General features: G+C 67.5%; 46 protein-coding genes, 1 other RNA gene and 2 pseudogenes (1 of these 49 running past the window's edge). 27 read left to right on the forward strand and 22 right to left on the reverse strand.

All coding sequences use genetic code 11. The annotated features are described in order from the left end of the window. Window positions 1-579 precede the first annotated feature (579 nt). Window positions 580-1,228: pseudogene (locus tag DYQ94_RS13540) on the reverse strand (LysR substrate-binding domain-containing protein); the annotation flags it as partial. 169 nt (window positions 1,229-1,397) lie between these two features. Between DYQ94_RS13540 and DYQ94_RS13545 the strand changes: the two are divergent. Then, window positions 1,398-1,871 carry a (R)-mandelonitrile lyase gene (locus DYQ94_RS13545; RefSeq protein ID WP_024939905.1) on the forward strand — a complete coding sequence of 158 codons (474 nt, stop codon included), beginning with the start codon at window positions 1,398-1,400 and terminating at the stop codon, window positions 1,869-1,871. A gap of 113 nt (window positions 1,872-1,984) precedes the next feature. Here the strand turns inward: DYQ94_RS13545 and DYQ94_RS13550 are convergent, their stop codons facing one another. Continuing rightward, window positions 1,985-2,893 carry an AraC family transcriptional regulator gene (locus DYQ94_RS13550; protein WP_043088272.1) on the reverse strand — a complete coding sequence of 303 codons (909 nt, stop codon included), beginning with the start codon at window positions 2,891-2,893 and terminating at the stop codon, window positions 1,985-1,987. Between the two features lie 222 nt (window positions 2,894-3,115). Between DYQ94_RS13550 and DYQ94_RS13555 the strand changes: the two genes are divergently transcribed. Then, window positions 3,116-3,319 carry a hypothetical protein gene (locus tag DYQ94_RS13555; protein WP_024939907.1) on the forward strand — a complete coding sequence of 68 codons (204 nt, stop codon included), beginning with the start codon at window positions 3,116-3,118 and terminating at the stop codon, window positions 3,317-3,319. A gap of 912 nt (window positions 3,320-4,231) precedes the next feature. Here the strand turns inward: DYQ94_RS13555 and DYQ94_RS13560 are convergent. Continuing rightward, a complete protein-coding gene (locus DYQ94_RS13560) occupies window positions 4,232-5,146 on the reverse strand; it encodes a LysR family transcriptional regulator (protein WP_016902329.1) in 915 nt (304 codons plus the stop codon). A gap of 100 nt (window positions 5,147-5,246) precedes the next feature. Between DYQ94_RS13560 and DYQ94_RS13565 the strand changes: the two genes are divergently transcribed. Next, window positions 5,247-6,458 carry an MFS transporter gene (locus tag DYQ94_RS13565; protein WP_126965910.1) on the forward strand — a complete coding sequence of 404 codons (1,212 nt, stop codon included), beginning with the start codon at window positions 5,247-5,249 and terminating at the stop codon, window positions 6,456-6,458. Between the two features lie 153 nt (window positions 6,459-6,611). Further along, entirely contained in the window at window positions 6,612-7,643 is a 1,032-nt protein-coding gene (locus DYQ94_RS13570) for an aldo/keto reductase (protein ID WP_126965911.1), read from the forward strand. Window positions 7,644-7,973: 330 nt separating this feature from the next. Here DYQ94_RS13570 and DYQ94_RS13575 read toward each other — a convergent pair whose 3' ends face one another. The 4 genes from DYQ94_RS13575 to DYQ94_RS13590 form a co-directional block, all read right to left on the reverse strand. After that, window positions 7,974-10,349, reverse strand: coding sequence for a TonB-dependent receptor (locus tag DYQ94_RS13575; RefSeq protein ID WP_160954505.1), 2,376 nt, complete (start codon window positions 10,347-10,349; stop codon window positions 7,974-7,976). A gap of 399 nt (window positions 10,350-10,748) precedes the next feature. After that, the gene (locus DYQ94_RS13580; RefSeq protein ID WP_160954504.1) at window positions 10,749-11,972 is read right to left on the reverse strand and encodes an MFS transporter; all 1,224 of its coding nucleotides are present in this window, start codon (window positions 11,970-11,972) and stop codon (window positions 10,749-10,751) included. Further along, window positions 11,969-12,397: a MarR family winged helix-turn-helix transcriptional regulator gene (locus DYQ94_RS13585; protein ID WP_126965914.1), complete on the reverse strand. Its 429-nt coding sequence runs from the start codon at window positions 12,395-12,397 to the stop codon at window positions 11,969-11,971. Before DYQ94_RS13585 ends, DYQ94_RS13580 begins: the two co-directional genes overlap by 4 nt. A gap of 411 nt (window positions 12,398-12,808) precedes the next feature. After that, window positions 12,809-14,875 (reverse strand): TonB-dependent receptor, encoded by a 2,067-nt coding sequence (locus tag DYQ94_RS13590; RefSeq protein WP_054591549.1) that lies wholly within the window; start codon window positions 14,873-14,875, stop codon window positions 12,809-12,811. 163 nt (window positions 14,876-15,038) lie between these two features. On the opposite strand from DYQ94_RS13590, the gene DYQ94_RS13595 reads away from it, so the two are divergent. Next, window positions 15,039-15,455 (forward strand): MerC domain-containing protein, encoded by a 417-nt coding sequence (locus tag DYQ94_RS13595; RefSeq protein ID WP_024939915.1) that lies wholly within the window; start codon window positions 15,039-15,041, stop codon window positions 15,453-15,455. A gap of 135 nt (window positions 15,456-15,590) precedes the next feature. Further along, window positions 15,591-15,773: a 30S ribosomal protein THX gene (locus tag DYQ94_RS13600; RefSeq protein ID WP_016904806.1), complete on the forward strand. Its 183-nt coding sequence runs from the start codon at window positions 15,591-15,593 to the stop codon at window positions 15,771-15,773. Between the two features lie 256 nt (window positions 15,774-16,029). Here DYQ94_RS13600 and DYQ94_RS13605 read toward each other — a convergent pair whose 3' ends face one another. The 4 genes from DYQ94_RS13605 to DYQ94_RS13620 are packed head-to-tail and all read right to left on the reverse strand — an operon-like array spanning window position 16,030 to window position 20,751. Then, a complete protein-coding gene (locus tag DYQ94_RS13605) occupies window positions 16,030-17,373 on the reverse strand; it encodes a chloride channel protein (RefSeq protein ID WP_054591548.1) in 1,344 nt (447 codons plus the stop codon). 43 nt (window positions 17,374-17,416) lie between these two features. Next, entirely contained in the window at window positions 17,417-18,712 is a 1,296-nt protein-coding gene (locus tag DYQ94_RS13610; protein ID WP_126965915.1) for an alkaline phosphatase family protein, read from the reverse strand. Window positions 18,713-18,748: 36 nt separating this feature from the next. Continuing rightward, entirely contained in the window at window positions 18,749-19,291 is a 543-nt protein-coding gene (locus DYQ94_RS13615; RefSeq protein ID WP_126965916.1) for a methylated-DNA--[protein]-cysteine S-methyltransferase, read from the reverse strand. Then, a complete protein-coding gene (locus DYQ94_RS13620; protein ID WP_126965917.1) occupies window positions 19,288-20,751 on the reverse strand; it encodes an AlkA N-terminal domain-containing protein in 1,464 nt (487 codons plus the stop codon). The genes DYQ94_RS13615 and DYQ94_RS13620 overlap by 4 nt, the downstream gene beginning before the upstream one ends. Window positions 20,752-20,899: 148 nt before the next feature. Here DYQ94_RS13620 and DYQ94_RS13625 point away from each other — a divergent pair, with 148 nt between their 5' ends. The 6 genes from DYQ94_RS13625 (at window position 20,900) to ubiM (ending at window position 24,955) form a co-directional block, all read left to right on the forward strand. Next, entirely contained in the window at window positions 20,900-22,069 is a 1,170-nt protein-coding gene (locus DYQ94_RS13625) for a COG3904 family protein (RefSeq protein ID WP_126965918.1), read from the forward strand. Between the two features lie 64 nt (window positions 22,070-22,133). Next, entirely contained in the window at window positions 22,134-22,382 is a 249-nt protein-coding gene (locus DYQ94_RS13630) for a hypothetical protein (RefSeq protein WP_054591543.1), read from the forward strand. A gap of 150 nt (window positions 22,383-22,532) precedes the next feature. Continuing rightward, window positions 22,533-23,042 (forward strand): DUF4019 domain-containing protein, encoded by a 510-nt coding sequence (locus DYQ94_RS13635; RefSeq protein WP_047126840.1) that lies wholly within the window; start codon window positions 22,533-22,535, stop codon window positions 23,040-23,042. Window positions 23,043-23,067: 25 nt separating this feature from the next. Further along, window positions 23,068-23,469: an MAPEG family protein gene (locus tag DYQ94_RS13640; protein ID WP_065049842.1), complete on the forward strand. Its 402-nt coding sequence runs from the start codon at window positions 23,068-23,070 to the stop codon at window positions 23,467-23,469. A 200-nt stretch (window positions 23,470-23,669) separates the two neighbouring features. Then, a non-coding RNA gene (locus DYQ94_RS13645) (sX9 sRNA) lies at window positions 23,670-23,745 on the forward strand. 31 nt (window positions 23,746-23,776) lie between these two features. Continuing rightward, window positions 23,777-24,955, forward strand: coding sequence for a 5-demethoxyubiquinol-8 5-hydroxylase UbiM (gene ubiM / locus DYQ94_RS13650; protein ID WP_160954502.1), 1,179 nt, complete (start codon window positions 23,777-23,779; stop codon window positions 24,953-24,955). Window positions 24,956-25,163: 208 nt separating this feature from the next. On the opposite strand, the gene DYQ94_RS13655 is transcribed toward ubiM, so the two are convergent. From DYQ94_RS13655 to DYQ94_RS13670, 4 genes are all read right to left on the reverse strand, one after another. Further along, window positions 25,164-25,484 (reverse strand): hypothetical protein, encoded by a 321-nt coding sequence (locus DYQ94_RS13655; RefSeq protein WP_160954501.1) that lies wholly within the window; start codon window positions 25,482-25,484, stop codon window positions 25,164-25,166. Beyond that, on the reverse strand, window positions 25,481-25,723 hold the full coding sequence (locus DYQ94_RS13660) for an RNA-binding S4 domain-containing protein (protein ID WP_024939760.1): 243 nt from the start codon (window positions 25,721-25,723) through the stop codon (window positions 25,481-25,483). The genes DYQ94_RS13655 and DYQ94_RS13660 overlap by 4 nt, the downstream gene beginning before the upstream one ends. A gap of 152 nt (window positions 25,724-25,875) precedes the next feature. Then, window positions 25,876-26,523 (reverse strand): hypothetical protein, encoded by a 648-nt coding sequence (locus DYQ94_RS13665; protein WP_160954500.1) that lies wholly within the window; start codon window positions 26,521-26,523, stop codon window positions 25,876-25,878. A 27-nt stretch (window positions 26,524-26,550) separates the two neighbouring features. Then, window positions 26,551-27,051, reverse strand: a complete 501-nt coding sequence (locus tag DYQ94_RS13670) for an RNA polymerase sigma factor (RefSeq protein ID WP_160954499.1) — start codon at window positions 27,049-27,051, stop codon at window positions 26,551-26,553. Between the two features lie 172 nt (window positions 27,052-27,223). On the opposite strand from DYQ94_RS13670, the gene DYQ94_RS13675 reads away from it, so the two are divergent. The 4 genes from DYQ94_RS13675 (at window position 27,224) to DYQ94_RS13690 (ending at window position 33,807) form a co-directional block, all read left to right on the forward strand. Then, complete coding sequence (locus DYQ94_RS13675) at window positions 27,224-29,158, forward strand: DEAD/DEAH box helicase (RefSeq protein ID WP_126965920.1); 1,935 nt, start codon at window positions 27,224-27,226, stop codon at window positions 29,156-29,158. 273 nt (window positions 29,159-29,431) lie between these two features. Further along, on the forward strand, window positions 29,432-31,837 hold the full coding sequence (locus tag DYQ94_RS13680) for a putative bifunctional diguanylate cyclase/phosphodiesterase (protein WP_160954498.1): 2,406 nt from the start codon (window positions 29,432-29,434) through the stop codon (window positions 31,835-31,837). Between the two features lie 48 nt (window positions 31,838-31,885). Continuing rightward, window positions 31,886-32,608, forward strand: a complete 723-nt coding sequence (locus DYQ94_RS13685) for a pseudouridine synthase (RefSeq protein ID WP_016903964.1) — start codon at window positions 31,886-31,888, stop codon at window positions 32,606-32,608. Between the two features lie 74 nt (window positions 32,609-32,682). Beyond that, the gene (locus DYQ94_RS13690) at window positions 32,683-33,807 is read left to right on the forward strand and encodes a GGDEF domain-containing protein (RefSeq protein ID WP_202397395.1); all 1,125 of its coding nucleotides are present in this window, start codon (window positions 32,683-32,685) and stop codon (window positions 33,805-33,807) included. Window positions 33,808-33,895: 88 nt separating this feature from the next. On the opposite strand, the gene DYQ94_RS13695 is transcribed toward DYQ94_RS13690, so the two are convergent. Together DYQ94_RS13695 and DYQ94_RS13700 are read right to left on the reverse strand one after the other, a co-directional pair. Continuing rightward, window positions 33,896-34,843, reverse strand: a complete 948-nt coding sequence (locus tag DYQ94_RS13695) for a DMT family transporter (protein ID WP_016903967.1) — start codon at window positions 34,841-34,843, stop codon at window positions 33,896-33,898. Window positions 34,844-34,880: 37 nt separating this feature from the next. Then, a complete protein-coding gene (locus DYQ94_RS13700) occupies window positions 34,881-35,714 on the reverse strand; it encodes a DUF72 domain-containing protein (RefSeq protein ID WP_126965922.1) in 834 nt (277 codons plus the stop codon). Window positions 35,715-35,991: 277 nt separating this feature from the next. On the opposite strand from DYQ94_RS13700, the pseudogene rraA reads away from it, so the two are divergent. The 3 genes and pseudogenes from rraA (at window position 35,992) to DYQ94_RS13715 (ending at window position 39,691) form a co-directional block, all read left to right on the forward strand. Next, window positions 35,992-36,488 (forward strand): annotated as a pseudogene (gene rraA, locus DYQ94_RS13705) (ribonuclease E activity regulator RraA). Window positions 36,489-36,510: 22 nt separating this feature from the next. Next, on the forward strand, window positions 36,511-38,103 hold the full coding sequence (locus DYQ94_RS13710) for a serine hydrolase (protein ID WP_485130021.1): 1,593 nt from the start codon (window positions 36,511-36,513) through the stop codon (window positions 38,101-38,103). Window positions 38,104-38,425: 322 nt separating this feature from the next. Next, window positions 38,426-39,691 (forward strand): cation:proton antiporter, encoded by a 1,266-nt coding sequence (locus DYQ94_RS13715; RefSeq protein ID WP_160954496.1) that lies wholly within the window; start codon window positions 38,426-38,428, stop codon window positions 39,689-39,691. Window positions 39,692-39,753: 62 nt separating this feature from the next. Here DYQ94_RS13715 and DYQ94_RS13720 read toward each other — a convergent pair whose 3' ends face one another. Then, window positions 39,754-40,947 (reverse strand): sensor histidine kinase, encoded by a 1,194-nt coding sequence (locus tag DYQ94_RS13720; protein WP_126965925.1) that lies wholly within the window; start codon window positions 40,945-40,947, stop codon window positions 39,754-39,756. After that, window positions 40,944-41,633, reverse strand: a complete 690-nt coding sequence (locus tag DYQ94_RS13725; protein WP_047126829.1) for a response regulator — start codon at window positions 41,631-41,633, stop codon at window positions 40,944-40,946. The genes DYQ94_RS13720 and DYQ94_RS13725 overlap by 4 nt, the downstream gene beginning before the upstream one ends. A 106-nt stretch (window positions 41,634-41,739) precedes the next feature. Between DYQ94_RS13725 and DYQ94_RS13730 the strand changes: the two genes are divergently transcribed. The 6 genes from DYQ94_RS13730 to DYQ94_RS13755 all read left to right on the forward strand — a co-directional run bounded on the left by DYQ94_RS13730 (window position 41,740) and on the right by DYQ94_RS13755 (window position 51,062). Next, complete coding sequence (locus tag DYQ94_RS13730; RefSeq protein ID WP_126965926.1) at window positions 41,740-43,194, forward strand: efflux transporter outer membrane subunit; 1,455 nt, start codon at window positions 41,740-41,742, stop codon at window positions 43,192-43,194. Window positions 43,195-43,230: 36 nt separating this feature from the next. Then, window positions 43,231-44,049 carry a MipA/OmpV family protein gene (locus tag DYQ94_RS13735; protein WP_311542206.1) on the forward strand — a complete coding sequence of 273 codons (819 nt, stop codon included), beginning with the start codon at window positions 43,231-43,233 and terminating at the stop codon, window positions 44,047-44,049. Between the two features lie 28 nt (window positions 44,050-44,077). Further along, the gene (locus DYQ94_RS13740) at window positions 44,078-45,178 is read left to right on the forward strand and encodes an efflux RND transporter periplasmic adaptor subunit (protein ID WP_237474870.1); all 1,101 of its coding nucleotides are present in this window, start codon (window positions 44,078-44,080) and stop codon (window positions 45,176-45,178) included. Further along, complete coding sequence (locus DYQ94_RS13745) at window positions 45,175-48,246, forward strand: efflux RND transporter permease subunit (RefSeq protein WP_126965929.1); 3,072 nt, start codon at window positions 45,175-45,177, stop codon at window positions 48,244-48,246. Before DYQ94_RS13740 ends, DYQ94_RS13745 begins: the two co-directional genes overlap by 4 nt. 189 nt (window positions 48,247-48,435) lie before the next feature. Then, window positions 48,436-49,032 (forward strand): plasmid pRiA4b ORF-3 family protein, encoded by a 597-nt coding sequence (locus DYQ94_RS13750; RefSeq protein ID WP_126965930.1) that lies wholly within the window; start codon window positions 48,436-48,438, stop codon window positions 49,030-49,032. A gap of 197 nt (window positions 49,033-49,229) precedes the next feature. Further along, window positions 49,230-51,062, forward strand: coding sequence for an ABC transporter ATP-binding protein (locus tag DYQ94_RS13755; protein WP_126966139.1), 1,833 nt, complete (start codon window positions 49,230-49,232; stop codon window positions 51,060-51,062). Window positions 51,063-51,279: 217 nt separating this feature from the next. On the opposite strand, the gene DYQ94_RS13760 is transcribed toward DYQ94_RS13755, so the two are convergent. Continuing rightward, on the reverse strand, window positions 51,280-53,085 hold the full coding sequence (locus DYQ94_RS13760) for a DUF885 domain-containing protein (RefSeq protein WP_126965931.1): 1,806 nt from the start codon (window positions 53,083-53,085) through the stop codon (window positions 51,280-51,282). Between the two features lie 97 nt (window positions 53,086-53,182). Here DYQ94_RS13760 and DYQ94_RS13765 point away from each other — a divergent pair, with 97 nt between their 5' ends. Together DYQ94_RS13765 and DYQ94_RS13770 are read left to right on the forward strand one after the other, a co-directional pair. After that, window positions 53,183-53,539: an aldehyde-activating protein gene (locus tag DYQ94_RS13765; protein WP_126965932.1), complete on the forward strand. Its 357-nt coding sequence runs from the start codon at window positions 53,183-53,185 to the stop codon at window positions 53,537-53,539. Continuing rightward, window positions 53,536-54,345, forward strand: coding sequence for a DUF4349 domain-containing protein (locus tag DYQ94_RS13770; protein ID WP_126965933.1), 810 nt, complete (start codon window positions 53,536-53,538; stop codon window positions 54,343-54,345). The genes DYQ94_RS13765 and DYQ94_RS13770 overlap by 4 nt, the downstream gene beginning before the upstream one ends. Before the next feature lie 212 nt (window positions 54,346-54,557). On the opposite strand, the gene DYQ94_RS13775 is transcribed toward DYQ94_RS13770, so the two are convergent. Both DYQ94_RS13775 and DYQ94_RS13780 read right to left on the reverse strand, forming a co-directional pair. Then, the gene (locus tag DYQ94_RS13775; protein ID WP_046964921.1) at window positions 54,558-54,851 is read right to left on the reverse strand and encodes a hypothetical protein; all 294 of its coding nucleotides are present in this window, start codon (window positions 54,849-54,851) and stop codon (window positions 54,558-54,560) included. Between the two features lie 81 nt (window positions 54,852-54,932). Then, window positions 54,933-56,219 carry the 3' portion of a DUF2867 domain-containing protein gene (locus DYQ94_RS13780; RefSeq protein WP_126965934.1) on the reverse strand. It continues 147 nt past the right edge of the window, so only the last 1,287 of its 1,434 coding nucleotides appear in the window; its start codon lies off the right edge, out of view; its stop codon occupies window positions 54,933-54,935.

Consider the following 56,219-nt stretch of genomic DNA (forward strand, 5'->3'; position numbering starts at 1 on the left):
TCACCGCGCCGGAGCGCGCCGCAACGCGTCGATCACCCCCTTCAACCCGTCCGCAAGCCGACGCTGTCGTAGGAGCGTGCCCGCGCGCGACGGGGCGTTACCGAGAAGGCCTGGTCGCGCGCAGGCACGCTCCTACACAAGCGTGTCACCGCGCCGGAGCGCGCCGCAACGCGTCGATCACCCCCTTCAACCCGTCCGCAAGCCGACGCTGTCGTAGGAGCGCGCCCGCGCGCGATGGGGCGTTACCGACAAAGGCCTGGTCGCGCGCAGGCACGCTCCTACACGGGTGTGTCAGCGCGTCAGATCGTGCCGCAATGCGTCGATCACCCCTTCAGCCCGGCCGCAAGCCGACGCTGTCGTAGGAGCGTGCCCGCGCGCGATGGGGCGTTACCGAGAAGGCCTGGTCGCGCGCAGGCACGCTACTACTCGGGCGTGTCAGCGCGCCAGGTCGTACCGCAACGCATCGATCACCCCTTCAACCCGTCCGCAAGCCGACGCTGTCGTAGGAGCGTGCCCGCGCGCGATGGGGCGCTACCGAGAAGGCCTGGTCGCGCGCAGGCACGCTCCTATACGGGCGTGTCAGCGCGCCAGGTCGTGCCGCAACGCATCGATCACTACCTTGATTGCGCGCGAGGATTGGCGGCGGCTGGGGTAATAGGCGTGAGCCATCGAACGGCTCGCACCAGTCCTCCAGCACGCGGCGTAGCCGGCCGGCGGCGATGTGCCCTAGCGCCATGGTTTCCGGCAAGAACGCGGGTCCGCCGCCGGCCAACGCGGCAGGCAGGATGGCGCTGCTGCCGTTGAAGGTCCATTGGCCGTCCACGCGCACCTTGACCTCGCGGCCGTCCTTTTCGAAATCCCAAGGCAGCAGGCCGCCATGGGTGGGCAGGCGCAAGCCGATGCAGTTGTGCCGGGCCAGCTCGGCCGGCGCGGCGGGGATGGTGTGGTGCACGAAGTAGTCCGGCACCGCCACCACCGCCATGCGCTGCACCGGGCTGATCGGCACCGCGATCATGTCCTTGGCGACCTGGTCGCCCAGCCGGATGCCGATGTCGTAGCGCTCGGCAACGATGTCGGCCAGCCCGTAATCGACGGTGACCTCGATCTTGAGGTCGGGATAGTCGGGCAGTACGTTCGACAACCCCGGCCAGAGATAGGCATCGGCGGCGTGGCCGGCGGTGGTGATACGGATGGTGCCGGCCGGCTTGTCGCGGAAGTCGGTGAGCGCGCATGCCATTCATGCCGCTGCATCATGCGCGATGGTGCGTGATGGCTTCAAATCTGAGATGTCATTGCCGCATTGATGCGCTGTGTTTCTAGGTGCATGCGCGGTTGCCCGGGTAATGCCGGCGCACACGCGCGCTACAGTGCAGGCACTTGGATCGAGGAGCACTGCCATGAATCTGTTCGCAACTGCGATGTCGCTGTCGATGATGGCCGCCGTCACGCCCGGTGGTGAAGAGCAACAGGCGATCAGGGTGAGCAAGGCCGGTGGCGCCGCATCTGCGGCCGGCCCGGCCGACTATTTCACCGGCAAGGTGCGCATCGATGCGCCCTTCCAGGCCGACGCGCCGGCGCGGGTGGGCGGCGCCACGGTGACTTTCGAACCTGGCGCGCGCACCGCCTGGCACACCCACCCACTGGGGCAGACGCTGATCGTCACCGCCGGTGCCGGGCGCGTGCAGGAATGGGGCAAGCCGGCGCAGCAGATCCGCCCGGGCGACATCGTGTGGATTCCGCCGGGCGTCAAGCACTGGCACGGTGCCAACGCCACGGTGGCGATGTCGCATATCGCCATCGCCGAAGCGCAGGACGGCTCGCCGGTGACCTGGCTGGAGCAGGTCAGCGAGGCGCAGTACGCGGCCGAGTGACACGGCGCTCAACGATGACGTGGTGCGGTCTGCCGCGTCATCGTAGGTGATGCATGTCGCTTAGTGCAGGAGCGCGTGACTAGGCTCCGCTGCGTCACTGCGCACGAATGAGCTTACGCCGCTTGTGTCGCAGCCTGTGCCCCGGCACGCAACCGTTGCGCGTCACGTGCGGGCGGCGCGCCGAGAATGCGTGCGTAGTCGCGACTGAATTGCGAGGCGCTCTCGTAGCCGACGCGAAAGCCGGCATCGGCGGCATTCAGCGCTTCGGCCAGCATCAGCCGGCGCGCTTCGTGCACGCGCAGATGCGAGCGATATTCCAGCGGCGTCATCGAGGTGACCGCCTTGAAATGCGCATGAAAGGTGGAGCGGCTCATTGCCGACAGATCGGCGATCTGCTCGATGCGGAAGCGCTGTGCGTAGTGCTCGCGCAGCCAGACAATGGCTTTGGAAATCTGGTTGAGCCGACTGTCGGCGATGGCCATCTGGCGGACCACCGCATTGGCCGGATCGGCCATCAGGCGATAGAGCACTTCGCGCAGGACCAGCGGTGCCAGCGCGGCGATCTCCTGCGGTTGATCGAGCAGACGCGCCAGCCGCACTGCAGCGTCCTGCAATGGCGGGGTGCTGTGGTTGAGCAACAAGCCGGCCTGCGCCGCATCGCGTTGCGGCTCCACCAGCTCCGGGTGGCTGACGGCCAGGTCGCTCAGCACGGCGGTGTCCAGATCCAGGCAGAAACACAGATACGGCTGCGCGGCGCTGGCCTCGATCACCGAACCGACGATCGGCAGATCCACCGAGGCCACCAGATACATCTGCGGGTGATAGAGATACGCCGCCGCGCCCAGCATCGCCTGCTTGCGGCCTTGCGCCACCAGGCACAACATCGGCGTGTAGACCGTGGGCACCGACACGGTGGGCGAGGCGCTGCGCATGATCTGCAGCCCGGCAATCCGGGTGGCGTGCATGCCGTCGCCAGGAGCATGGCGCAGCAGGATGTCGGTCATCTCGGTCAAGGCGGACATGCAGGACTCGGCGGTGGCACCAGGCGGCTCGGCCGCGATGCCGTCGATCGTACAAGACCCACCGTCATGGAGCCCGCATGCCGGCCGCAGCAGCGGCAAGTTGGCGCCGGCACAGGCTGTCAGGCCCGCGCGACCGACGCCCGACAATCGCAGGCCAGACACGATCCTGCGCTCACACACGCGCCGTATCATGGGTGTCTGTTCCCGTGACCACCCCGTCCCATGCCCGCAAAACGTTCGACCATCCCCGCACCGGCAAGCCCGGCCGACTGGAAGGCGCTCGAGGCCGCCGCCACGGCCGAACTTGCGCGCCGCACGGCGCAAGCGCATCAGCAGATTCTGGGATTGTTGAACACGCATGGGCATCTGCTCAGCGAAGCGCAGCGGCGTGGATTGCACCGGCGCTTGCTGCGTGCGGGACGCTAAACGGAGCCGCTAGGACGCCAACCACATCCTTGACGCTAGAGCGACGGTGTCAACGTGGCTGCCGCACGCATTTTGCTGATTGGTGAGTCGAGTGTGCGGTGCCCTCACCACTTGCGGGACACGCCGTGAATCCGTCCGTGGAGATTCCTTGGCGGCATCCACGCCGCCAAGGGTCCCGCAACCGGCGAGGACACCGCACCAGAAAGGTGGTCGGCGCTCGCATAAGAGCTGCTTGTCGCGCGAAGTGCATTGGTCGTTGACTGTTGGGCCGCGCAGGTACATCGCTATCCAAATGCACATGACGCACTGCGCTTGCCCATGCGCACCGACCATCCCGACTGGTTGTCGTTAGAGATGCATCGGGCGTTGAGCTGGCACATCGGCATCAAACAACGCGCACCTGGCACTGCTTTTAATCGTGCACACCGACCATCTAGACAGGTCCTTGCCCGCCTACCGTCGCGGGACCTTACGCGGCATGGATGCCGTGTAAGAGCCTACAGGGACGTACTTGCGGCGTGTCCCGCGAGGGTAGGCGGGCAAGGGCCCTGCAGCCAAGCTACAGATCGCCCGCTTTACAGCTGAGCTATCCGCAACGCCGTAGATCGTCCACCCCACCTTGCGGCGTGTGCTGCGAGGGTGGGGGGCAAGGGCCCTGCAGCAAGGCGGCAGATCGCCTTCCTTACAACTGATCTATCCGCAACCCCCCATATCGGGCTCTCCGGCTTGCAACGTGCTCCGCGGTGGTGAGCGGGCAGGGGCCCTGCAGCAAACTCGCAGATCGCCGGCTACCACTGATCCGACAGCGCGACTCGACCGAATCCAGCCACTAATCAACCAAGATGTTGATTAGCAGCCACGCATCGATCCACGTCCAGCAAGGACCGGCAAACGCAAGCAACGCGCTCGCGTTCAACCGCCAAGCTCCCACGGCGGCACTTCGCCCAGGCGTTCCTGCAGAAAATCCACGAATGCACGCACACGCGGCGGCTGCAGCTGGCGCGCCGGCATCACCGCGTTGATCTGCGAGGTTGGCGGCGGGTAATCGGGGAGTACCTCCACCAACCGGCCGTTGCGCAGCTCCTCGGCGATATGCCAGTACGAATGCAGCGCGATGCCCTGGCCGGCGACGGCCGCATCGCGGATCAACTCACCGAAATTGCTTTCGAAGCGGCTCTGCATGCGCACGCGTACCAGGCCGCCCTCGGGCGTTTGCAACTGCCAGACATCCTGGCGGCCGTCGCGGCCCATCAGCAGCACGCCGGCATGCCCGGCCAGGTCGTCCGGCGTGCGCGGGGTGCCATGGCGCTGCAGATAGTCGGGCGAGGCGGCGAGGGTGCGGCGGTTGTCGGCGATGCGCCGCGCTACCAGCCCGGAGTCGTCCAGCGGGCCGATGCGGATCGCCAGGTCGAAGCCTTGCTTGACCAGGTCCACCAGGTCGTCGCTCAGGTGCGCACTGATGTGCACGCGCGGGTGACGGGCCTGGAATTCCGGCAGCAAGGGCGATACGTATTGCCGCCCGAACGAGGCCGACATGGTCATGCGCAGGATGCCGCCGACCGCGTGTGCGCTCTCGCGCAGATCGTCGGCCAGCGCGTCCAGATCCTGCACCAGCACGCGGCCGCGCTCGGCCAGGCGTTGGCCTTCGGGGGTGGGGTGCAGCCGGCGCGTGGTCCGGTGCAGCAGGCGCACGCCCAGGTCGCGCTCCAGCCGCTTCAGGCGCTGGCTGGCGACCGCTACCGACAGGTCCAGGCTGCGCGCACCGGCGGTGATCGAGCCGGAATCGAGCACGCGTAGGAACAGCGCGATATCGCCGAGGCGGTCCATGCGATTCTCAATGATTGCTTGATAGTGAATCAGGATAACAGGGGTTTTTGCTTAGGACGCTGGAGCGCAGGCTGTGGGTTGTCTTCCCTGGTCCATGCCCATGTCCGCTTCCGCGCGTTCTTCCCGTTTTCCGCCAGCGCTGCTGGCGCTGACCATCGGTGCCTTCGGCATCGGTACCACCGAGTTCGTGATCATGGGCCTGCTGCAGCAGGTGGCCACCGACCTGGGCGTGTCGCTCAGCGCCGCCGGCCTGCTGATCAGCGGCTATGCGCTGGGCGTGTTCGTCGGGGCGCCGGTGCTGACGCTGGCCAGTGCGCGGCTGCCGCGCAAGGCGGTGCTGGTCGGCTTGATGGCGATCTTCACCCTGGGCAACGTGGCCTGCGCGCTGGCGCCGGACTACACCAGCCTGATGATCGCACGCGTGCTGACCTCGCTGGCGCACGGCACCTTCTTCGGCGTGGGCGCGGTGGTGGCCACCTCGCTGGTCCCGGCCGAGCGCCGTGCCTCGGCGATCTCGCTGATGTTTGCCGGCCTGACCGTGGCCACCCTGTTGGGCGTGCCGGCCGGCGCCTGGCTGGGTCTGCAGCTGGGCTGGCGGGCGACGTTCTGGGCGGTTGCGGTCGTCGGCGTGCTGGCCACGGCCGCGGTGGCACTGTGGGTACCGGCGAACGCAGGCGCGGCCGCGCCGGTGTCGTGGCGTCAGGAAGTGGCGGTGCTGGGACGCGGGCAGGTGCTGCTGGCCCTGGCGATTACGGTGGTGGGCTATGCCGGCGTCTTCGCGGTATTCACCTATATCCAGCCGTTGCTGGTGGACGTGAGCGGTTTCGCGCAGACGGCGGTCTCGCCGGTGTTGCTGGTCTTCGGCGTCGGCATGATCGTGGGCAATCTGCTGGGCGGGCGTCTGGCCGACCGGCGCCCCACCGCCGCGTTGCTGGGCAGCCTGGCGGCACTGGTGGTGGTGCTCGCCGCGATGGGCCTGGTCCTGCACAACAAGACCGCGATGGTGGTGTTCGTCGGGCTGCTGGGCGTGGCCGCCTTCGCCACCGTGGCGCCGCTGCAGTTGCGCGTGCTCGAGCATGCACGCGGTGCCGGCCAGAACCTGGCTTCCAGTCTCAATATTGCCGCGTTCAATCTGGGCAATGCGCTGGGCGCCTGGCTGGGCGGTGTGGTGATCGCCACCCATGCCGGCCTGGTCGCCACCCCGTGGGTCGCCGCGCTGTTGAGCGCGCTCGGCCTGGGCATCGCGTTGTGGAGCGTGCAACTGCAACGCCGGCGTGCCGCCGCGCCGGGCGTGTGCGCGCAGGCGGGTTGATTCGTTTTTTAGGCACGAGCGCAGTGACCGCGCAACCGGCAGCCCTGCGCGCTCGCGCGGGTGATCGGCGAGCGGAGCCTGGCGCCTGGCATCGCGCGTGGCCGGATCGACCGCCAGCGCGCGGATTTTCCTTCGGTTTCAAGGAGCATTGCGATGGAGACACGTTTTCTCGGCCGTTCCGGTTTCAAGGTGCCGGTGCTCGGTCTGGGGGCCGGTACCTTTGGCGGCAAGGGGCCGCTGTTTTCTGCATGGGGCGATACCGATGTGGCGCAGGCGCAGCGCATGATCGACCTGTGCCTGGAGGCGGGCCTGAACCTGTTCGACACCGCCGATGTGTATTCGGACGGCGCCTCTGAAGAGATCCTCGGCCAGGCGCTGCAGGGCCGCCGCGATCAGGTGATCCTCTCGACCAAGACCGGCCTGCGCCTGGGCGATGGGGCCAACGACGCCGGCGCCTCGCGCTTCCGCCTGTTGCGTGCGGTGGATGCCTCGTTGCGACGCCTGCGCACCGACTATATCGATCTGCTGCAGCTGCATGCCTTCGACGCGATGACGCCGGTGGAAGAAACCCTGTCCACGCTGGATGGGCTGGTCCGCGCCGGCAAGGTGCGCTACCTGGGCGCGTCCAATTACGCCGGCTGGCAGCTGATGAAGTCGTTGGCGGTGGCCGATGCGCAGGGCTGGAGCCGCTTTGTCGCCAACCAGACCTATTACTCGCTGGCCGGGCGCGACTACGAATGGGAGCTGATGCCGCTGGGCATCGACCAGGGCGTGGGCGCGGTGGTGTGGAGTCCGCTGGGCTGGGGGCGCCTGACCGGCAAGCTGCGCCGCGGCCAGGCATTGCCCGAACACAGTCGCCTGCATGCCACCGCGGCCGCCGGCCCGGCGATCAGCGACGAGCGCCTGTTCGACATCGTCGATGTGCTCGACGCGATTGCCGACGAGAGCGGCCGCAGCGTGCCGCAGATCGCCATCAACTGGCTGCTGCAACGGCCCACCGTGAGCACGGTGCTGATCGGCGCACGTGACGAAGCGCAGCTGCGCCAGAACCTGGGCGCGGTGGGCTGGTCGCTGACGGACGCGCAACGCGCGCGCCTGGATGCGGTGAGCGCGGTGGAGCCACCGTATCCGTACTACCCGTACTGGCGCGGGCACTTTGCCGAACGCAGCCCGCTGCCGGTGTGATGCCGCATCACAATGGCCGTGCCGTGCGCGGAACTACCTCGGGACAGGGCACCTTGATGTCTCGAAAGAGCCGGAAGAGCGCATCCGGGTTGAATGGCGGATGCGACAGGGCGTCGATCGGCTCCCGGTGCGCGGTTGCGCAGCCGATGCCGGCGGTGAGAAAGCGCAGTGGTCGCATGGCCGCGAAGGCGTAGCAGCTGGACCACTGGCACAGGCAGGCATGCGCCGCGCCTGCGTTTCCGCGTTGCGCGTCCAAGGACGTGGCCGCGCGCTCGGACGTGGACCGCGCGACAGCCGTGGGCTGCCGCGCGGGATGACGTCTTGGCTTGCCTACCAGCGATACGCCACCGACATCTGGTACTGCCGTCCGGCGATCGGCCGGCCCATGAACACGCCGCCGGTCGCTGCACCCGGGACACGCACATTGCCTTCGGTCAGGCCCAGCGTGTCGGTGACGTTGCTGCCGCTGGCGGTCACTTCCCAGTGCTCGCCCACATGCAGGTTGGCGCCGATGTCGAGCATGTCGTAGGACGGCAGCCGCTGGCTGTTGGCCAGGTCCGCAAAGCGGTCGCCGATGTAGGAATAGGTGGCAAACACCTTGAGGTCGCCGAACGGCAGCATCCAGTAATAGCTGGGCGTGATGCGGAACTGGCGCTTGGGCTGGCGCATCACCTGGTTGCCGGTGAACTCGCGGTAGTTGCGGTACTTGGCATCCAGCCACACCCCGGTGCCGGCCAGCTCGAAGCCGCCGAACGGGCGGATGGCACCTTCCACCTCCAGCCCGCGCGCACGCGAGTCGCCAACGGTGGTGAAGTTTTCACCATTGGCCAGGAACGCCTGGAACGGCGAGTTCTTGAAGGTGTTGTAGAACGCGGTCAGGTACAGGTCGTAGCTGCTGGCACCGGACTTGAGCCCGAGTTCGTACTGATCCACTTCCTGCACGCGATTCTGGCCATCGCGCAGATTGTCGAAGCCGGGGAACTTCACCCCTGAATTGACGCGTGCGAACAGGCTGTTGTGGGTATCGAGCGTGAAGTTCAGCCCCGCCGTCCAGGAGAACGCCTCATCGTCCTGGTCGATGCGGCGCGTGCTGGCCAGGGCGAGCGAGGTGGCGTTGTCGTACAGCGTGTCCGGGTTGCCGTCCAGATCGACGGTGGCGGTGTCGTGCACATCGCCGGTGACGCTCTGGCGTTCGTAGCGGGCGCCCAGGTCCAGGCGCAGCCGCGCGTTGAGCTCCCATTCGTCGGCGACGAAGGCGGCGATGTTCTCGCCATCGTAGTTGGCGCGCAGGTTGAAGAACGCGGTGCTGGTGAAACCCTGGCGCGTGGCCTGCTGGCCGTTGTCCAGCGCCAGATCGATCCGGCGCGCGTTGTTCTGCGCGGTAAGCAGCATGGTGTTGCCCAGGTACCAGGTGTCGGCCGAGGAGTACTTGGCATAGTACGCACCCACGGTGAGCGTGTTGCCCGTAAACAATTCGCGGCTCAGGCGCAAATCGTTGGTGACCGAATTCAGGCGCTTGTCCACCGACCACCAGCCGGCTTCCAGCACTTGCTGATTCGGATCGACGACGCCGCCGCCATTGGTGAAGCTACCGCTGCCGGTAGTGCCGTAACTGGCGATGAAATCGCTCAATCGCACCGGCGCATCGCCGGTGAACAACGCATAGGTCGGTGCGCTGCCGCTCATCACGTTGAAGCGGTCGGCAATGGTCCAGTCGCCAGTCTCCCAGTTAAGTTCGCCACCGAACACATCGATGTTGACGCCGCGGCCGTCAGCCAGATCGCGACGGATGGTCTGTCCATCCGGCCCGACTAGCAGGTCGACATTGCGGAAGTCGCGGCCGAGCAGGGTGCCGGTCTGCGCATTCAAACCGGGGAAACTGGACAGGTCGTTGCCGTTGTTGCGCGACAGCAGCGGAATGGCGGTATAGAAGGCATTGTTGTCGTCGGTATGCCGCGCGTAGAACGACAGCTCGCCGCTGTCCCAGCGCTTGCTCAAGGTGGCGCTGAACTGGCCACCCTTGTCGGCGGAAAACTGCGGGTCGCGCACGCCGTCGGTTTCGCGAAAGAAACCGCCCACGCTGTAGTACCAGCCATTGCCCATCGGCCCGCTGTTGAAGACATCGATGCGGCGCAGCGCGTTGTTGCCGCCGGTCAGGCGTACGCTGCCTTCGGGCTCGTCCTGGCCTTTTTTCTGGATGAAGTTGACCGTCAGGCCCGGTTGACCGTTGGAGAAGATCGGGCTGGAGCCGCCACGCAACACCTCCATGCGCTCGACCGTGTCGTCGACGCGAAACAGCGTGGAATTTTCCAGGAACGACAGGGTCGGCGGCGGAAACAGCGGCGAGCCATCCAGTTGCATGGTCACGAACGGCGCATCGCCTTCGGATGGTATGCCGCGCACGAAGATATTGGCGCCGGTGCCGCCACCGCTGGGCTCGGCCCATACGCCGGGCACGATCTTCAGCAGGTCCGCAGTGCTCTGCGGCACGGCCTGCTGGATCTGCTCCGGGCTGGCGGTGGTGATCGAGAAGCTGGCATCGCGCTTGGCCAGGCCCTTGAAGCGCGCGGTGCCGCTGACGATCACTGCATCCAGCGTGGTGGCCTCGCTGCGCGGCTCGGCGGTGGACGTCTGCGCATGCGCGGCAGGCGCAAGCAGGGCGCCGATGGCAAGGGACAGGGCATAGCGGGGCATCGATGCGGTCATGAAAGCTCTCCTGGGATGACGTCGCAGCTGGCGGCAATGCGCGCGTCGTACACGCGCCGCCAAAGGGTGACCGGCAGCACGTCACAGTGGCCGGTCGCGCAACGCAGCGACACACGTCGCGCTGTTGTTCTAACGGAGTTGCCGGCAAAAGCTGTTGTGCGCTGCGGCACTCGGTGCAGGCGATATGCTCGCCATCGATCAATGCGGCAAGGCGCCAGACAGCGCGTGCGCAGTGCACGTGTGTCGCTATCGGATTGCGTGTGGGTCGTTCCAACGCGCACCACAGCGGCAGCTGATGCGAACCATCGTCGCGGCACGATGGCTTTTGCGTATGCGCTGCCAGGCACCGTGCAATGGCGCAGCGATGTCGCTGCGGGCATGCGCGCGCTTGCGCCTGCTTTACGCTGCTGCGCGTACCGGCGCGGCTTCGCGGATTGGCAGGTTGATCAGTGCGGCGATGACTGCCAGCAGCATGTCGGCGTACCACATCCAGCTGTAATCGCCGAAGCGCTCCAGCGCCAGCCCGCCCAGCCACGCCCCGAAGAAGCCGCCGATCTGGTGCGACAACAAGGTCAGGCCGAACAAGGTGCCCAGGTAGCGCGGGCCGAACAGTTTGCCGATCAAGCCCGCCGTCGGCGGCACCGTGCCCAGCCAGGTAAAGCCCAGTGCCGCGGCGAACAGGTAGAAGGTCAGCGGCGTCGGCGGCGCGATCAGGTATAAGCCGATCAGCACCGCACGGCTGGCATACAAGGCGCACAGCAGCCACTTCATGCGGATGCGTTCGCCGAGCTTGCCGGCGACCAGGCTGCCGGCCACGTTGAACAGGCCGATCAACGCGATCGACACCGCCGACACGCTGGCGGGCAGGCCGCAGAGCGCGATCTCGCCGGGCAGGTGCGTGACCAGAAACGCGATATGCACCCCGCAAGTGAAAAAGCCCAGATGCAGGCACCAGTAACTGCGATCGCGCAGGGCAACCTGCAGTTGCGCACGCAGGCCGATGTCGTCGTTTGCGATCGGCATGTGCGTGCCCGGCGGCGGCGATCTGCGTCGCAGCGGCCAGGCCAGCGGCAAGGTCAGCAAGGAGATCATTGCCAGGCCGGTCATCGCCCTGGCCCAGCCGGCGGCGCCGATCATCAGCTGCACCAGTGGCGCAAAGACGAACTGGCCGAGCGAGCCGCCGGCATTGATCAGCCCGGCTGCGAACGAACGCCGCTCCGGTGCGAGCCGGCTGGCAGTGGCACCGATCAGCACCGAAAAACTGCCGGCGCCCGCACCGGCGGCAGCCAGGATGCCCAGCGAGACGATCAGGCCCCACTCGCTGGCCAGCCACGGGCTCAGTCCCAGGCCCAGCGACAACAGCACGCCGCCGAACAGCAGCACCGGCAGTGGCCCGCGCGCATCGGCGATCGCGCCGAATACCGGCTGCACCGCGCCCCAGACCAGTTGCCCCACCGCCAGCGCGAAGCTGATCGACGCGATGCCGATCCCGGTCTGGCGATGGATCGGCTCCACGAACAGGCCGGTGGTCTGGCGTGCGCCCATCGTCAGCATCAGCATGGCCGAGGCGGTGAGCAGCAATCCCCACTGCGCGCCGGTGCGGGCGCTCACAGACGTGCTCATGCCGCTGCCTCCGCGTCCAGGGCCGCATCCAGTTGCATCAAGGTGGCGTGCAGCTGCGCGGTGGAAGCGCTGCCGAACAGCGTTTCCAGCTGCTTCTGTGCGCGTTGCCAATGCGGCAGGGCGCGCACCAGCAGCCCGCGCCCACTGCGGCTCAATACCACCAGTTTCTGGCGCGCATCCTCGCCGCGACGTGCCTGCACCCAGCCCGCCGCCAGCAGCGGCTTGAGATTGCGGGTCAGCGTGGTGCGATCCATGCCCAGCGAGTGCGCCAACGCGCCCAACGGCTGTGCGCTGACCAGCCGGCGCAGGATCGAGTACTCGTTGAGGCTCAGGCCTACCTGCGCCAGGGCATGGTCGTACAGCTGCGAGGTACGCCGTGCGGTGCGGCGCAGCTGGAAGCAGGTGCAGGGGCCGGTCCCGGACATGGCGATGCTCCACGAGGATGCTCGCACTTTGCGTGCATATGCACCTATTGGCAAGCGCGTGGCGAATGTGGGGCGCTTGTCCGTCGAAGCAGGACCGATCGAGTCTGCGTGGGAAGACCGCCCGACCCGCGGCAATGACGGCGCTGGCACATGCGTTGGTGTGCACCGGCAGCCTTGCTATCGGCCGACGCCGGCAAGCGGCATCGAGCTTGATTGGTGAGCGGGGCGTCTAGCCAGCCCGTGCAATGCAGCGCATCGGCTATTCGCTGCGAGCAGCATTGCAGGGCAGGGCTGCCATCGCCCCGCCGCTGCGCGCAGCACTGCAGAACGCCGAGGCCGGCAGCCCCGCCGCCGGACATGACGAGGCCGCCCGAAGGCGGCCTCGCTTATGACGGCGGGAGAGAGGTACCGTCAGAAGAACAGGCGCACGCCGAACGAGGCGCTGCGGCCGGGAAGCATCACGTCGTCCTTGAGGAAGGAGGTGTGCACGCGGGCGTCCTGGTTGGTCAGGTTGTTGCCGTCCAGGAACACTTCCCACGCGTTGCTGCCACGGTCCACGTGGTAGGCCAGATGCGCATCGACGAAGGTATAGCCGTCGGTCGGGGTTTCGTTCACCGCCACCTTGTCCTGCTTCATGGTGCGGGTGGCGCCGAGCGAGGCGCGCCATGCATCGGCGTTCCAGCGCATCTGCGCGCCGACGCGGCCCGGTGCGATGCGCGGCAGGTTGCCGCCATCCTTCAGGCGCGCACGCACGGTGTCGCCGAACACGCGCAGATCCCACGCGCCGGTGTCGTTGTCGGCCAGATGGAAGGTGGCCTCGCCCTCGAAACCGTGGAAGACCGCATCGTTCTGCGTCCACTGGCGGATCGGAAGGAAGTCGTTGTCTTCTTCGTTGAACCATTGGCCGCCGGTATCGACGATGTAGACAAAGTCGTTGTAGCGGTTGTAGTACGCGGCGATCTTGGCATCCACCCATGCGTTCTGGAAGTTCAGGCCCAGCTCGGCCTGGTTGGCCTTTTCGGTCTTCAGATCCGCATCGCCGATCTCGTAGGCGAGGGTGGCGATGTGCGGGCCGTTGGCGAACAGCTCTTCCTCGGCCGGTGCGCGTTCGGCGTGGTCGAGGTTGGCGGTCAGGCGCCATTGTTCGTTGAAACGGAAGCCGCCGCTGGCCGAGAAGCTGGTCGGGGTGAAGTCGCGGTCCACGCCGATGTCGGTGCGGTACTTGACCTTGTCCACGCGCGCGCCGACTTCGGCGGTGACGCGCTCCCAGCTGTTGCGCGCGACGCCGAACACGCCGAGCGAGCGGGTGTCGGTCTTGGGCACGAAGGATTCCTCGCCGATCGCCTGGAAGGTGGTGTCGCTGCCCTGCAGGCCGAATGCGGTCTGCCAGCCGCCGCCGAAGGTGAAGGACGCTTCCACGCGGCCTTCGTTGGCGCGCTTGGTGAACACGGTGCCGACTTCGGCGCCTTCGAATTCGGTGTGCGCGTAATCGGTGTGGCCGAAGCTGTAGCGCAGCGCGCTGCCTTCGCCCCAGGGATCGGTCAGCCCGCCCTTGAGGTCGTAGCGGTCCTGCTGCAGCTTCAACGACACCCCGCGCTCGCCGATCGTCGGGTCGCCCGGCTCGCCGGGGTTGCCGTAGTTGTCACGGAAGCGCGAGGCCGACAGGCCGACGAAACCCCAGTCGCCGGACAGCGAGGCGCCGACCGAGCCGACCTTGGAGTCGATCCAGCTGTTGAGCTGGCGCCCCTGCGGGGTGTCGTAATCGTTCTGGTTGCGGTACACGCCGTCGGCATGGATCGACAGGCCGCTGCCATTGCCGGCATCGACGCGGAACATGTCGGTGTTGCCGTCCTTGTCGCCGCCGTCGAAGCGCACTTCGGCGCGGCCGCTGAAGCCGTCCACCGGGGTTTCGGCAATGCGCCCGTCGACCACGTTGACCACGCCGCCGATCGCGCCGGAGCCGTACAGCAGCGTGGACGGGCCCTTGAGCACCTCGATCTGGTTGGCCAGGAACGGCTCGATCGCCGGGGAATGGTCCTGGCTGACCGTGGACACGTCCTGGGTCGACAGGCCATCGCGCAGCACCGCCACGCGCGGGCCGTCCAGGCCACGGATGATCGGCCGGCCGACGCCGGGGCCGAAGTTGGAACTCTGCACGCCGGGCAGGCTGGCCACGGTCTCGCCCAGGCTGGAGCTGCGTACCTCGTCCAGACGCTCGCCGGCCAGTACCTCGACCGGGCGGCTCAACTCGCCGGCCGCATCGCGCAACGGGCTGGCGGTGACCACGACCTTGTCCAGGTCCTTGACATGGCGGCCACTGGAAGCGGTGGCGTCGTGGCGCGTGTCCGAGCTGGGCGGGGTCTGCGGGTCGGCGGCTGCCGGTGCGTCCTCGGCCATGGCCAGGGCGGGCGTCAGCAGGCTGGTCAGCGCCAGCGAGAGCGTGGAGCGGCGGAACGAGAAAGCGAGGCGAGGGTGCATGGCGGGCCGGACTCTGTGATTGTTACTGTATATCAATGATAAGGCGCAGCTTGGCTGCTGTGCCGACGGCAGGACCCGCTCACCTGCGCGATGCAGCGGTGCGGGTCTGGAACAAGGAAGATGTTATATTATTCCACGTCGCCGCGAGCCCCTGCTGGAAGTCATGCCTCTACCGTCCCTTCGCCATGTGCTCGACCGCTTCGGTGCGACCGGTTCGCTGCTATGCGCCGTGCATTGCGCGGTGCTGCCGCTGGTGCTGGCCCTGGCCCCGTCGTTGGGCCTGTCGTTCTGGCTGGGCGATGGGGTCGAACTGGCCATCGTGGTGTTCGTGACGCTGCTGGGGCTGTTCAGCCTGGTGCTGGGCTATCGCCGCCACAAGGCGCTGCACGCGCTGGCACTGTTGCTGCCGGGCTTGTTGCTGCTGTGGGCCGGCCTGCTCTACGACCCCTTGCACCACGCGGTGGTGCCGCATGCAGTGGTGATGACGCTCGGCGGCGCGCTGGTCGGCATCGCCCACCTGGTCAACCTGCGTCTGAACCACGGGCACGCCCACGTCCACGACGCCAGCTGCGCGCACTAGCCCGGGCTGCGCGGGCAGGGCCTACGTGGTAGGCTTGCCGGCCTTGCGCGAGGGCGCCGCCGGCGTAAACCTCGCCAGACCCGTGTTCAGCGCGGGGATTTTGTATTCAGTATTCACATTCAGGAGTCGACGAACATGGGTAAGGGTGACCGCAAGACCGCCAAGGGCAAGCGCTACAATTCCAGCTACGGCAATTCGCGTTCGCACGCGGTGAGCAAGGTTGTCGTGGGTGCAGCTGCCCCGGTTGCCAAGAAGGGCGTGGTCAAGGCGCCGGCCAAGAAGGCTGTTGCCAAGAAGACCGTTGCCAAGGCCGGCTGATCCCTAGCCCGCTTCGCGACACCAGAACGCGGCGCTTGCGCCGCGTTTTTTTATGTCCGGCATCGGCGCAGACGCGCGCTGCAGCGCTCGCCCGAGCAGCCATTCCGCTACCGGCCTGCGTCGAAGCGGCGACCTGCGCGCCGCTGGCGTCGGTTCGCGCATGGCACGGCAGCGCCGGCCGCAATGCGCGGCGGTCACGGCCGGCAGCTGCACACTGCGGTCGGTCGGCCCTGCGCCGCTCTCCCGCCTGGGATGTTCAGTGCGTCGTCGCCGTAGCCGGCGAGGTGCGGGACGGCGTCGGCGCCAGCAACTGTTCGGCCAGGCCGCGATAGATCGGCGTCTTGCACACCAGCCCGGACATTGCGCGCGCGATCAGCACGGTGGCCAGGATCGGCAACAGCATCTGGCTGGTGTCGGTCAGTTCCAGCGAGATCACCGCCGAGGTCAACGGCGCCTGGGTCACGCCGGTCAGGTATGCGCACATGCCCAGCAGCACGAAGGTGCGCGGGTCCACGCCCGGCATCAGCACAGACAGGTTGTGACCGATGCCGGCACCCACCGCCAGCGCCGGCGAGAACAGCCCGCCCGGAATGCCGGCCAGGTAGGAGACCAGGTTGGCCACCAGCTTCATCAGCCCGAATTCGTGGCCGACCACTGCATGGCCCTGCACCAGGCTGCGCGCCTGCTCGTAGCCGGTGCCGAACGCGCCTTGCCCGAACACCAGTGCCAGCCCGACCAAGGCCACCCCGCACAGCGCGGCCAGCAATACCGGATGGCGCTGGCGCAGCGTTGCCAGCCAGCGCGGTTTGCCGCTGACGCTGGCCAGCACCAGGCGCGCGAAGATGCCGCCGAGCAGGCCGGCCACGCTGCCGCATAGCGCGATCGCCAGCCAGGCCTGGCCCAGCGGCAGGGCCACCGCCACCTTGCCGAAGTAGGTGTAGTTGCCCAGCAGGCCCAGCGATACCACGCCACCGACGATCACCGCAGTCAGCAAGGTGCCGGAGAAGCGGTGCTCGAAGCGCCCGCTCAATTCCTCGATCGCAAACACCACCCCGGCCAGCGGCGTGTTGAACGCCGCGGCGATACCGGCCGCGCCGCCGGCGAGCAGAAAATGCGAGAGCTCGCGCGGATCGCGAAACCCGAACCAGCGCCCGAACACATGCATCAGGCTGGCGCCGACATGCACGGTGGGGCCTTCGCGTCCGACCGAGGCGCCACCGAGCAGCGACAGGGTGGTCAGGGCGAGCTTGCCGATCGACACGCGCAGCGACAGATTGGTCTGGCGAAATGCGGCGTCGTCATGTTCCAGCGCCGCGATGACCTGCGGGATGCCGCTGCCGCGCGTCGGCCGCATCGCGCCGGAGGTGAGCCAGGCCAGCAGGGCGAAGATGCCCGGCGTCAGCAGCAGTGCCCACCAGATCGAATGCGCGGTGATGCGCTGGAACAACTGGAAGGCGGCGTCGCTGGCCTTGGCGAACACGATCGCCACCAGTGCTACTGCGATTGCGCCGCCCCAGAGTGCGGCGCGACGACGCCAGCCTTGGCTGGACAACAACGGCCGCAGCCGAAGCCGGCGCGGCGAGGGATCAGGAGCAGACATGGCACCATTGTCGCATCCGCGCAGCGCGGCCGCGACGCGTCACTCAGCGACCGGCGGCCGGCGGCACGCGCAGGGCCGGCAGCAGCGTGGCGGGATTTCCATCATTGGGCGCGGCGGGAATGCCCAGCAGCCGGGTCATCAGCGCATACACATCGACGTTGTCGAAACCCGGCAAGCTCTTGCCCTGCGCCAGATCCGGGCCCTGCGCCAGGAACACCGCGCGCATCGACGGCAGCGCCGGATCGAAACCGTGCGAGCCGCGCATCTGATCGCGCGGGCGCTTGGCCAGCTTGTCCGGGAACAGTGCATCCCAGCCTTCGTGCATCTGGCACACGATCGGCGGAATGCGCGGATGCGTGCCGTAGTGCCAGCGTGCCGGCAGCTCCGTCTTGCGCCAGCAGTCGTACTGCGCATGCGCACCGAGCAGGCCGGCTTCGGCGCGGGCCTGCTGTCCCGGCAATGGCGCAAAGCCGATCACCTGCCCGTCGGTCACGGCAGTGGCGATGTCCGGGCGCGCCATGTCTTCCACGCTGATCGCATGCCCGGGCGCCACCTCGGCCATGCCGTGGTCGGAGACCACGACGATATTGGTGCGCTCGCGCGTGCCGTCGCGCTGCATGCCGGCCAGCAGCCGGCCGATCGCGCCATCCACCGCACGCACGTTGTCGGCGTATTCGCGCGACTCCGGGCCGTGGTCGTGGCCGGCTTCGTCCACGTGTTCGAAATACAGCGTGACCAGGCGGTTGCGGTCGGCACCGGAGGCGGCCAGCCAGCCCCGCACTTCGTCCACGCGCGTGTCCAGGCTGGTGCCTTCTTCGTAATGGCGCCAACGCGTGGGGCGCACGCCGCCGATCGCCGCCTCGCTGCCCGGCCACGACCAGGTTGCGGCATGCAGGCCATGGGTTTCCGCACCTACCCACAGCGGCTCGCCACCCCACCAGCGCGCATCGCCGACGGCATCCTGCTTGCTCAGCCAGAAGCCGCCCAGCGTCGCATCGCGCATGCTGTTGTGCACGATGCCGTGGTGGTCCGGGCGCAGGCCGGTGACCAGCGTGTAGTGATTGGGAAAGGTCAGCGACGGGTACGACGGCGTCATCCAGCGCGCACGTACGCCGTCGTGTTCCAGTTGAGACAGATTCGGTGTGATGCCGCGATCGAGCATGTCCGCGCGCAGCCCGTCGATGGAGATCAGCAGCACGCTGTGCGGTACATCGCTGTGCGGTGCGCCGGCCGACGCGGGCGCCGCCGGGGCGGGCGCTGGCGTACTGCGCGAAGGGGCGTGAGAACTACAGGCCGCGAGCAGTGCGAGCGCGGCAAACACAAAACGTCGATCGATCATCGCGCCAGTTTACGGCCTGGCAATGACGTCGCGAAGTCAGCGCGTGCCGGCGGCGGATGCGGCGAACAGATCGTCGGCCGCTGCGCCCTGGCGCGGTGACCAGCCTTCCATCTGCAACAAGGCCTGCTTGGTCGGCAGACCGCCGCCGAAGCCGGTCAGCGCACCATTGGCGCCGATCACGCGGTGGCAGGGCAGCACGATCGGCAATGGATTGCGCCCATTGGCAGCGCCGACCGCGCGGCTGGCGGCCGGGCGTCCCACCGCGTGCGCGAGTTGCGCATAGCTCCAGGTCTGCCCGAACGGAATCTGCGCCAGCGTATGCCAGACCTGCAGCTGAAACGGCGTGCCGGTCGGGGCCAGTGGCAGGTCGAAGCTGCGCCGCCCGCCATACAGATAGTCGAGCAATTGCTCGCGCGCCTCGCGCACCAACGGCGCATCGGGGTCGTGCTGCCAACGCGCGCGGCCGACCGCGTCGTAGCGGTTCTGCGCGAACAGGATGTGGTGCACGCCGGCAGCATCGGCGGCCACGCTGAGCGCGCCGATCGGCGAGGGAAAGGTGTCGTAATACAACGTGCTCATGAGCGGGTGTCCTTGCGATCGACAGCGAGATGCCACAGGTGCAATACGGCGTAGGCGCGCCACGGCCGCCAGGCCTGCGAGCGCGCTTCGGTGGCACGCTCGCTCAGGCGCTCGGGCGTGCCGAGCACCTGCTGCAGGATCAGGTCGCCGGCCGGAAACGCGTCCGGATGCGACAGCGCACGCATGGCGACGTAATGCGCGGTCCACGGCCCGATACCGGGCAACGCGGTGCAGGCGGCGACGAACTCGGACAGGCGCTGGCCGGCGCCGAAATGCAGCTGCCCTTGCGCGCAGGCCGAGGCCAGCGCCCGCAGCGTGGCCGCGCGCGCCCGCGGCAGACCGAGTTGTTCCAGCGGCGCCTCGGCCAGCTGTGCCGGGGTCGGAAAGATGCGGTCCAGGCCGGGCGGCATCTCCAGATGATGGCCGCCATGCCGGTCGACCAGCCGCGCCGCCAGCGTTGCCGCGCCGGCCACGCTGATCTGCTGGCCCAGCACGGCGCGCACGGCCACTTCAAAACCGTCCCAGCCACCCGGCACGCGCAGCCCGGGGCGGCGCGCGATCGCCTCGGCCAGCAGCGGCTCGGTCGCCAGCGTGGCGTGCACCGCCTGCAGGTCTGCATCCAGATCGAACAGGCGGCGTACCCGCCGCACGATCTGCGGAATCTGGCGCGGGTCGGTGGCGCCGATGCGCAGTAGCAACTCCGCACGCTGCGGCGCCGCGCTGACCTCGATCAGCGTTGCGTTGCCCGGCGTGCCGATCACGCGCCGGTAGCCGCTGGCGTCGACCTGCTCGATGCCGGGAATCGCGCGGCGTTGCAGGAATGCCAGCATCGCCGGCAGATCCAGCGGCGGGCGGTAGCCCAGGCGCAGGGTCAACTCGCCACCCGGGACCTCGGCACGCTGCTTGCGCAGCGCCGATGGCGGCATCCCGCAGCCTTCCAGGAATGCGGCATTGAAGCGACGCAGGCTGTTGAAGCCGGCCGCCAGCGCGACCTCGGTGACTGGCAATGCGGTCTCGGTCAGCAGTTGCTTGGCCAGCAGCAGCCGGCGCGTGCCGTGCACCTGGATCGGGGTGGCACCGAGCTGCTGCACGAACTGCCGCTGCAGCTGGCGTGCGCTCAGGCCCACTGCGTCGGCCAGGGTCTGCACCGGCTGCTCCTGCAGGGCACCGTCGGCAATCATCGCCAGTGCGCGTTGCACGCTCTCTTCGCCCAGATGCTGCTGCGCCTGCGGCGACAGCTCGGGGCGGCAGCGCAGGCAGGGCCGGTAGCCGGCGGCACTGGCTGCCGCCGCGCTGGGGTAATAGCTGATGTTGCCCGGCTTGGGCGGCGGCGCCGGACAGACCGGGCGGCAGTAGATGCCGGTGCTGCGCACCGCGGTGAAGAACAGCCCGTCGAAGCGTGCATCGCGCGCCAGGCGGGCGCGGTCGCATTGGAGTCGGTCGGGCGTGACGGTCTGCATGGCGCCAGTCTATGCGCTCGCCCCGACCCCGGCTGGCCGTTTTCGGACAGGGTTGCACCGGGCCGCCGCGTTCATGGCAGGGTCAAACGCTTCGCCCATTCAGCCATAGACTGAGGGTGATCTCCGTCGCGGTCCGTTGCCTGACATTATGCTGAAACTGCTCTGCCTGTCCCTTTCATGCGTGCTGGCGCTGGCGGCCTGCGACCGCACCAGCACCTCGGCCGATGCCGCCGCGACGCAACAGAGTGGCGCGGGGCAGGGCGATGGCGACCATATGGTGTCGGTGGATACGCCCGAGCCGGTGGCGCCGCCGCGGCCGCGTGCACAGGCCGGCGAAGCCAGCTGGCCGCAGGCGGAGCTGGACGCGGGCAAGGCCTGGATCAGTTGCGCCACCGATTACAGCAGCGAAGCCGGCGACGGCACGCTGCTGCCGGCGCTGGACCGCGCCAGCATGGAGGCGGCGCTGGCGCCGTGTCGCGACACCGGCCTGCTGCGGGTGCGCTACGCCGGCAAGATCAACGCCGGCTTTGCTGCGTTGGTGTGGCGGCTGGCCGCGGTGGCCGAGCAACTGCGGCTGCCGCATCGCATCCTGGACCTGGATTCCAGCGGCGGGCAGGTGGAAGCAGCGATTCGCGCCGGCGATGTCATCGGCGAATCCAACTGGACCATCTGGGTGCGCGAAGGCTCGATCTGCCACAGCGCCTGCGTGTTCGTGCTGGCCGCCGGCGACAACCGGCTGGTGGCCGGCAAGGTCGGCATCCATCGCATGATGCGGATCAGTTCCAAGGCCACCTCGCGCGCGGAACTCAATCGCGAATTGCGCGAGGTCTACGGCAACGTCAAGGATTATCTGGAGCGCAACGGCGTGGCGGTGGCGGTGGCCGACCTGATGATGACCGTGCCCAACCGCAGCCTGCGCCTGCTGACGATGGACGAGCTGCGCGAGTACGGGCTGGATGGCACCAACGCGGTGCAGGACGACCTGGAGCGCATCCGCCAGATGCGCAAGTGCGGCGACGCCTTCGTGCGCCGCAAGGACGCGTTTCTGGTTGCCTTCGACCAGAAGTGCAAGGGCGAGGGCGCCGATCTGGAGGCGGTCAATGCCTGCGGCCTGGCCTTGAAGCAGCGCTTCGGCTTCCCGGATGCGGCCTGCCCGGAAGAAAGCCCGCTGGCCGAAACCGATGCCGCCGCGCTGCCGGCCACCGCCGCAGCGCAGGCCGCGCCGGCGGCCGACGCGGAGGCAGGAGCGCCAACTGCGGCACCGGCCGCAGAGTCGGCTGCCGAGCCCGCAACGGACCCCGCCCAGGGCGAGGGCTGAGCTTCACACCCACCGCACTGCCGGCTGCCTATGGTCGCGGCATACCACGGAGCCGGGGGGCGACATGCTTGGAAAGACGAAGGGCGTTGCGCTGGCATACCTGCCATCGGCGCTGCTGGTGCTGGCCGGGTTTGGCGTGGCCGAACTGCTGCAGGTGATCGCTGCGGCCAGCCATGTGCAGTGGCCGGCGACGCTGGCGGTGTGGCTGAGCCTGGCGGCCCTGATCGCGGCCATCGCGCGCGCACTGTGGGTCAGTTGGCGACTGTGGCGGCCACGCGGCGTCGCGGCGGTTCCGCCCGGCGGCGACATCTGATTTTTGAGTCAAGGCGTGCGTTCCCGGCACCCGGCTCGCGCGTCGCTTGCACACTCACCTCACCATGCAGCGCAGGTCTTAAACTGCCGCACTCGCCGCAAACCCTGCGGCGGTTCCCATCCGTTTGCTAAGCACAAGGTCATCTGCCCCATGTTCCGTCCTCGTCTGCTTGCCGCACTGCTGTTGGCTCCCTCGCTGGTCCTGGCACAACAGCCGCAGACGGCTGCACGTCCGGCCGCCGCTCCCCAGGCGGCGCCCACGGCCAGCCCGGCGCAGCAGGCGCAGCTGACCAAACAGAACACCGAGATGACCCAGGCGGCACTGCGGGTGGCGCAGATGGTCGATGCCAACCAGGTGGCCTCACTGTGGGATGGCGCCTCCAGCGTCGCCAAGACCGCGGTCAAGCGCGATGTCTTCGTGAGCCAGATCGGCGCCGAACGTGCGCGGCTGGGGGCGGTGGTCGGACGCGGGCAGGGCTCGGTGACACGGGTCAAATACGCTGCCGGCGCGCAGGTGCCCGAAGGCCTGTACGTCAACGTCAGCTTCCCGACCCGGTTTGCCAAGGCCCAGCAGCCGGTGCGCGAGCTGGTGTCTTTCCGCCTGGACGAGGACAAGACCTGGCGGCTTGCCGGCTACAGCCTGCGCGCGTCGATCAAGTGATCTTGCAGCTCATCGGGAGACCCGCGTGGAACTGACCATCGAACTACAGATGCTGGGCTGGGCCATGGTGCTCGGTCTGGTGCAACTGCTGGCCGCCTCGGCCAGCATGACCGCCCAGCGCGGGACCAAATGGAATGCCAGCGCCCGCGATGGCGACCCCAAGCCCCTGACCGGCGTCGCGGCGCGGCTGGATCGCGCCTTCCGCAATTATCAGGAGACGTTCCCGATCTTCGCTGCTGCGGTACTGGCGGTGAGCGTTGCCGGGCGTACCAATGCAGACACCGCACTGGGCGTGCAGCTGTACCTGTGGGCGCGCGTGGCTTACGTGCCGGCGTATGCGGCAGGCATTCCTTACCTGCGCAGCGCAATCTGGGTGGTGTCGTTCTGGGGCATCGTCAAGCTGGTGCGGGCGTTGCTGGGCTGGTGACGCAGGCCGGGCTGCGTGCGCGCAGCCTGTGGTGAGTGGCTGAGAAAACGCAGCGACAGATCGCGCCTGCGACTGCGTTGGGCTGCCTGGTTCGGTCACTGCTTGATCCTGATCAAGTCCGGCCAGCACCACTGCCATTAAACTGAGAGCCGCTACCAAGACGGCTGCGCTCACCGCCAGGTGTGCGTGCCCGATGCGGCAGGTGCCACGCGGACATGCCGGTTGCTTTGCGCCGACCGCATCCAGCTGACCATTGCATGCGAGGTCTTGTTAGCTCCTCTGGGTCTTGGTGGTGAAGGAGCGTGGCATGCAATCGGTGGATGTCGCAGTCATTGGTGCCGGGCCGGTCGGCCTGAGTTTTGCGCGGTCGTTGGCCGGCAGTGGCCTGTCGGTGCTGGTGGTCGACCAGCAGCCGCGCGCGCAACTGGCCGAGCCGGCCTTCGACGGACGCGAAATCGCGCTGACCCATGCCTCGCGTGCGTTGCTGGAGCAACTGGGCATCTGGCCGCAATTTCCCGCCGATGCGATCTCGCCGCTGCGCGACGCCCGCGTCATGGACGGACATTCGCACTTCGCGCTGACCTTCGCCGCCTCCGCGCGTGGTGCCGGCGATCTGGGCTGGCTGGTGCCCAATCATCTGGTCCGTCGCGCGGCCTGGCAGGCGGTGCAGGCGCAAGCTGCGTTGGAGATGCGCTGTGCGTGCACGCTGCAGGCCGTGCAGCAGCAGCGCGACCGCGTGGTGCTGCAGTTATCCGATGGGGAAACGGTATCGGCGCGCCTGCTGGTGGCGGCCGACAGTCGCTTTTCCAGCGCCCGGCGCCTGCTCGGCATCGGTGCGCAGCTGCGTGATTTCGGCAAGACCATGCTGGTGTGCCGGATGCGGCATGCGCTGCCGCACGGGCATGCTGCCTGGGAGTGGTTTGGCTACGGCAAGACGCTGGCGTTGTTGCCGCTGCAGGGCAATCGCGCCGGTGCGGTGCTGACCCTGCCGCCGCGACAGGTGGAGGCCTTGCTGGCGATGGAGGCGGCGGACTTCAGTGCGGCGGTGACCGAGGCGTTCGAGCATCGGCTCGGGCCGATGCAGCAGGACGGCAGCCGGCATGCGTATCCGCTGGTGGCGGCCTATGCGCAACGCTTGATCGCCGAGCGTGCCGCGCTGATCGGCGATGCGGCGGTGGGCATGCACCCGGTCACCGCGCACGGCTTCAATTTCGGATTGCAGAGCCAGGCGCGCCTGGCCGAGCGTGTGCGCGCCGCTGCCGCCGCTGGGCGCGACATCGGGGCTGTGGCCCTGCTGCAGGGCTACGAGCGGGCGCACCGGCTGGCGACGCGGCCGCTGTATGAAGCGACCAACGCATTGGCCGCGCTGTATACCGACGACCGTGCGCCGGCCCGCCTGCTGCGACGTGGTGCCTTGCGTGCGGCGCATGCGGTGGCGCCGTTCAAGCAGGCGATTGCGGCGCATCTGACCCAGCGCAGCGTCTGACGTATCGAAGTGGGAGCAGGGAGGCGCAGTGCGTGCAGCGCTGCGCTGTGGTCCTCACGCGCAGTGGCTTGTAACGGTGTTCGACATGCGGGCGGGCAATGCGGTCAGCGGCTCGCTCGCAGGTGCTCTTGCGGCAATCGGGCTCGATCAGACCGGATTTGCATGAGGTCGGCTTTCGTCAGGCGCGCCGCAGTCGGGCACGCAGCCATCAGGCCGGCGTGTTGATCCGCGCAAGAATCGCATCGATCGCGGTGCGCGCATCGCCGCTGCGCAAGGCGTCTTCCAACAGTGGAATGACCCAGGCGCAGCCGGCCTTGGTCACGTCTGCGCGCCAGCCGCCGGGCCAGGCTTCCAGCTCGTGCAAGGCCAGCATGCTGCAACCGCCACGCTCGGCGTGACCGCCACGGATCGACTGCTCGAACCAGAACGGCGTGGGTGAATCGACGTCGATCGAGAAAATATAGACATCGTGGTCCGGGTCTTCAGCCGAGGGCGCGTTGTTGCGCCAGCTGACCTGCACCACGCTCATTCTGCCGGCTCCGCATCGGGGTCCAGCGCCAGCACGCGGATCTCCACATCGTCCAGTTGCACGCACTGGCCGGGGCGGATCTTGGCGGTCTTGCGCAGTTCCTGCACGCCATCGACGCTGACCGCGCCGCTGGCGACGATCGCCTTGCCCTGCCCACCGCTGTCGGCAATACCCGCCAGCTTGAGCAACTGGTTGAGTTCGATGTACTCGCCGTCCAGGTCGAATTCCAGAAATTGCATGGTGCGCTCGGTGACAGGAAGACGGCGATTATCCGCCCGTCGCAGCCGGCAACACCACCGTGCCGAACGCAGCCCCGGCAGGTGGAGTCGTGCGCGACGCAGGCGCGCCAGCGGCGGACACGACGCCGGAGGCGCGGTGCGGGGCGGCACGCTTATTCGCGTCGAAAGCGTGCAATCTCGTCCAGCATGCTTTCGGCGCGCACGACGCCGGGCCCGGCATGCGCGTTGTCGATGCGCTCCAGCCACGGATGGCGTTTGCGCTGCAGCCGTCGATAGCCGAGCCAGGTGCCGATGCCGCCGAGCACGCCCACCAACAGATTGAGCATCAGCCAGTCGTGCGGCAGGGTCAGGCCGGTCAGCCCGCGCCAGCCGGCGTCGGCCACGGCCACCCACAGCACCCAGAACGCCACGCCCAGCCACGGGGCCACCCGCGTGCGCCAGCGCCGCAGCTGCGCGAGCGCGCGCTGCGTCGGCAGCAGCGGTCCGGCAAAGTCCAGTTGCGCCAGCAGCTGCAGCTGTCGTAGTGCGGAGATCGCCAGTGCAATGCTCCACAGCTGCAGCAGCACGCCGCCGATGATGGCTGCAGCCTGATCGGTGTGGGCAAGCCAGCTGCGCGCGATCACGATGTGCAGCGCCACGGCGCACAGCAATTGCGCGGATTGGCTCAGCCACAGCGGGCGCAGGCTGGTGCGCGCCGCGTGGCCACGCACCTGACCGATGATGTGGCCGATCTGCGTGCCGTGCTGATCCAGGCGGTGTTCCATCGCGTGCCAGGCGCGTTGCATGTCGTCGAGTTCCATCGAATGTTCCTTGGGCGAAGTAGTTGGTCAGAGTTCGGCGCGGATGCGCGCCTTGAGGCGGCTGAGTTTCGTGGCGACATTGGTCTCGCTGATGCCGAGCACCTCGCCGATCTCGCGGTAGCTGTGCGCGTCCAGGTACAGCAGCATCAAGGCGCGTTCCAGCGGCGGCAGGTGGGCGATGAAGCCGTGGAGCGCGGCGACCTGCTGCGCGTGTGCCGGGTCGCGCGTCAGCGGGTCGGCGATGCTGTCGGCCACCGCCTCCAGCGGGAGCGGGTCCTGCGGCGCGCGGCTGCGGCCGCGCAGATCGCTGACCGCCACGTTCAAGGCAATGCGGTACATCCAGGTGGAAAAGCGCCGGCCGGCGTCGTAGCCGGGGAATGCGCGCCATAACTGCACGGTGATGTCTTGCGCCAGCTCGGCGCGGTCGTCCGGGTTCCAGCAATAGCTGGCCGCGACCTTCAGGACGATGCCGCGGTGCTGCTGCAGCAGAGCGTTGAAGCGGGTGTGCAGGTCTGTTTCCAGGGACATGGCTCCGGCCGGGTGGGTGGATGACAAGGGTCGAGGAGATGATTCGCCGCAGCGGGCAAATCCTCACAAGCTGAACGGACTGTCACGGAAATTTCGACAGCAGGGGGCCTGAGGGCGCACACTATGCTGCTTTGCGCCTGCCGGCTCCGTGCGGCGCCTCCGGAGTTACCCAATGACCCAAGAATCTCCCGCGCCGCTGCTGTTTGCAGACCTCGGCCTCTCAGACGCTGTGATGAAGGCGGTTGCCGCCGTCGGCTATGAGTCGCCGTCGCCGATCCAGGCTGCCACCATCCCCGCGCTGCTGGCCGGCCGCGACGTGCTCGGCCAGGCGCAGACCGGCACCGGCAAGACCGCCGCGTTCGCGCTGCCGGTGCTGTCCAATGCCGACCTCAACCAGCTCAAGCCGCAGGCGCTGGTGCTGGCGCCGACCCGCGAGCTGGCCATCCAGGTCGCCGAGGCGTTCCAGAAATATGCCGAAGCCATTCCCGGCTTCCGCGTGCTGCCGGTCTACGGCGGCCAGCCCTATGCCCAGCAGCTGAGCGCGCTCAAGCGCGGCGTGCATGTGGTGGTCGGCACTCCCGGCCGCGTGATCGATCACCTGGACCGCGGCACGCTGGACCTGTCCCAGCTCAAGACGCTGGTGCTGGACGAAGCCGACGAAATGCTGCGCATGGGCTTCATCGACGACGTCGAAGCGGTGCTGAAGAAGTTGCCGGAGAAGCGCCAGGTGGCGCTGTTCTCGGCGACCATGCCGCCGGCCATCCGCCGCATCGCGCAGACCTATCTGAAGGACCCGGCCGAAGTCACCATCGCGGCCAAGACCACCACCTCGGCCAACATCCGCCAGCGCTACTGGTGGGTGAGCGGCCTGCACAAGCTGGACGCGCTGACCCGCATCCTGGAGGTCGAGCCGTTCGACGGCATGATCATCTTCGCGCGCACCAAGGCTGCCACCGAAGAGCTGGCGCAGAAGCTGCAGGCACGCGGCATGGCCGCGGCGGCCATCAACGGCGACATGCAGCAGGCCGCCCGCGAGAAGACCATTGCCCAGCTCAAGGACGGCAAGCTCGACATCCTGGTCGCTACCGACGTGGCCGCGCGCGGCCTGGACGTGGAGCGCGTCAGCCATGTGCTGAACTACGACATCCCGTACGACACCGAAAGCTACGTGCACCGCATCGGCCGTACCGGCCGTGCCGGCCGCAATGGCGATGCGATCCTGTTCGTCACCCCGCGCGAGAAGGGCATGCTGCGCGCGATCGAACGCGCCACCCGCCAGCCGATCGAAGAAATGCAGCTGCCGAGCGTGGATGCGGTCAACGACACCCGCGTGGCACGTTTTATGACCCGCATCACCGAGACCCTGGCCGGCGGCCAGATCGAGATGTATCGCGATCTGCTGCAGCGCTACGAGAGCGAGAACAACGTACCGGCGATCGATATCGCTGCGGCATTGGCCAAGTTGCTGCAGGGCGATGCGCCGTTCCTGCTGACCCCGCCGGTGCGCGGTGCACGCGAGGAATTTGCACCGCGCGAGCGCAACGATCGCGGCGACCGCAACGATCGCGGCGAGCGTCCGCGCTTCGAGCCGAAGTTCGAGCGTGGCCCGCGTGCCGATGGCGAGCGTGCGGCACGCCCGCCGCGTGCGGAACGTCCGGCGTTCGCCAGCGATGGCGCGGGCGCCGAGCGTCCGCGTCGCGATCCGGTCGCCCCGCGTGGCGAGCCGGAGTTCGGCATGGAGAGCTACCGCATCGAAGTGGGCCACACCCACGGCGTGAAGCCGGCCAACATCGTCGGCGCGATCGCCAACGAAGCCGGCCTGGAAAGCCGCTATATCGGCCGTATCGACATCCAGGACGATTATTCGATCCTGGACCTGCCGGCCGACATGCCGCGCGAACTGCTGACGCACCTGAAGAAGGTCTGGGTGTCCGGCCAGCAGCTCAACATGCGCAAGCTGGAAGAAGGCGAAGCGGCCGCGTCGCCGTCCAAGCCGCGCTTCCCGCGCGGCGGCAAGCCGTCCGGTCGCCCGAATGGCCCGAACCGTCCGATGGACCGCGCCGGCGCGACACATCGCAAGGGCCCGCCCAAGCCCCGCGGCGAGTAAGCACCGCTGACAACCCGGCGGGCTGCGGCTGCCCGGCCGATCCGGCCGGTCGCCGCAGTCGCTATGCTGATCGATGCATGGCGGTGTACGCGCGTCACGCGTCGGCACCGCAGCGATTGTCGGCGGCATCCTGTTAGCCATGCTAAGTTCCGCGCCGACCGTGGCCGGGCGGGCGCAGCCATACAGACTGCGCCGTTGCGGCCGCTACTGCCTTCAGGCGCCCACTGGGCGCCTGAATCGCATGGGCAGCAGCAGGGGGGGGCGAGGATGACAATGGCGCAGATGGCGGGCGGCACGAGCGGTAGGCGGACCATGCACCTGATGCGCGGCTGGCTGACGCTTCCCTTGGCCTTGTTGATCGGCATGGCCGTCGGCATGGCGGTGCTCTCGGCGCTGGTGATCGAGATTCAGTCCGGGGCAATGGCCTGGATCGTCGGCCAGAGCCACTGGTCCAATGCCCAGCAGGAGTCGGTGTACTGGCTGGAGCGCTACCTGGGCAGCGGCGATCCGGCCGACCTGCAGGCCGCCTGTCGGGCGCTGGAAGTGCCGCTCGGCGACCGCGCGGCACGCGAGGCGGTCGAGCAGCCGGTGATCGACTGGGCTGCGGTCCATGCCGGGCTGGCCGCCGGCCGCAATGCCCGTGAGGACATGCCGCAAATGGTGCGGCTGTATCGCTACGGCCATGTCTTTCCGTATCTGGGCGACGCCATCGCGATGTGGAAACACACCGACGCCGACCTGCTGCAGCTGAGCACACTGGCCGACCGGGCCGCCTCCGTGCAGGCCGCCAGCCGCCCGGATCCGCGCGCGCTGCAGGCCCTGCGCGACGAGCTGCACCTGCTCGACGGCCGCATGCGCGGCGATACCGCGCAGTTCCAGTCGCTGCTGGTCCGCTGCGCGCGGTTGCTGCACGATGTGATGGTGGTCTGCAGCCTGGCGACCCTGTTGCTGGTGCTGATCACCTGCGTGCTGGCGATGCGCCGCATCCGCAATTATCTGCTCTCGCACGAAGGCCGCTTCCGCACCGCGTTTCAGCAGGCGGCGCTGGGCATGGTCAAGTTCGACCTGCGCGGCCGCGTGCTCGATGCCAATGCCGCGATGGCCAACATCCTGCGCTACCGGCCGGAGGAACTGCAGGCCTGCACGCTGGCCGAGGTGCTGCATCCGGACCATATCGCGCTGGACAGCCGCGGCCTGATCGACTGGCCGACGCTGCTGCAGTCCGGCGAGCGGCGCTTGCTGCGCGCCGACGGCGGGGTGATGTGGGGGCGCTGGAGCGCGTCGCTGGTGGAGCCCGGCCCGGAGGAGCCGACCCTGGTGCTGGCGGTGATCGAAGACGTCTCGCATGCGCACGAGCTGGCCGACGAAGTCGCCTTCCATGCGCGCCACGATGCCCTGACCGGCCTGATCAACCGCCGCGAGATCGAACGCCGGCTGCTGCGCCTGATCGAGCCGCCGCAATCGCCGCAGCTCTGCCATGCGCTGTGCTTCGTCGACCTGGATCACTTCAAGCTGGTCAACGACACCTTCGGGCATGCGGTAGGCGACAAGTTCCTGTGCCACTTCGCCGATGTGATCACCATGCAGTTGCGCCCCGGCGACTGGCTGGGGCGGCTGGGTGGCGACGAGTTTGCGATCCTGCTGGCCAATACCGATCTGGCACAGGCGCAGTCCTTGCTGGAGCGCATGCATGCGGTGCTGGGTCAGCCGTGGAGCCACCAGGGCGGACGGCCGCTGACGCCGAGCTGCAGCTTCGGCGTGGTGGAAATCCGCCAGGGCGCCAGCGACGTCAATGCCTTGATGACCGCCGCCGATCTGGCCTGCCATGCGGCCAAGGAAGAAGGGCGCAACCGCATTCGCTGCTTCGGCGAAAACGATCTGGCGCTGGCGCGGCGGCGCCACGACGGTGGCTGGATCAGCGCGGTGCAGCAGGCGATCGCCGAGGACCGGCTGCTGCTGTATGCGCAGAAGATCCAGGTGTTGAGCGATCCGGAACGCCTGCAGTACGAAGTGCTGGTGCGCATGCGCGCGCGCGACGGGCGGGTGCTGAGCCCAGGCGAATTCCTGCCCGCCGTGGAGCGCTACGGCCTGGGGCGCATGGTCGACGTGCATGTGCTGGAAACGCTGTGCGCGCAGCTGGCGGCCAGTCCGATGCATGTGGCCACGCTGGACCTGTGCCACGTCAATCTGTCCGCACAGTCGATCGCGCAGCCGGATTTTCTCGATTTCGTGTGGTCCTTGTTCGAGCGCTACCCGAGCCTGGTGCCCAAGCTGTGCATGGAGATCACCGAGACCGCGGTCATCGGCGATCTGGAGCACGCGCAGCGCTTCGTGCAGAGCGTGCGTGCGCGCGGCTGCCATGTGGCGCTGGACGATTTCGGCAACGGCCTGGCCTCGTTCGGCTATCTCAAGCAGTTCACCGTGGATGTCCTCAAGATCGATTGCGGCTTCGTGCGCAACTACGCGCACGACGCGGTGGACCGCGCGGCAGTGCACTCGATCGCGCAGGTGGGCCTGGCGCTGGGGATCGAAGTGGTGGCCGAGGGCGTGGAGTCGGAGGCGGACATTCCCGGCCTGCGCGAGGCCGGTGTCGGCCAGGTACAGGGTTTCAGCCTGCATCGTCCATGCCCGCTGGACGAGCTGCTGCACGCCGGGCAGCCGCTGCTGGCGCTGTCCTGATCGCAGATTGGTGCACGCGCGCCGCTCCAAATCGCCGATAATCGGCCGATGACGACCCGACTCAACAAATACATCGCCGAAACCGGCTTCTGCTCCCGCCGCGAGGCCGATCGCCTGATCGGCGAACGCCGGGTCACCGTCAATGGCGTGGCTGCCGGCACCGGTGCGGTGGTGGGCGAGGACGACACCGTGCTGGTGGACGGCCAGCCGCTGCGCACGCGCGCCGCCAGCAAGCCCGGTGGCCGCAAGCATGTCTACATCGCACTCAACAAGCCGGTGGGCATCACCTGCACCACCGAAAGTTCGGTCAAGGGCAACATCGTCGAATTCGTCGGCCACGAGCAGCGCATCTTCCCGGTCGGCCGGCTCGACAAGGAGTCAGAAGGTCTGATCCTGATGACCAGCAACGGCAACATCGTCAACGAGATCCTGCGCGCGGAAAATCGCCACCAGAAGGAATATCTGGTGGCGGTCAACAAGCCGGTCACCGACGAATTCCTGCGCGGCATGGCGCGTGGCGTGCGCATCCACAACGAGACCACGTTGCCGTGCCGCACCGCGCGCATCGCCAAGTTCGGCTTCCGCATCGTGCTGGAGCAGGGCTTGAACCGGCAGATCCGCCTGATGTCCGCCGAATTCGGCTACCGCGTGACCCAGCTGCGCAGGGTGCGCATCGACAACATCAAGCTGGCCGCGCTCAAGCCCGGACAGTGGCGCAACCTCAGCGATGCGGAGTTGCGCGGCCTGCTGCCGCAACGCACCGACTGGTGAGCGTTTCTCGCGCGTTGGACTGAACCGCAACAGCACGGTGCATCGGCTGCGCAGGCGCAACCCGATGGCCGTGCATGACCGGCTCGGTCATACTTCCGCCGCCGACAGCCAGCTGGGGAGCGGGCAGAGTGATCAAACCGACATTGCCGGACAACGAAGCCGAGCGGCTTGCAGCGCTGCGTCAGTACGAAGTGCTGGATTCGCCGCCCGAGCGTGCCTTCGACGACCTCACCATGATTGCGTCCACGCTGTGCGAGACGCAGATGGCGGCGGTGGTGCTGGTGGACGAACAGCGGCAATGGTTCAAGTCCGCACATGGCGCGCCGCGCAGCGAGGCATCGCGCGACATCTCGTTCTGCGCGCATGCGATCCTGCGCCCGGATGAAGTGATGATGGTCGACGACACCTTGCTCGACCCGCGCTTCCACGACAATCCGATGGTGACCGGCAGCGCGGCGGTACGCTTCTATGCCGGCGCGCCGTTGGTGACCAGCGAGGGCATGGCGCTGGGCTCGCTCTGCGTCTTCGACCAGACCCCGGCGCATCTGCGCGAAGAGCAGCGTGCTGCCCTGCAGGCATTGTCGCGGCAGGCCGCGCATCTGCTGGAACTGCGCCTGGCCGGCAAGCGCCTGCGCCAGCAACTGCACGAGCGCGAATGGTACGAGCAGCAGCTGGCCGGCTATTACGCGCAGATGGACGCGCTGAATGCCGATCTGGTCGAGCAGACCCGCACCGATCCGCTGACCGGCTTGCCCAATCGACGCGCGTTTTCAGTGGCCTTGGCCGCGGCCATGGAACAGACGCGTGCGGCAGGCCAGCCGTTGTCGGTGGCGTTGCTGGACGTGGACCACTTCAAGACCGTCAACGACGTGCATGGGCACGACCAGGGCGATGTGGTGCTGCGCGAACTGTCGGCGTTGCTGCGTGCGCATGTGGCCGGTGCCGGCACCATTGCGCGTTATGGCGGCGAGGAGTTCGTTCTGCTGCTGCCCAACGTGGATCTGCTGCAGGCGCGCGTGCAGTGCGAATACCTGCGCCAGAGCGTGGCGGTGATGACGATCGCGCTGCCGGTGACGGTGAGTATCGGCGTGGCCACGCTGCATCCGCAGGAAAGCGTGGACGCGGTGATCAAGCGCGCCGACCAGGCCCTGTATGCGGCCAAGCGTGGCGGGCGCGACCAGGTGGTGGCGTTGGGGTAGGGGGCGTGCGCACGCGGGTGCGTCATCGATAAGGTCGGTCGCGGCCTAGGCCGCTGCGACGGTGGCGTTTGTTGGTTGCGCCGTGCGGTCAGTCGACGATGTTCTTCGCCTCGGCAGTGCCGAGCAGCTCCGGGTGCACGATCTTGCGCCGGCGTTCCAGCACCGGATGCAGGAACACCGCGCCGAGAATGATCGCCACGCCGAGATAGAACTGCACAGTCAGCTCGCGTTGCTCGCCGAGCAGGGCGATCGCCAGCACGATGGCGTAGACCGGTTCGAGATTGGTCACCAGCTGCACCGAATAAGCGCTGAGATGGCGCAGCGCCACCAGTGCCAGCGCAAACGGCAGTAGCGTGCAGGCCAGCGACAGCACCAGCAGCAGGACGCCGTCGTGCAGGCTGGGGATGATCATCAGGTCGCCATGCAGCGACGGCAGCAACAACGGCATGGCCGGCGCCAGCACGGTCAGGGTCAACGTGCCGGCGCCAAGCTCCAGTGCGGTGACGGTGAGCGGGTCGGCATGCGCCACCATGCGCTTGTTGAGTGAACCGAACAGGCCGACGAACACCGCCGAAATCGCGCCGACCACCACGCCGGCACGCATGCCATCCGGCACCCCGCCGACCACCAGCGCCACGCCGGGCAACACCGCCAGGCCGAACAGCAATTCGCGCGGGCGGAAGGGGCGCTGCGTCACCCACGGCTCGATCACGGCGGTGAACACCGGCGCCAGTGCAATGCAGGTCGCCGCCACCGAGGCATTGGCCAGCTTGATCGCGCCGTAGAAGGTCAGCCAGTGCAGGGCCACCAAGGCGCCGATGCCGCAATAGCCCAACACCACGCGTCCGGACAACCCGCGCAATCCGCGCCACACCCGCGGCAATAGCGCCAGCGCCACCACCACGATCAACATGCGCCACCACACCAACGGCAACGCGGGCAGCGTGATCAGCTTGCCCAGGATCGCGGTGATGCCCCAGAGCAGGACGCAGAAATGGATTTGCAGTTGCGCCTTGCGCAGGTCGGTCGTGGGCATGCGCCATTGTCGCCGAAGACGCGACGCAACGCCCCTGCTAGCGCGCCCCCAACGCCTGCAGCAACGCCATTGCCGCCGCCGGATTGCGCTCCTTGGCGGCGCTGATGAAAAACACGAACACCTCGCGCGGGGTGGCTGCGGCGTGCATCGATGCGTCGATATGCGGCAGGTCCGCCACATCGTCGCCGCGCCGCCAGGCCTGGATGCGCTCGGCCCAGCGCGCCAGTGCCGGCGCCGGGTAGCCGGCATGCAGGCGCGCCTGGCTGCGCATCAGCCGCGCATAGACAAAGTCGGTGGACAGATCGGCAAAGGACGGATGCTCGTCCGAATCGGTGAACACCGTGGCCACCCCATGCCGGCGCACCAATTCCAGCAGCGCGGCATCCACTGCGTCGTGGTCGCGGATTTCCAGCACATGGCGCAGCACGCGCTTGCCGGCACGTTTGGGCAGCAACGACAGGAAGGCGTCCAGGTCGTCGGCCTGCAGCCGATGCCCTTGTTCGAACTGCCACACCAGCGGCCCCAGCGTATCGCCGAGCTCGACAATGCCGCCGATGAAGTCGTCCACCTGCGCCTGGGTGCCGGCCAGTCTGCGCGACTGGGTGATGCGGCGCGGTGCCTTGGCCGAGAAGACGAACCCGGGCGGCACCTGGTCGCGCCACTTCGCGTAGGTGGCCGGTTTCTGCGTCCCGTAATACGTGCCGTTGATCTCGATGGCGGTGACGTGGCGGCTTGCGTATTCCAGCTCGCGGCGCTGCACCAGCCCTTGCGGATAGAACATCCCCTCCCGCCATGGCGCATACACCCAGCCGCCGATACCGACGTGGATGCCATCGAGCGCGGGCGGGGTGGCGGCGAACAGATCGGTCATGACAGATTCCACGTTGGCGTGAGCGCGCGCCTGGCATGTTCGCAGACGCACAGATGTGGCAAGCCGCCCAGATGATAGCCCCGCCGGCTCCGCAGCAAAGCGGCGGCTGCCAAACCGCTTGCGCACTGCCAGGCAGGCGCGGCCGTTGGCGCGCGGCGGCATGCAGGCGTTGTGCACTCGATGCAGGCACCGCCCGGCCAGCCGGCGGGGCGATCGGCGCTTACGCGGACGCGGCCATGCCGCTACCATCGGAGATCGCCACTTTCGGACCGCAGCGATGACCTGGACCACGCCCGATCTGTGTGACCGCTTTCCCGAGGTGAGCATCGCCGAACCGCTGTTCCGCTCCTATGGCGGACGTGCGGCATTCTCCGGGCCGATCGTCACCGTGCGCTGTTTCGAGGACAACTCGCGGGTGCGCGAGCTGGCCTCCACGCCTGGTGACGGCCGCGTGCTGGTGGTGGACGGGCAGGGCTCGTTGAAGCACGCGCTGCTGGGCGACCAGATCGCGATGCAGGCGCCAACGGCTGGGCCGGCGTGTTGATCCACGGCTGCGTGCGCGATGTGGAGATCCTGGCCACGCTGCCGCTGGGCGTGCTGGCGCTGGGCGCCTGCCCGCGCCGCACCGAGCGCCGCGATCTGGGTGATGTGGATGTGCCGGTGAATTTTGCCGGCGTGGCCTTCGTGCCCGGCCATTGGCTGTATGCGGATGGTAATGGCGTGTTGGTGGCACCGCTGCCGCTGTCGCTGGACAGTGCCGGCGGATCGACCTGAGCGAACGAGAGGACGTGCGACAGTGACCGTGAACCGATGGCTGAGTGGAGGCGTGCTGATGCTGGCAAGCTTGGTGACGACGCAGGCGGCCGAGCTTCCCGCCGGCATGCAGCAGTTCGACGCGCAGATGGAACGCGTGCGCAAGCAGTTCGATGTGCCCGGCATTGCGGTGGCCATCGTCAAGGATGGGCAGGTGGTGCTGGAGCGCGGCTACGGCGTGCGCGAGATCGGCAAGCCTGCGCCGGTGCAGGCCGACACGCTGTTTGCGATCGCCTCCAACACCAAGGCCTTCACTGCCGCATCGCTGTCGATCCTGGCCGACGAGGGCAAGCTCTCGCTCGACGACAAGGTCATCGACCACCTGCCGTGGTTCCGGATGTCCGACCCGTACGTCAGCGGCGAGATGCGTGTGCGCGATCTGCTCGCGCACCGCAGCGGCCTGAGCCTGGGCGCGGGCGATCTGTTGTTCTGGCCGACCACCAGCTACAGCACCGACGAAGTGGTGCAGCGCCTGTCCAAGGTGCCGCTGAAGGGCGGTTTCCGCGATCGCTACGCCTACGACAATATCCTGTATGCGGTGGCGCAGAAGGTGATCGAGCAGGTCTCCGGGCAGACCTATGCGGCGTTTCTGCAGCAACGCATCTTCGCCCCGGTGGGCATGCGCGGTACGCGCTTCAATGCCGACCATCTGCAACCGGGCGACAACGCGGCCGTGGGCCATGCCAAGTACGACTTCACCGAATTGCGCACTGTCGCGCCGCTGACCTGGTCCAACAACTCCGGTGCCGGCGGCATCTATTCCAGCGCGCACGACATGGCGTTGTGGATGAAGGTGCAACTGGCCGGCGGCATCCTGCCCGATGGCACGCCGCTGTTTAGTGCCAAACGGCAGCAGGAGATGTGGTCGATGATCACGCCGATCGCGATTGCCGACCCGGCCGTGCCGGAGCTGGCGGCGGCACGCCCCAATTTTGCCGGCTACGGTGAGGGCTGGAGCCTGAGCGACTACCGCGGCCATCGGCTGGTATGGCACACCGGCGGCTGGCCGGGCATGGTGTCGCGGCTGACGCTGGTGCCCGACCAGCAGCTGGGCGTGGTGGTGCTGACCAATCAGGAGATCGGTGCGGCCTTCAATGCGGTGACCCTGCAGGTGCTGGATGCGTTCCTGCAGATGCCGGCCACCGATTGGACCGCCGCCTATGCCAAGGCAGTGGCCAAGGCCGATGGCGATGCGGACACCAGCTGGAGGAAGCATCAGGACGCACGCGCAGCGCGCTCCACGCCGTCGCTGCCGCTGCGCAGCTATGCGGCGACCTATCGCGACCCGTGGTACGGCGATGTGGTGATCCGTCAGGACGGCAAGCGCCTGCGTCTGCAGTTTTCCAAGACCGCGCAGCTCGTTGGCACGCTGGAGCATTGGCAACACGACAGCTTCATCGTGCGCTGGGACGATCGCAGCCTGAATGCCGATGCCTTCGTCAATTTCGCGCTGACCCCGGATGGCGCGGTGCGCGAGATGCGGATGGAGGCGATCTCACCGCTGACCGATTTCAGCTTCGATTTCCAGGACCTGGTGTTGACGCCGGTGGCAGCGGAGCAAGCGGGGCACAAGTGACACATCCCTCGTCCTGCAAGCGGGGCACGGTCACTGAACGGAGCGTGTAGTGGCCGGCGGCCGGTGGTGTGGCGTCCACGCCATCCCCAACCGATTGCGATGCTTTGGCGTGTCATCTGCGCCGCAATGCGCGCTGCAGCATGCATTGATCGTGGCGTGTGCCGGCAACCGGGCTCGGCGGGCATGCGTCACGTGGTCGGGCCTGCCGGTGCAGGCAGGCGTGCCGACGCCCGACGGCGCGTTGGCGCCAGCTGCATGATGCTATCGCCGGCCGGCACGGCTCGTTATGATCCGCGCACTTCTCAGGGATGTTGCCCAACGCATGACCACTCCGCAGATGTCGGTGTATTTCTTCTTGCAGGCTGCGGTGATCCTGCTGATCTGTCGTCTGGTGGGATTGCTGGCCAAGCGGGTGGGGCAGCCGCAGGTAGTAGGCGAGATGATTGCCGGCGTGGCGTTGGGTCCGTCGCTGTTCGGCATGGTGCTGCCGGATATGCAGGCGGCGCTGTTTCCCAAGCAGACGCTGGACGTGCTGTATGTGCTGGCCCAGTTCGGCGTGGGCCTGTACATGTTCCTGGTCGGCACCGACTTCCGCAGCGATCATTTCCGCGCACGCTATCGCAGTGCGATGAGCGTGTCGCTGGCCGGGATCGCGGTGCCGTTCGCATTGGCCTTCGCGATGTGTCCGTGGCTGATCAACGTGGACGGCTTGTTCTCGGAAAAGGCCAAGTTGATGGAGGCCTCGCTGTTCCTGGGCGCGGCCATTGCGATCACCGCCTTCCCGATGCTGGCGCGCATCATCCACGAGCGCGGGCTGACCAATAGCCCGTTGGGCACGCTCGCACTCACTGCAGGTGCGTTCGACGATGCGGCGGCCTGGTGCATTCTCGCCGTGGTGCTGGCCAGCTTCGGCGGCAGCTGGGGCAGCGCCTATCTGGCCATCGGCGGCGGCGTTGCGTATGCGGCGTTCATGATCTTTGTCGGCCGGCATCTGCTGCGTCGTCTCGAGCGTTACGTGGTGCAGGACCAACCGCTGAGCAATGGCGTGTTGGCAGTCGTCCTGATGCTGTTCTGCCTCAGCGCCTGGGCGATGGATGCGATCGGCATCCATGCAGTCTTCGGCGGCTTCCTGCTCGGCGTCTGCCTGCCCAGGGGCGCGTTGACCGAGAAGTTGCGCGAGATGATGCAGCCGTTCGTGGTGGTGTTCCTGCTGCCGATGTTCTTCACCTATTCCGGCTTGAAGACGCAGCTGAGCGTATTGCTGCAGCCGCAGATCATGCTGGCCGGCGTAGCGATTCTGGCCGCATCGTTCATCGGCAAGGGACTGGCCTGCTGGGCCGCCGCACGCATCACCGGCGAGAACAACCGCGATGCGATGGCGATCGGCTCGCTGATGAATGCACGCGGTTTGATGGAACTGATCATCATCAACATCGGGTTGCAGGCCGGCGTGATCGAACAAGGCCTGTTCTCGGTGCTGGTGCTGATGGCGATCCTCTCCACGCTGATGGCCACGCCGCTGTTCAACTGGATCATGCGTCGCCATGCCGATGTGACCGCTGCGGTGCCGAGCCTGCAGCAACGTTGATGCTCGCAGCGGCCTGGCATGCCAGGCAGCCGCAAGCGCGGCGGCGCAACCGCGCCAACGCCTCAGCGTGACAACGGCAGTTGCACGCTGGCCAGCAACCCGCCACCGGCGCGATTGCCCAGGATCAAGCGGCCATCGTGCGCCTGGCAGATGGCCGAGGCGATCGCCAGGCCCAGGCCGCTGCCACCGGAATGGCGCGCGCGTGAACTGTCCGCGCGCCAGAAGCGGTCCAGCAGGTGCGGCAGCTGCGCAGGCTCCACGCCGGGGCCGCGGTCGCCGAGCGTGACCAGCACATGCGCACCATCGCGGCGCAGCTCGATATCCAGCACCTTGCCTGCGGCGGCGTAGCGCAGTGCGTTGTCGATCAGGATGGAAAACACCTGGCCCAGGCGATGGCGGTCGGCGCAGACGCGTAGCCCGGAAGGTGCCGGCGCGGTGACCGTCGTCTGCAACGCCCGGATTGTCGGGCCTGCCCATTCCACCCGCTCGGTAATCAGCTCATGCAGATCGAAACTGTCCGGCTCCAGCACCAGCTGGCCGGCACGCGCCAGCGACACCAGATGCAGGTCACCGATCAGCCGGTTGATCTGTTCCAGCTGGCGATGGACCAGGCGCAGCTGCTCGGGATCGCGCGGGAAGACCTCGTCCAGCATGCCCTGTACGCGGCCCATCGCTGCGTTGAGCGGGGTGCGCAGTTCGTGCGCCAGCATTGCGCTGGACTCGCGCAGTTCGCGTTCGTACTGCTGCAGTTTGCCGCCCATGGCGTTGAAGTCGTCGGCCAGCGCCGTGAGCTCGTCCGGTGCGCCTGCCACCACCTGCGCGCGTGCGCCGAAGTCGCCATCGCTGACCCGATGCGCGGCCCTGGCCACCTGGGAAAATTGCCGCGACAACGGACGCGATGCAAGCAGCCCGCAGACCAGGATCACCGGGATGGAGAGGGCGACCATGGCCCACAGCATCCACCAGTCAGGGTTGGCCAGCCCGGGCAGAAAATTTTCCACATCGTAGTACTGCTGCAGCAGTTGCCACAGACGTGCCTCGTTGGCGACCGGCTGTTCGCGCAGTTGTTCGATTTCGGTGCGGGCCGCCGCCGGCAGCTTGCCCAGGATCAGGCTGTCGCGCAGGTTGAAGTAGCACCACATGCCGAAGGCGATCACCACCACGGTCACCACTGCCAGTGCGCTCATCCGCACGCCCACCCACATCCACAGCGGCGCTTGCCGGCGCCAGGCGTTGAAGCGCCGCAGGGCATTCATTGGAAGCGGTATCCCACCGCGCGCACGGTGACCAGCACGCCGGTGATGCCGTGTACCTCCAGCTTGCGGCGCAGGTTGTGGATGTGCGAATCCACCACCCGTTCCAGTGCATCGCTGTCGGGCAGGCAGGCATCGAGCAGTTCGCTGCGGGTGAATGCCTTGAACGGCGTCTTGAGCAGGATGGCGAGCAGGTTGAATTCGGTCGGGGTCAGGTCCAGTGCCAGCTGAGTCCCGGCCGGGTCCTGCACGGTGGCCACCACTGCGGCCAGGTCCACACTCAGGCGGCCATGCCGCAGCGGCTCGCCCGGCGCACGCACCGCCACGCTTCGGCGCAGCACTGCATGGACGCGCGCCACCACTTCCTTGGGGCTGTACGGCTTGACCACGTAGTCGTCGGCACCATAGCGCAGTGCGCCCAGCTTCTCCGGCTCGTCGCCAATGGCGGTGACCATGATGACCGGCGTATCGCTGGCGCGGCGGATCGCCGACAGCACTTCGATACCGCTGAGCCTGGGCAACATCACGTCCAGCAGCACCAAATCCGGCGCCCACTGACGATGCAGGTGAATCGCCCGCTCGCCGTCTCCGGCGATGGCAACGTCGAAGCCGTCGCGACGCAGATAGGCGTCCAGGATGCTGGCGCTGTCTGCATCGTCTTCCACCAGCAGAACCTTTTTGCCTGTCATGGCGTGGTGCCCTGTCGTCTCGATCAAATCTGGATAATTCCCGAAAACAACCTGGACGCTGCAGGTCGAGGATGTCGGTCGAGATTGGCTCGTGTGCTCCGACATCATGATTCCACAAATGACCGCGCCTCGTTGTTTCCGCGCCCTGCGTAATGCGGCAATCGCCATGCTGCTGGGCGGCTGTTCATTGACGCCGACTTACCAGCGACCGGCGGTGACCGTGCCGGGCACCTTCGGCAGCCAGCAGGCGGTGGCCGCTGGGGAACCGAGCGAGCCGGTGGGGATCGAGCTGAATCTGCAGGAACGCGCGTTTGTGCAGGCGTTCGCACCGGATCGCGATCTGCGGCCGTTGCTGCAACGCGCGCTTGCGCGCAACAGCGACTTCCGTCGCGCCGCCTTGCAGGTGGAGCAGGCACGGGCGCAGTACCGCATCGAGCGCGCCGCGCGCGTGCCAAGCATCGGCGTGGGTGCACAACAGGTGCGGCAGCGCTTCGACGATCCGGCCCTGAACGCCCGCTACGGGCAGGATCTGGTCGTTGCCAACGCCGGCATCGGCAATCTCGAGCTGGACTTCTTCGGCAAGCTGCAGGCCATGTCCGAGGCGGCGCGGCAGCGCTATCTGGTCAGCACCCATGGGCGCGATGCGGCCCGGGGCGCGCTGGTTGCCGAGGTGCTGCGCGCCTACACCACTGAACGCGCAAGCAGCCAGGCGCTGCAGCAGCTGCAAGCAGCCGATGCCGACAGTGCTGCGCTGCTGGCCATCGCACAGCGGCAGTACCGGATCGGGCTGATCGCGCGCGACCAGCGCGATGGCCAGCAGCATCAGGCCGATCAGGCCCATGCCGCGGCCTTGCGGGGCGCCGACGACCACGCTGCGGCATTGCGCGCGCTGCAACTGCTGGTTGGCTACGACAGCTTGCCGGTGCCGGGCGACCTGCAGCGCATGATTGCCGCAGATACACCCAGCACGGCGTGGCGTGCGCTAGATTCCTCGTTGTTGCTGCAACGCCCGGACATCCAGCAGGCGGAGCTGGAACTGCGCGCGGCAAACGCCGACATCGGCGCCGCACGCGCCGCGTTCTTTCCATCGATCACCCTGAGCAGCAGCGTGGGCACCGCCAGCGATGGCTTGAACGGGCTGTTTTCCGCCGGCCACGGCATGTGGAGCTTCAGCCCGCAATTGAACCTGCCGTTGTTCGACGGCGGCCGCAACCGCGCCAATCTCGCGCTGGCGCAGCTGCGCCAGCGCGCCGATGTCGCGGCCTACGAACAGGCGATCCAGTCCGCCTTCCGCGAGGTCGCCGATGCGCTCGACGCGCACGCCACCCTGGCCGACTCCGAACCGCGTGCACGTGCGCAGGCCGAGCGTGAGCAATCGCGCATGACACGGCTCAGCAGGCGCGTGGACGCAGGCCTGGAAGATCGCACCACGCTGCTGACCGAGCGCCTGCGCGCCACGCAGGTGCAGCTGGATTACCTGACCACCGCACGCCAACGCCTGTTGAGCCGGATTGCCCTGTTTCAGGCGTTCTACGGCGTTTGCCTGCCATCCCTTTCCTGATCGCTGACGGAGATTTTCATGGCCATCCTGTTTTCCATGCAGCTGCCTCGTGACACCACACTGCGTGCCTGGCCGTTCGTTGCCAGCCTGCTGCTGCCATGCCTTGCGCACGCGCAGACCGATCTGACCGGCAGCTCGCGGTTGTTGGGCGACCACACCGATCTCACCGCGGGCGCGGCAGCGGTTGCGGCACCGCGGTATGCCGGCGCCGAGCGCGCGCGCGTGCAGGCCAACCCGGTGCTGGTGGTCCAGCGCGGCATGCTGTTCTTCGACACCGCGCGTGGCGCGGGTCTGCAGTTCCAGAGCGATTCCGGCTTCTATTTGTCGCAGTCGCTGTATTACGACCTGGGCCGCCTGCAACGCGACAGCGACTGGCGTCCGGGTTCGCGCGTGCTGGCCGGCATGGGCGATGTACCGGGGTCTCTCACCGCACGCACACTGGTGATGCAGCGGATCACGCCGTACATGAACGTCAACGCGGAAGCCGAATTCGCGCTCAAGCAGGACGCACGGCGCAACCGCTATCGCGCCGGCGTGGAGTTCACCCTGCTGCATGGCGCCAGCGACACGGTGACGCTGGATCTGGATGTGCATGCCGGCGATCGTCGCTTCAACCAGGCCTACTTCGGGGTCACCGACGCGCAGGCGGCGCGGACGCGCTGGCAGGCCTTCCATACCGGTTCCGGCGTGTATGCCGCCGCGGTGGGCAGCAGCTGGACGCATGCGCTGGGCGATCACTGGGCCACCACCGTGAGCGTGACCGGCACCCGCTATGCGGACAACGCCACGGACAGCCCGCTGGTTGCACGCCGCAGTTTTGTCGGCGGCACGGTTGCAGTGACCTACAGCCGCTGAGCGGCACATGGCAGGGGATAGCGTGATGATGGATGTTCTTCGCACCATGGTGTGTTGCGGTCTGTTGCTGGTGCTGGCCGGCTGCAGCCGGCCGGATGCGCCGGCGGCCGAGACCCCGCGGGCGGTCAAGCTGGAGCGCTTCGGCTCCGGCCGCGATGGGTGGCTGCAGGTGCCGGCAGTGGCGCGTCAGCAACAACGGGCCGAGTTGGCGTTCGAGAGCGGCGGACGCATCGCCGCCGTGCTGGTGGATGTGGGCGACCGCGTACAGAAAGGGCAGGTGCTGGCACGCCTGGATGCCGAGCCGCTGCAATTGCGCCAGCAGCAGGCCGACGCGAACCTGCGCGCGGCGATGGCGCAGTCCGGCGAGCGGCAGCTGCAACTGCGCCAGCAGCACGCCATGTTCGACGATGGTGCCAGTTCGGCGGCGACGCTGACCGCCGCCCGCGCGGCGGCGGATGCGGCAACCGCGCAACTGCAGGTGGCAAAGGCCGACCTGGCGCTGGCGCGGCGTGCATCGCGTCTTGGTGAGCTGCGCGCACCCTTCGATGGCGCCGTGGTCGCACGCCTGCAGCAACCGCAGGCCGATGTGGGGGCGGGGCAGGCAGTGTTGCAGCTGGAAGGGCAGGCGCATCTGCAATTGCTCGCCAATCTGCCGCCTGTTGCTGCCGCCGGGCTGACGCCTGGGCAGACCGTGCAGGCCACGCTGGCCGACGAGCCTGCGGTGCCGCTGACATTGCGCCTGCGCAGCCTGTCCAGCCGGCTGGATAACGGTGCCACTGCGCTGGCGATTCTGGAGGTGGTGCGCGCGCCGCACGCGATGCGCAGTGGCGACAGTGTGTTGCTGCAGTTGCCCGCGCAGGCTGCGAGCACGCCCAGCGTGCCGCTGTCTGCGGTACTGCCCAGGCTCAATCGCCAACGGGCCAGCGTGTTCGTGTATCAGCCGGCACAGCGGATCGTGCGCGAGCGCGCAGTCGAGCTCGGGTCGATCGTCGGCGGCCGCATCCAGGTCCGGCGCGGGCTGCAGGCCGGCGATCAGGTGGTCAGCGCAGGCGTGGGCTTCTTGATCGATGGCCAGCCGGTGGCGCCGTTGCAGATGCAGACGCAGCTGAGCGGAGGGCAGGCGCCATGATGCTGACCCGGATGGCGATGAGGTCGAGCCGGCTGACCTTGTTCGCGGCAGTGATGATCCTGCTCGGCGGCATCGTGGCGTTCGTCGGTTTTCCCTCGCAGGAAGAACCCTCGGTCACCGTGCGCGACACCATTGTGTCGGTGGCGTTTCCGGGCATGCCCAGCGAGCAGGTGGAAACCCTGTTGGCGCGCCCCCTCGAAGAGCGCCTGCGCGAACTGGCCGGCATCAAGCGCATCGTGAGCACGGTGCGGCCAGGCAGCGCGATCGTGCAGCTGACCGCTTACGACGATGTGCAGGATCTGCCGGCGTTGTGGCAGCGCGTGCGCGCCAAGGCCGCCGAGGCGGGTGCGCAACTGCCTGCGGGCACGCAGGGACCGTTGGTCGACGATGACTTCGGACGGGTGTCGGTGGCCTCGATCGCAGTCACCGCACCGGGCTATTCGATGAGCGAGATGCGTGGGCCGCTGCGGCGCCTGCGCGAGCAGCTTTATACCCTGCCTGGGGTGGAGCAGGTGGCGTTGTACGGGCTGCAGGACGAGCGCGTGTATGTGGCGTTCGATCGCGCGCGGCTGCTGGCGACCGGACTGAGCCCTGCCAGCGTGATGGCGCAGTTGCGCTCGCAGAATGTGGTGGCCTCCGGCGGGCTGGCGACGGTGTCCGGGCTGGCGATGACGGTTGCGACTTCCGGGGAGATACGCTCACCTGCCCAGTTGCGGGACCTGTTGCTGACCTTGCCGACACCCAATGCCAATGGCGTGCGCGAAGTGGCGTTGGGCGAGCTGGCGCAGGTACAGGTGATGCCTGCCGATCCGCCGGAAAGCGCTGCCGTCTACCAGGGCCAGCCGGCGGTGGTGGTGTCGGTCTCGATGAAGCCCGGCAGCAATATCGCCGACTTCGGCAAAACGCTGCGCGCCAAGCTGGGCCAGACCGCGCAGGAATTGCCCGCAGGTTTTGCGCAGCACGTGGTCACCTTCCAGGCCGACGTGGTCGAGCGCGAGATGGGCAAGATGCACCACGTCATGGGCGAGACCATCGTCATCGTCATGGCGGTAGTGATGCTGTTCCTGGGCTGGCGCACCGGCCTGATCGTCGGCGCGATCGTGCCGTTGACCATCTTCGCCTCGCTGATCGTCATGCGCGTGCTGAGCGTGGAGCTGCAGACGGTGTCGATCGCGGCGATCATCCTGGCGCTCGGCCTGCTGGTGGACAACGGTATTGTCATTGCCGAAGACATCGAACGCCGCCTGGTTGCCGGAGAACAGCGCCGTCAGGCCTGCATCGACGCCGGCCGCTCCCTGGCCACCCCGTTGCTGACCTCATCGTTGGTGATCGTGCTGGCGTTCTCGCCGTTCTTCTTCGGCCAGACCAGCACCAACGAATATCTGCGCTCGCTGGCTACCGTGCTTGGCGTGACCTTGCTGGGCTCGTGGCTGCTCAGCATCACGGTGACGCCGCTGCTGTGCATGTATTTCGCCAAGGCACATGTCGCACACGGCAGCGAACAGGAGCCGTCGCGCTTTTATCGTGGCTACCGCCGCCTCATCGAGCGCGTGCTGATGCACAAGGCGCTGTTTATCGCCGGCATGGTGGCGATGTTGGCGGCGGCGGTCGCGGTGCTGGTGTCGATCCCCTACGATTTTCTGCCCAAGTCCGATCGTCTGCAGTTCCAGATGCCGGTGACCTTGCAGGCAGGCAGCGATACGCGTGAAACCCTGCGCACGGTGCGCGCGCTGAGCCGCTGGTTGGCCGATCGGCGCGCCAACCCGGAGGTGGTGGACAGCATCGGCTATGTCGCCGATGGCGGCCCGCGCATCGTGCTGGGCCTCAATCCTCCCCTACCGGCGGCCAACATGGCGTACTTTACCGTGAGCGTGCGCCCAGGCACCGATCTCGATGCAGTGATAGCGCGGGCACGTGCGCATGTCCGCAGCCACTTCCCCACCGTGCGCGCCGAGCCGAAGCGGTTTTCGCTGGGCGCGACCGAAGCCGGGATGGCGGTGTATCGCGTGGTCGGCCCCGACGAGACAGTACTGCGCAGCAGCGCCGCTGCGATTGCAAAGGCGCTGCGCGCGTTGCCGGGCACCGTGGATGTGCAGGACGACTGGCAGGCGCGCATTCCGCGCTACGTGGTGCAGGTGGACCAGCTCAGGGCGCGGCGTGCCGGGGTGAGCAGCGAGGACATTGCGCAGGCGCTACAGGCGCGCTACAGCGGCGTGGATGCCTCGTTGTTGCGCGACGATGGCAGCTCGGTGGCCGTGGTCTGGCGTGGCAGTGCGCAGGAACGCGCCGCCGACGGCACACCTGGCGACACCCTGGTGTACCCGCAAGCCGGCGGTGCGCCGGTGCCGCTGGCGGCGGTCGCCACGGTGCTGCACGACAGCGAGCCGTCGGCGATCCAGCGGCGCAACCTGAGCCGTGCGATCACCGTGACCGCACGCAACCCGCAGTTGACCGCGACCGAGATCGTCGAGCGCCTGTCGGTGCCGATGGCCGCGCTCAAGCTGCCACCCGGTTATCGGCTGGAGATCGGTGGCGAGCTGGAGGATTCTGCCGAGGCCAACCAGGCCCTGCTCCAATACATGCCGCACGCACTGGGCGCGATCCTGCTGCTGTTCGTGTGGCAGTTCAACTCGTTCCGCAAGCTACTGATCGTGCTGTCGGCAGTCCCGTTCGTGCTGATCGGTGCGGCACTGGCCCTGGTGATCACCGGCTATCCGTTCGGTTTCATGGCGACCTTCGGCTTGCTGGCGCTGGCCGGCATCATCGTCAACAACGCGGTGCTGCTGCTGGAACGCATCGAAGCCGAGCTTGCCGATGGCCTGCCACGCCGCGAGGCGGTGATCGCCGCAGCGGTCAAGCGGCTGCGCCCGATCGTGATGACCAAGCTCACCTGCATCGTCGGCTTGATTCCGCTGATGCTGTTTGCCGGGCCGCTGTGGACCGGAATGGCCATCACCATGATCGGTGGCCTGGCGCTGGGCACGCTGGTGACGCTGGGCTTGATCCCGATCCTGTATGACCTGTTGTTCGGCCTGCGACTGCCGGCGCGTGCAGCGGGTGTGGCGTAAATCCGGGCGGGCGAGGGCGGCGGCGCAATGATGCTGGCGTGACGGTGGGCGGCATCGTCGATGCATGATCGCGCGACATGCCGCATATCGCATATCGCACACCGCATGGCGCAGCGCTGACGGAGCGGGGCCATGCAGGCGCGGGCCGCTGCCGCCATACTGGCGACTGAGAGACACGACCAAGACCCGATGAGCAAAGCCAAGAAGAAAGTTGCACAGCAGGCGGTACCCACGCCTGCGCCGGTATATCAGCTGCATGTTTCATTGGTGGACAGCGCGCCGTTGATCTGGCGCCGCGTGCTGGTGGCCGGAGCGCTGCGCCTGGCCACGCTGCATCGTGTATTGCAACCGCTGATGGGCTGGAGCGGTGCGCATCCGTACGAATTCGACCTGGGCGGCGGCCGCTACGGCGAATCCGGGCTGGATGTGCCGGAGCGGCCACGGCTCAAGCATGCTGCCCGGGTCAGCATCGAAAGCGCGGTGGGCGAGCTGGAGCGTTTCGACTATTTCTACGGTGCCGGCGCGGGTTGGCAGCACCGCGTCCAGGTCGAGGCGATCCTGCCGCCGGACGCGAGCCTGCGCGCGGCCCGTTGCGTGGACGGCGCCAATGCCTGCCCGCCGGAGAGCAGCGAAGGAATCGACAGCTACCAGGCCTTGCTGCGGATCATCGCCGACCCAGAGCATGCGCAACATGTGCAGGAGCTGGCCACCCTGGGCGGGCGCTTCGATCCGGGCCATTTCGATCTGGCCGAGGTCAACCGCCTGCTCGCACGTGTCCGCGAGTGAGCGCGACTGACGCCGCATGACCTGCAGTGACGCCCAGGCCATGCATGGCTTGGGCAAGCGAAATCGATCCGGTTGCCTGTTACGCGCATCGCAGCCTGCCGTGCAGGTGATGCTGCAGCAACCCGACGCCAGCGCCACTGCAGCTTGACGCGCGATCAGCTAGCCTGATCTCCCGGTTTTTCCCGAAAGTGTCTGCGATGTTTCGCTGGTTCGAATCCCTGATCGATGTCTTCCCGCCGATCGAGCGGGAAATGCCGCCGCGCAGCGTGTGGCGGTTCTATCTGCATTATCTGCGGCCTTTGTGGCCGATCCTGCTGGCCACGCTGATCGCCGGACTGCTGCTGGCCCTGGTGGAAGTGGCGATGTTCGACTTCCTCGGGCGCATCGTCGACATGCTGGCCGAGCGACCGGGAGCGGACTTCTTCCGCCGGCATGCCGGCGAATTGCTCTGGATGGCGGCGATCACGCTGGTGGCGCGGCCGCTGTTCACCGGGCTGCACAACCTGCTGGTCAACCAGGCGATCGTGCCGGGCCTGAGCAACCGCTCGCGCTGGCTGATGCACAACTACGTGGTACGGCAGAGCCTGGGCTTCTTCAACAACGATTTCGCCGGCCGGATCGCCAACCGGGTGATGCAGACCGGGACCTCGCTGCGCGAATCGGCGGTGCAGATGGTCGATGCGCTCTGGTACATCGTGGTCTATACCGGCAGCGCGCTGTGGCTGTTTGCGCAGGCCGACCCCTGGCTGATGCTGCCGCTGCTGATCTGGCTGGTGGTATATGTCGCGCTGATGGCGTTCTTCGTGCCGCGCATGAAGGCGCGCGCGTGGATCGCGTCGGATGCACGCTCCAAGGCCACCGGGCGCATCGTCGACGGCTACACCAATATCTCCACGCTCAAGCTGTTCGCCCATGCCGGCCGCGAACAGGCCTATGTGCGCGATGCGATCGACGAGCTGGCGGTGAAGCATCGCGGGCAGACGCGCGTGACCACCACGATGGATACTGCCATTGCGGTGGCCAACGGCTTCCTGATCGTGGGCACCTGCGGGCTGGCGTTGTGGCTGTGGAGCCGCGGCCAGATCAGCGTCGGCGCGATCACGCTGGCCACCGGCCTGGTGATCCGCATCCACAACATGTCCGGCTGGATCATGTGGACGGTCAACGGCATCTTCGAAGACATCGGCAGCGTGCAGGACGGCATGCAGACCATCTCGCAGCCGGTGCTGGTGCAGGACGCGCCCGACGCCGTGCCGCTGCAGGTGACACACGGCCAGGTGCAGTTCGAGCACATCCATTTCCATTACGGCAAGCGCGGCGGCGTGATCGCCGGGCTGGACCTGCAGGTGCGTGCCGGCGAGAAGATCGGCCTGGTCGGGCCGTCGGGCGCGGGCAAGTCGACCCTGGTCAACGTGCTGCTGCGGCTGTACGACCTGGAGCAGGGGCGCATCCTCATCGACGGACAGGACATCGCCCAGGTTACCCAGGAAAGTCTGCGCGGGCAGATCGGCCTGGTCACCCAGGACACCTCGCTCCTGCATCGTTCGATCCGCGACAACCTGCTGTATGGCAGGCCGCAGGCCAGCGACGCGCAGATGCTGGAAGCGGTACGCAAGGCGCGCGCGGAAGGCTTCATCGACACGCTGATCGATGGTGAAGGCCGGCGCGGATTCGCTGCCTATGTGGGCGAACGCGGAGTCAAGCTGTCGGGCGGTCAGCGGCAGCGCATCGCCATTGCGCGCGTGCTGCTGAAGGATGCGCCGATCCTGATCCTGGACGAGGCCACCTCGGCGTTGGACTCGGAAGTGGAAGCGGCGATCCAGGACAGCCTGGACGCGTTGATGGGCAACAAGACGGTCATCGCGATTGCGCACCGCCTCTCCACCATCGCGCGCATGGACCGGCTGGTGGTGATGGATGCCGGACGCATCGTCGAGACCGGCACGCATGCGCAACTGATCGCGCAGGGCGGGCTGTATGCACGCCTGTGGGCGCGGCAGACTGGCGGGTTTGTTGCGGCGGATGGGTGAGGTCGCTGTTTAGTGGGCTGCACAAACGTGCAACCACGGTAGCAACACGCCCCTCTCCTGCTGGGGCGCGGAGCGGGGGTTGGGGTGAGGGTACGGGGTGAAACCACTCGCTAGTTCCGGCCACGCCAGGCTTCGCCCGTACCCTCATCCGCCCCTTTGGGGCTCCTTCTCCCGAGGGGAGAAGGGGCACTCGCTCTCCCCTCGGGAGAAGGATCAATCACTCGATCGGCTGGTCCAGCATCAACTCGCGTGCAAAGCGCACCGGCGGGGCACCGTAGGACAGCATCTGGTCGTGGTACGCCTTCAGGTTGAAGTCCTTGCCCAGCTTGTCCTGCACCGCCTTGCGCGTGTCCAGATGTTCCTGCACGCCGACGAAGTAGGTCGGCAGCTGCGCGGACGACAGCTGCGCACGCACCCACTTGCCCGCCGCTTCGCTTTCCTGCTGGAAGGTGTCGTGGGTCATCAGGTGCATCGCCTTGTCGCGTTCCCAGCCATCCACATGTACGCCCTGATCGAGGATGGCGTTGGCGATGGTGCGCAGGTAGAACTTGAGCTGCACCAGGTGGAACAGCGGGTCGTTATCCAGATAGCCCTGTTCCTGCATCATGCGTTCGGTGTAGACCGCCCAGCCTTCGGCGAACATGCCCGAGCGCAGCACCGCGCGCAGCGTGGAGGGGAACTTGGCCGAATGCCAGCCTTCCAGGTAATGGCCCGGGGTGCCTTCGTGGATGCTGAGCAGGTGGATCATGCGGCTGTTGTACTCGCGCAGGAACGAATCGACCTGCTTGTCGTTCCAGTCGTCGGGAATCGGCGAGACCGCATAGAAGGTCTTGAGATTCTTGTCGAGCGGGCCCGGCGAATCGCAGTACGCCACCGCCACGCCGCGCTGAAATTCCGGCATCAGGATGATGTCCACCGGCGAATCGGGCAGCGTCATCAGATCCTTCTGGCGCACGAACTCGGTGGACTGCGCCAGTGCGGCCTTGGCGTCGTCGACCACCTTGTCGCGTGCCGGCTTGTCGGCATAGGCCAGTTCCAGCGCCGCCTCGATCGCGGCCTGCTGCTGGTCGTCATTGGGCGTCTCGGGCAGTTTGGGTGCGCCGGGCTTGTCCTTGAGTACCGTGCGGGCAATGCCGTACATCTCGCTGCGGACGCGCTTGAGCTCGGACTCGGCGCGCTGCTTGATCTCGGCACGCGACAGCGAAGACAGCAGCGCGAATTTCAGCTTCTGGTCGTAGATCTGCGCACCGACGCGGAAATCGCCCTTGGCATTGGGCACCAGCACGGTATCCAGCCAGGTCTGCTGCTCGGCCACGGCCTTGCGCAGATCGTCGATGGCGGCCTGCGCGCGGGCCGCTTCGATCGGGCCGAGCTGGCCGATATTGGGCGCGATGAAGGTATCGACGATGCTGAGGATGCCCTTGTTCTGCTTGGCCACCGTTTCGGCATGGATCTTCGGCACGCGGGCCGGGTCCAGGTTGGCGCGCGCCTGCGCAAAGATGCCGGGAATCTTCTCCATGCGCTGCGTGGCGGAGCTCAGGCGCTCGGACAGCGGCGCGAAGTCGCGCGCCATCAGGCCATACAGCGCGCTGCCGGCCAGGCCGTTGTAGACCTGCGGGTCCCAGGCCCAGCTCTGCAGCACCTCGGTGTTCCAGATCTCCGATTGCAGCTGGTTGCGCAAAATGGCCGCATCGACCTGGTTCTCGCGCGACAGCTTGGCCACCTCGATGGCATCCAGCTCACTCAATAGCTTCTTGCCGGCCTCCAGGCTGCGCTGGCGCCCGGCGCTGCTCAGATCGTCGATCTGCGTATCGAGACGGTGATCGCCGGTCTGAGTGGCGGTGACCGGCGACAGCTGCATCCAGGTGTCGAGCGCGCGCTTGGACAGCGCCGCAAAGCGCGCATCCGGCGTCTGCGCAGCCTGCGTCGCGGCATCGGGGTTGCCGGCGCGCGGCGATTCGGACTGCTGCTGGCAGGCGCTGAGGCCGGCGAGCAGGGCGAGGACAAGCAGACGTTGACGCATGGTGGATTCCAATGGAAGCAATCCGCCAGCATAGGCATGTGCGCGCTTGTCCGCATCCGCCATTGGTTTAGAGTGGCCGCTTTCAAGGAGGATCACCATGCACGACGCCCACAGCTGTCATTGCGGACGCATCGCGTTCGACCCGGACACCGATGCGCCGAACCCCGAGGCGTGCGAGCGCACGTGTGCGTCATGCCGTCGCCGTGGCGGCCTGCTGCGGCCGGGCATGCGCGCGCCATTGCGCCTGCAGGCGGCGCCCGAGATGCCGGGAATCCATCGCTTCAACCGGCAGCATGCCAATCACCACCACTTCCCGCAGCGCGGCAGTGCACGCTCCAGCACGGGTGTGCGTTGCAGGGCCGGCGAGGCCAGTGTGGCGGTCAAGCTGCGGGGTATGTCCGCGCCGGGTCTGGCCGTGCAGAGCATGCACGCGGCCGATGGAGCCAGCCGATGAGGCGCCGGATGCAGTGGTACGCGGTCGGCTTGTTGCTGGGCTGGGCGCTGAGCGGATGTGCCAGGCCGTCGGGCGAGATGGCGGCAGACGGCGGCGCGCCGGCGCCGGCACCGGCACCGCCCGCCGCGCAAGGCAATGCGCTGGCGTATGAGCACGATGTACGCATCGAACTGCCGGCCGATCAGATCGATCAACGCATCGCCGCAGTACGCACCGCCTGCCAGTCGGCGCAGTTCGGCGACTGCGCGCTGCTGGCGGTGGAACAAACCGGTGGGCGCGACCCCAGCGGCAGCGTCAGCGTGCGGTTAGCTCCGGACGGCATCGAGCCGATGGTGCAACTGGCCGGCCAGCATGGCGATGTCGCCGCGCGCAGCACGCGTGCCGAGGATCTGGCGCAGCAGATCGCCGATACCGGGCTGGCACAGGCGCGCCTGCAAAAGGAACATGCGCGCCTGCTCGAACTGCAGCAACGCCGCGACCTGGCCGTGACCGATCTGCTGGCCCTGTCCAAGCGGCTTGCCGAGATCGAGGCCGAAGCGCAGCAGACCCAGCAGGACGCCGCGCAGCAGCAACGGCGCGTGCGCACGCAGTTGCTGACGCTCAATTTTCGCAGCACCGGTGGCGAGCAGGGCAGGGGCGAGATTGCCGAGGCGGCAGCCGAGTTCGGCCAGGTCTTCGCATCCAGCGTGGCCTTCGTGATCCGCGCGGTGGCGGCGTTGCTGCCGGTGCTGGTGCTGGGGGGGATCGTCGGCTGGCTGCTGCTGCAGGCATGGCGCTGGCGTGCGCGACGCCGCCGGATGTCCTGATCCACTGCGTAGCTGGTCGGCGATGCCGCATTAGCTGCGCATGTTTTGGAAAGGGCGCTTACGTCAGGCAGTTATTCGACGCGTCGCGCAGTAGCACGTTGATCCTGGTTGCGCTGTTTGCACGCGATCCACGATCGCGGTACAGCGCATGGTGTGCAACATCTCCAGACACCGACTGCGCGCAAGTGCAGCGCAGTCGGTACGCAGCCGGCTCAGCCTTCGTCGAATTCGTACTCGACAAACACGTCCAGCTGCAGGGCCAGTTCCTGCACGGCGTCGCGCACCTTCTGCGCAGTGGCTTCATTGCCGGCTTCCACTTCGAACTCGTGGCTGCCCGGACCTTCATCGTCGGACAGGCCGGCCGAGCTGGAATCGTCGTCATCCAGGTGCGGCATCAGGTCGTCGACTTCTTCCACGTGTTCGATGCCTTCGATGCTCTGCAGCAGGTTGGCGATGGCACGCGCGTCGTCGTCGGTGCCGGTGATACGCATGCGAAGAGTCGGCATGGGAAAGCTTCCTTGGATTGGGGACCCAAAGACTAGGCAGCCGTCAGGCAAGATCGGGTGATGGCCGCGTGCGCTGGCCGCTCACGGGCGCCGCGCGGTTGCCTGTGATGCGGTGGTCTCCAGTACCGGCACCAGCAGGGCCTGGGCGGCAGTGCGCAGTAGCGCCGGTGCGATGTAGCGATGGTGCACGCCGTCCACCAAGGCCATGTAAACGCGGCCAAACCTGTTGCGGCAGGCCACGCGCGTCTCCAGGCTGAGCTCCACGCTGCCATCCTCCAGCACTTCCACGCCCACGCTGCTGCGGAAGACTAGGTGGCGGTCGTCGGCGCCCAGCAATACCTGCACGCGTCGATCCAGTGGCGCGTTGTCTTGCGCAAGTACCGGGAATCGCCCTGCGAACAGGCAGTCGCGCTGTGCCGACAGCAACGAAGACACCGGGCAGCCCAGCGGAGAAGTTCGCAACTGCAGCGGCGCCACCAGCGCATTGCGCAGCCGCATCAACCAGGTCACGCCGCGCGGCGCGCGCTCGGTGAACCCCTCCAGCAGCAACGCCATCAAAGTGTGCGCACCGCGTTGACGCAACTCATGCGGCTGCAGGCGCAGACGTACGCTGTCCTGATGATCGAAGCCCTGCAGGTGCCGGGTCAGTAGCGAGCCGGGCTTGGGCTCGGCATGCACGCTGACCTGCGCCAGCTGCGGTGCCATTGCAACGAACCCCACCGGTCGACGCAGCCGGCTCACTGCCTGGCGCAGCCTGCCGCTGAGCGCGCGCAGCCGGCCGCACCATGCAGACCTGCTGCTGCCTGGCGATGCGGCCAACGACAGGCGTACGGTGGGGATCTGCAGCGCGCGTGCCTGCGCCGAGGCCAGTAGCCCGATCACCGCCTCCGGCAGCGTTTCGGTGAGCGTGGCGATATCGGCGGTGCCGGACAGCACGCGTGCGCGCACCGCATCGCTCAACGCGCCGCCGGCCTCGTCGCTGTGGCAGGACAGTGCGAAAAATGCCGGGTGTGCGGCTTGCGCTTTGAGCGGTGCGAACTGATGCCAGGTGCCGCCGCCAAAGCGCACGGTGAATAGGCAGTCGGCCGGTAGATCGATATGCCGCAACGCCGCCAGAAAGTGCTGTGGATCCTGTTCGATCTGCTCCATCGAGGCGGTGCAGAAGCGCAGTTGCGCGCCGCTGCTGCCGGTGATGGCGGTGAACATGCGATGGCCGGCGTGGCGATGGAACGGGTGGCCGTTGGCGCCCACCGCAAACGAGAACAGGGCAGTCGATTCGCCGTGCGCAAAGTCGGTGCCGGCCAGGCGTGCCGATGGCTCGTCCAGCGCATCGTGAAAACTGGGATGCGCGCGCTGGCGGCGGCAGGC

Source organism: Xanthomonas sp. LMG 8993, assembly GCF_009835065.2.
In the GTDB taxonomy this organism is placed as follows: domain Bacteria; phylum Pseudomonadota; class Gammaproteobacteria; order Xanthomonadales; family Xanthomonadaceae; genus Xanthomonas; species Xanthomonas arboricola.

What these genes read in the sequence shown, in the direction of transcription:
- DYQ94_RS13545 (WP_024939905.1), top strand. Translation starts at nt 1,398, where the DNA reads ATGAATCTGTTCGCAACTGCGATGTCGCTGTCGATGATGGCCGCCGTC.
- DYQ94_RS13550 (WP_043088272.1), bottom strand. Translation starts at nt 2,893, where the DNA reads ATGTCCGCCTTGACCGAGATGACCGACATCCTGCTGCGCCATGCTCCT.
- DYQ94_RS13555 (WP_024939907.1), top strand. Translation starts at nt 3,116, where the DNA reads ATGCCCGCAAAACGTTCGACCATCCCCGCACCGGCAAGCCCGGCCGAC.
- DYQ94_RS13560 (WP_016902329.1), bottom strand. Translation starts at nt 5,146, where the DNA reads ATGGACCGCCTCGGCGATATCGCGCTGTTCCTACGCGTGCTCGATTCC.
- DYQ94_RS13565 (WP_126965910.1), top strand. Translation starts at nt 5,247, where the DNA reads ATGTCCGCTTCCGCGCGTTCTTCCCGTTTTCCGCCAGCGCTGCTGGCG.
- DYQ94_RS13570 (WP_126965911.1), top strand. Translation starts at nt 6,612, where the DNA reads ATGGAGACACGTTTTCTCGGCCGTTCCGGTTTCAAGGTGCCGGTGCTC.
- DYQ94_RS13575 (WP_160954505.1), bottom strand. Translation starts at nt 10,349, where the DNA reads ATGACCGCATCGATGCCCCGCTATGCCCTGTCCCTTGCCATCGGCGCC.
- DYQ94_RS13580 (WP_160954504.1), bottom strand. Translation starts at nt 11,972, where the DNA reads ATGAGCACGTCTGTGAGCGCCCGCACCGGCGCGCAGTGGGGATTGCTG.
- DYQ94_RS13585 (WP_126965914.1), bottom strand. Translation starts at nt 12,397, where the DNA reads ATGTCCGGGACCGGCCCCTGCACCTGCTTCCAGCTGCGCCGCACCGCA.
- DYQ94_RS13590 (WP_054591549.1), bottom strand. Translation starts at nt 14,875, where the DNA reads ATGCACCCTCGCCTCGCTTTCTCGTTCCGCCGCTCCACGCTCTCGCTG.
- DYQ94_RS13595 (WP_024939915.1), top strand. Translation starts at nt 15,039, where the DNA reads ATGCCTCTACCGTCCCTTCGCCATGTGCTCGACCGCTTCGGTGCGACC.
- DYQ94_RS13600 (WP_016904806.1), top strand. Translation starts at nt 15,591, where the DNA reads ATGGGTAAGGGTGACCGCAAGACCGCCAAGGGCAAGCGCTACAATTCC.
- DYQ94_RS13605 (WP_054591548.1), bottom strand. Translation starts at nt 17,373, where the DNA reads ATGTCTGCTCCTGATCCCTCGCCGCGCCGGCTTCGGCTGCGGCCGTTG.
- DYQ94_RS13610 (WP_126965915.1), bottom strand. Translation starts at nt 18,712, where the DNA reads ATGATCGATCGACGTTTTGTGTTTGCCGCGCTCGCACTGCTCGCGGCC.
- DYQ94_RS13615 (WP_126965916.1), bottom strand. Translation starts at nt 19,291, where the DNA reads ATGAGCACGTTGTATTACGACACCTTTCCCTCGCCGATCGGCGCGCTC.
- DYQ94_RS13620 (WP_126965917.1), bottom strand. Translation starts at nt 20,751, where the DNA reads ATGCAGACCGTCACGCCCGACCGACTCCAATGCGACCGCGCCCGCCTG.
- DYQ94_RS13625 (WP_126965918.1), top strand. Translation starts at nt 20,900, where the DNA reads ATGCTGAAACTGCTCTGCCTGTCCCTTTCATGCGTGCTGGCGCTGGCG.
- DYQ94_RS13630 (WP_054591543.1), top strand. Translation starts at nt 22,134, where the DNA reads ATGCTTGGAAAGACGAAGGGCGTTGCGCTGGCATACCTGCCATCGGCG.
- DYQ94_RS13635 (WP_047126840.1), top strand. Translation starts at nt 22,533, where the DNA reads ATGTTCCGTCCTCGTCTGCTTGCCGCACTGCTGTTGGCTCCCTCGCTG.
- ubiM (WP_160954502.1), top strand. Translation starts at nt 23,777, where the DNA reads ATGCAATCGGTGGATGTCGCAGTCATTGGTGCCGGGCCGGTCGGCCTG.
- DYQ94_RS13655 (WP_160954501.1), bottom strand. Translation starts at nt 25,484, where the DNA reads ATGAGCGTGGTGCAGGTCAGCTGGCGCAACAACGCGCCCTCGGCTGAA.
- DYQ94_RS13660 (WP_024939760.1), bottom strand. Translation starts at nt 25,723, where the DNA reads ATGCAATTTCTGGAATTCGACCTGGACGGCGAGTACATCGAACTCAAC.
- DYQ94_RS13665 (WP_160954500.1), bottom strand. Translation starts at nt 26,523, where the DNA reads ATGGAACTCGACGACATGCAACGCGCCTGGCACGCGATGGAACACCGC.
- DYQ94_RS13670 (WP_160954499.1), bottom strand. Translation starts at nt 27,051, where the DNA reads ATGTCCCTGGAAACAGACCTGCACACCCGCTTCAACGCTCTGCTGCAG.
- DYQ94_RS13675 (WP_126965920.1), top strand. Translation starts at nt 27,224, where the DNA reads ATGACCCAAGAATCTCCCGCGCCGCTGCTGTTTGCAGACCTCGGCCTC.
- DYQ94_RS13680 (WP_160954498.1), top strand. Translation starts at nt 29,432, where the DNA reads ATGGCGCAGATGGCGGGCGGCACGAGCGGTAGGCGGACCATGCACCTG.
- DYQ94_RS13685 (WP_016903964.1), top strand. Translation starts at nt 31,886, where the DNA reads ATGACGACCCGACTCAACAAATACATCGCCGAAACCGGCTTCTGCTCC.
- DYQ94_RS13690 (WP_202397395.1), top strand. Translation starts at nt 32,683, where the DNA reads ATGACCGGCTCGGTCATACTTCCGCCGCCGACAGCCAGCTGGGGAGCG.
- DYQ94_RS13695 (WP_016903967.1), bottom strand. Translation starts at nt 34,843, where the DNA reads ATGCCCACGACCGACCTGCGCAAGGCGCAACTGCAAATCCATTTCTGC.
- DYQ94_RS13700 (WP_126965922.1), bottom strand. Translation starts at nt 35,714, where the DNA reads ATGACCGATCTGTTCGCCGCCACCCCGCCCGCGCTCGATGGCATCCAC.
- DYQ94_RS13715 (WP_160954496.1), top strand. Translation starts at nt 38,426, where the DNA reads ATGACCACTCCGCAGATGTCGGTGTATTTCTTCTTGCAGGCTGCGGTG.
- DYQ94_RS13720 (WP_126965925.1), bottom strand. Translation starts at nt 40,947, where the DNA reads ATGAATGCCCTGCGGCGCTTCAACGCCTGGCGCCGGCAAGCGCCGCTG.
- DYQ94_RS13725 (WP_047126829.1), bottom strand. Translation starts at nt 41,633, where the DNA reads ATGACAGGCAAAAAGGTTCTGCTGGTGGAAGACGATGCAGACAGCGCC.
- DYQ94_RS13730 (WP_126965926.1), top strand. Translation starts at nt 41,740, where the DNA reads ATGATTCCACAAATGACCGCGCCTCGTTGTTTCCGCGCCCTGCGTAAT.
- DYQ94_RS13735 (WP_311542206.1), top strand. Translation starts at nt 43,231, where the DNA reads ATGCAGCTGCCTCGTGACACCACACTGCGTGCCTGGCCGTTCGTTGCC.
- DYQ94_RS13740 (WP_237474870.1), top strand. Translation starts at nt 44,078, where the DNA reads ATGGATGTTCTTCGCACCATGGTGTGTTGCGGTCTGTTGCTGGTGCTG.
- DYQ94_RS13745 (WP_126965929.1), top strand. Translation starts at nt 45,175, where the DNA reads ATGATGCTGACCCGGATGGCGATGAGGTCGAGCCGGCTGACCTTGTTC.
- DYQ94_RS13750 (WP_126965930.1), top strand. Translation starts at nt 48,436, where the DNA reads ATGAGCAAAGCCAAGAAGAAAGTTGCACAGCAGGCGGTACCCACGCCT.
- DYQ94_RS13755 (WP_126966139.1), top strand. Translation starts at nt 49,230, where the DNA reads ATGTTTCGCTGGTTCGAATCCCTGATCGATGTCTTCCCGCCGATCGAG.
- DYQ94_RS13760 (WP_126965931.1), bottom strand. Translation starts at nt 53,085, where the DNA reads ATGCGTCAACGTCTGCTTGTCCTCGCCCTGCTCGCCGGCCTCAGCGCC.
- DYQ94_RS13765 (WP_126965932.1), top strand. Translation starts at nt 53,183, where the DNA reads ATGCACGACGCCCACAGCTGTCATTGCGGACGCATCGCGTTCGACCCG.
- DYQ94_RS13770 (WP_126965933.1), top strand. Translation starts at nt 53,536, where the DNA reads ATGAGGCGCCGGATGCAGTGGTACGCGGTCGGCTTGTTGCTGGGCTGG.
- DYQ94_RS13775 (WP_046964921.1), bottom strand. Translation starts at nt 54,851, where the DNA reads ATGCCGACTCTTCGCATGCGTATCACCGGCACCGACGACGACGCGCGT.